This is a genomic window from Kribbella flavida DSM 17836 (genome assembly GCF_000024345.1).
GTDB classification, from domain to species: Bacteria; Actinomycetota; Actinomycetes; order Propionibacteriales; family Kribbellaceae; genus Kribbella; species Kribbella flavida.
This window is the reverse complement of record NC_013729.1, coordinates 6722157-6779319: the sequence shown is the minus strand read 5'-3', so window position 1 is coordinate 6779319 and position 57163 is coordinate 6722157. Positions and strand designations below refer to the sequence as shown.

The following is a 57163-nucleotide window of genomic DNA, read 5'->3' as shown; positions in this document are numbered from 1 at the left end:
TCGACGGCAGCGTGCACGAAGTCTTCACGACGCTCGCCGCAGGCCAAACCCTGGTACTGATCGACGACGCGTCCCGGTACGACGTCGAGGCGCTCGCCGCGACCATCGACAGGTACCAGGTGCAGCGGATCGTGATGCCCTACAGCGCGGTGCACTCGCTGCTCGCGACCAAGCCGTCGCTGCCGTCGTTGCGGGAGATCCTCACCGCCGGTGAGACAGTCAGGCTGACCGCTGCGGACCTCGAGTTCCTCGCCGCACACCCGAACTGCGTTCTCTACAACGGCTACGGTCCCACCGAGGCGTCCATCGGCGTGACCGAGCACCGGGTCGAGCCGGGCGAGATCGCTCCGCCGGTCGGCCGGCCGATTCCCGGCGTACGGCTTCGGTTGCTCGACGCGGAGCGGCGGCCGGTCCCGATGGGTGCTGTCGGTGAGATCTGTGTCGAGGGTGTGTGCGTGACGGACGGCTACCTGAACAGGTCTGCGGAGACCGCGGCCGCGTTCTTCGCGCCGAACAGCTACGCCACCGGGGACCTCGGGCGTTGGCGGGCGGACGGGGGGCTGGAGTTCCACGGCCGCCGCGACGAGCAGGTGAAGATTCGCGGTGCCCGGATCGAGCCGGGGGAGGTCCGGGCTGCGGTGCTCGATCACCCGCTGGTCACCGACGCCGCAGTGCTGGCCGTCGACGGTGAACTGGTCGGATATGTGGTAGGGACGGTGGGCGGGGACGAGCTCACCGACCACCTGTCGGCACAGCTGCCGCAGTACCTGGTGCCGCGACGGTGGGTCCGGCTGGACCGGTTGCCATTGGCAAGTACCGGCAAGCTGGACCGGGCGGCGTTGCCGGCGCCCGAGAATGCGCGGGGGAGCGCAACACCGAGTACGGCGATGGAACACACGCTGCACGAGGTGTGGTGCAAGGTGCTCGGGGTCACGGCCGTCGGTGTCGACGACTCGTTCTTCGCGCTCGGCGGGCACTCGCTGCTGGCTGTGCGGCTGCTCAACCTGGTGCGTGAGACGGCCGGCGTGGAGCTCACCCTGACCGAGTTCTTCCGTGCCCCCACCCTCCGCGCCGTCGCGGCCAAGGCGCAAGGTGACGTGGTGGTGGAGACCGCGCCGCTGACCTTCGCTCAGCGGCGGGTGCTGGGGCGTCATCGGAGCCGGCGAGACGCGTCGGTCTACAACGGCATCACCCGTGTCGACGTCACCGGCGACCTCAACCCCGCAACCCTGCAAGCAGCGCTGCGGACGCTGGCAAACCGTCACACTGCCCTGCGGACGAGAATCGCTGCCGACCGCCAGGAGGTTTTCGCCGCTGTCCCGATCACCCTCCCCGTGCACGAACTGCCCGACGACGAGTCGCAGATCCAGGCCTGGTGCGTGGCGGCCGCCCAGCCGGCGATGGATCCAGCGCAGGCACCGCTGTGGCGAGTTTGCCTCGGCCGGGTGTCGGCGGAGCACTGGGTGCTGGTCGTCGTCGTCCATCACCTGATCTACGACGGCTGGTCCGCACGGCTCTTCTGGCAGGAGCTGTCCGCCCTGTACACCGGTGCCGAGCTCGCCCCGCCGACCGCCCAGCTCACGGACTACGCCCGCTGGGAGCGCGACACCCTCACCGGGGAGACCAGGACACAGCTGGAGGCGTTCTGGCGCAACGAGCTGGCCGGCGCGTCGCTCCGCCCGAACCTGCCGGTCGACCACCCGCGCCCCGACGTCCTGTCCGGCGACGGAGCCACGCACCATGTCGACCTGCCCCACGAACTGGCCGCCCGCCTCAGAGCACGAGCCGCAGAAGCGGGCACCACGCCGTACGTCGTGATCGCGGCCGCCTTCGCACGCTGGCTCGGGGATCTCTGCGGGGAGGACCAGGTGATCCTGCCCGCGTCCAGCGCACGCCGCAGCCGTCCCGAGCACGACGGCATCATCGGCTACCTCGGCGAAGCAGTCCTGGTCCGGGTCAGGCTCGACGCCCCGGACCTGCTCGGCGAGACGGCCGGCGCCCTGTACGCGGCGTTGGACCACGAGGCGCTGCCGCTCGCTGAGGTGGTCCGCACGGCGCTCCCGGACCAGGCCGACCTGCCGTACCCGGCGGTCCTGTTCACCGTGATCACCACCCCGGGAGCAACGCTGACGCTGCCGTCGGGGGAGTTCCGGACGCGCGGGTTCAGCGTGCCGGGCCAGGCCCGGACCGAGCTCTACGTCGTGTTCACGGTCACCGAGGAGGCGTTCACGCTCGACATCGAGTACTCCACCGACCTTTTCACTTCCACCACGATCGCGGAGTGGGCCATGAGCCTGGTCACCGCGCTGACCGGTCCATGACCTGACGCAGCGGGGCGACGGCCAGCACCTCGGGACGCATGTGCGGACGAGGGCCGTCGACGAGCCGGAAGCGCACGACTTCAGCGGTGTCGACGGTGACCTGGCCGAAGGTGCGGTGGCGACGTGCGGCGACCCAGTCGATCAGAGCGGCTGGGTCGGGGATCGTGGTGGTGAAATGCAGCAGGTTGACGTACCAGATGTCGCGGCGGAAGTAGTGGTCCCGCTCGTACCACGCGTCGGCGCCGAGCTCCTCGGCGTACAGGTCCATGAAGCGGTCGGCCTGGTCGTCGAGGGGGCGGGCGCAGGCCATCACCGTGCCTTGGGTGAGCGTCAGGCCGGTCAGCTCGAAGGTCAGGGCGCCGATCTGAGCGGAGGTCCGGCGGAGCGCGCTCGCGTACCGCTGGATCACCGGCTCGTTGACGGCGACCGCCGCGCGGTACTTCTCCAGCGCCCGGATGGTGAAGTGCGCCGATCCCCGCTGCCCGGTTTGCCAGTGCCCCGCCGGCCCGGATCCGGTCTGCCTGTCCGCGGTCGGTGCGAGGCCGGTCCGCGGTCCAGCGACCTCGGCGGCCTCGGCGGTCAGCTCGTCGAGCCGGCGGCTGATCGGGCTGTCCAGCGGCGGACGGAAGACCGTGCTGACCGGCCAGCGCCCGCCCTCCACCGGCGGGGCGTCGCACGTGTGCCGGCCGGCCATGACCAGCGGTGCCGCCTCGGTGAAGAGCTGCTCGAACCTGTCCGTGCCGATCGTGATCGCCTCCCGGGTCCGCCGGCGTGTTTCGCCCGCCGATCCGGTACGACGCCGCCGCGGCCTCGCGGGTTGGCTCGCCGCCCGCAGCCGCCGGCCCGACCGGGACCGGCGAACCCGCGGAAGCCCGACCGCGACCAGGAACCGCCCGCCGACCGCGGATTGAGAACCCAGGGTGGTCCGATTGAGAAGGAATCCCGTCCGCCGGGTGGTGGACCGGTTCAGCTCGCCGGGAAAGGATGGGGGGTATGAGCACACGTTTCGGGATTTTTGTTCCGCAGGGCTGGAAGATGGACCTCACCGGGATCGCCGACCCGGTGGAGCAGTGGGAGGCGATGACGAACGTCGCGAAGCGGGCCGACGAGGGATCCTGGGACTCGATCTGGCTGTTCGACCACTTCCACACGGTGCCGGAGCCGAGCGACAACACCACGTTCGAGTGCTGGACCACGACGGCGGCGCTGGCCCGCGACACCCGCCGGGTCAACATCGGCCAGATGGTCGGCTGCAACGGGTACCGCAACCCGGCGCTCTACGCCAAGATCGCCTCGACCGTCGACGTGGCCAGCCACGGCCGCCTGTACGCCGGCCTCGGCGCGGGCTGGTACGAGCACGAGTGGAAGGCCTACGGCTACGAGTGGACCGAGGTGCCGGAGCGGATGGCCGCCTTCCGCGAGGCGACCGAGATCATCTACAGGATGTGGACCGAGGACAAGCCGGTCTACCAGGGCAAGCACTACTCGATCGACCAGCCGATCAACGAGCCGAAGGGCGTGCGCAAGCCGCACCCGAGCTTCTGGATCGGCGGTGGCGGCCCGAAGGTCACGCTGAAGCTGGTCGCCCAGTACGCCGACGCGGCGAACATCGGCGGCGGCAACCCGGAGCTGGTCCGGGAGAAGGCGGCCGTTCTCAAGGCGCACTGCGACAGGCTCGGCCGCGACTACGACTCGATCATCAAGTCGACCTCGATGAACGTGTTCCCGATCGACGCCGGTGACGACCCCCGGACGGCGACCGCGCAGGCCCGCGGCCCGCAGGACTGGGACAAGTTCGGCCAGGACAACCTGATCGGCACCGAGGACGAGATCGCGGCCAAGGTCGAGGCGGTGCTCGAGGCCGGCGCGGACTACGTGATCTTCTACGTGCCGGGCGTCGCCTACGACCTGGACCTGGTCGACCGGGTCGAGCAGGTCGCCAAGCGCTTCGCCTGACCCGGGTCCCGATCCGGTACCGATCGCCGGGACCGACCCAACCGGACCGGCCGGGGTCCTGATGATGCGGACTCCGGCTGGCCGGAACCAGCCATGGCGGGTTCAGGTCAGCGGCAACCGTGGACCGTGGCCGAAGGCAACTGACAGGCTCGGCCGCGATGGCCTCGCGCCCGTCGGGGCATCGGGAGGTGCCGCCACGGATGAGACCGTCACGACTCGCCACCAGCATGTTCCGCACCGTGATCGCCGGCGCTGTGGTGGCGTCGGTCCTTCCGTTCGCCGCGACGGCCGGCGCGGCCGGGCGCGAGAGCGCGGTCACCCAGTCCACCGGTGGTGCCGGGGCCCCTCCCGGTTCTCCGCCCGGCACCACCGGTCTCGCCGGCCCGACCCCGGGTGCGGCCACGCACCGGATCACGCTGATCACCGGTGACGTCGCCGAGCTGACCACCTCAGCCGACGGAACCCGTTCCGCCCGGCTGGTGGACGGCGGCAACTACTACCTCGGCGAGTTCGACGGCGCGCTGACGCTGGTCCCGGTCGCGGCGTACCCGCTGTTCACCTCCGGCCGGCTGGATCGCCGGTTGTTCGACCTCGGCCTGCTGGTTGCCCAGGGCTACGACGACGCGGCCACCAGCCGGTTGCCCGTGCTGCTCACCGGTGCCACCGCCCGCGGCGGCGCGCCGGCGGCGCCCGGGAACAGCACCCGGCGGATGACGCTGGCCAGCGTCGGCACCACCGCGGTCTCGGTCGAGAAGTCCCGGGCCAAGCAGTTCTGGCAGGGCATCGCGAGCCCTCGGACCCTGAGCAGCGCCGGCGTCGGCAAGATCTGGCTCGACGGCCGCACCCGCGCGACCCTGGACCGCTCCGCCGCGCAGATCGGCGCTCCGGCCGCCTGGCGTTCGGGGTACGACGGACGTGGCGTCAAGGTCGCCGTGCTCGACACCGGCTACGACGAGTCCCATCCCGACCTGGAGAAGCAGGTCGTCGGGTCGGCCAGCTTCGTGCCCGACCAGCCGGTCCAGGACGGGCACGGCCACGGAACGCACGTTGCATCGACCGTCGCGGGCCTCGGTACGGCGTCCGCCGGCCGGCGCAAAGGCATCGCGCCGGGCGCGCAGCTGCTGGTCGGCAAGGTACTCGACGACCAGGGCGGTGGGCTGGACTCCGAGGCGATCGCCGGGATGGAGTGGGCCGTCCAGCAGGGTGCCAAGGTGGTCAACCTGAGCCTCGGCGGGCTGCCGTCGGACGGCACGGACCCGATGAGCGAGGCAGTCGACCGGCTGTCGAAGTCCAGCGGCGCGCTCTTCGTCGTCGCGGCCGGCAACGCCGGCGCCGAGGAGACCGTCGGTACGCCGGGAGCCGCCGCGGCCGCCCTGACCGTCGGCGCGGTGGACTCCGACGACCGGCTCGCCTCCTTCTCCAGCCGCGGGCCCCGCCTCGGCGACGGCGCCCTCAAGCCCGAGGTGACCGCGCCCGGCGTGGACATCGCCGCCGCCCGCGCGGCCGGCTCCGACCAAGGGCACGGCCTCGGCGAGTACTACACCGCGATGAGCGGTACCTCGATGGCCACCCCGCACGTCGCCGGCGCGGCCGCGATCCTGGCCCAGCGGCACCCGGACTGGTCAGGGGCGCAGCTGAAGGCCGCGCTGGCCGCCACCGCTGTTCCCGGGCGGGACACGACCGTCGCGCAGCAGGGTCTGGGCCGGATCGACCTCGCCCGGGCGCTCGACCCGAAGGTGCTGCCGGACGCAGCGAACCTGTTCTTCGGTGAGCTGTCCTGGACCGGCACCGCCCCGGCGCCGGTGACCCGCACGGTGGCCTACAGCAACAAGTCCGGCCGGCCGGTGACGCTCGACCTGTCGGTCGGCGCCCGGTCGCCCGGCGGCGTGAAGGCCGCGCTCACGGTCAGTCCGGCCCGGCTCACCGTCCCGGCCGGCGGTACGGCGTCCGCGACCGTCCGGCTCGACCTGGCCGCCACCGGCCCGGCCAAGTACGCCGGTGAGCTGGTCGCCCGCGGCGCCGGCACGACGTACCGGACCGGGCTCGGGTTCACCGCCGGCGGGCGGCTGCACGAGGTGACGGTCAAGGCGATCGGCCGGGACGGCAAGCCCGCGGTCGCCACGCCGGAGACCAACAGCGGGGTCCAGCTGTGGAACATCGACACCGGTGACGTGCTCGGCATCACCTTCGACGAGACCGGCAGCCGGGTGCTCAGCGTGCCGACCGGCCGGTACAGCGTGATGGCCTTCGTGATGGGCGGCGACGAGGCCGGCTGGACGAACTCGGTCACCCTGCTCGGCGACCCGGAGGAACGCATCACCGGCGACCGGACCTTCACCTTCGACGCCCGCCGGGCCCACAAGGTGACCGTGAAGACGCCGCAGCGCGCCGACCCCCACAGCGTCGGCATCGCCTGGCACCGCAAGGTGGGCGACCGGCACGCGGTGTCCGGCTTCGGCTTCGGCCGGGACGCCGCCGACGGGATCTACGTGCAGGAGTTCGGCAAGGTCGCCGCCGGCACGTTCCAGGTGGTCCAGCGCTGGGACCTCGAGCAGCCGAAACTGACGGTGGACGTGACCGGCCCCGGCGGGTTCCGGCTGCCGACTCCCGCGGACGGCACCTTCGAGTCGCCGTACGTCGGCCGGGAGAAGCTGCAGCTGGTCGACGCTGGTGACGGCAGCCCGGACGGACTCAAGAACGTGGCAGGCAAGATCGCCCTGCTCCGCTGGCGGGACTACGACCAGACCGCCGGCCAGGTCCAGGCGGCGAAGGACGCGGGCGCTCGGGCCGTCTTCATGGACAACGAGCGGCCGGGGTTCTGGAGCGACAGCGCCGAGGTCGGCGTGCCGTTCTACCTGCTGCGCCGGCCCGAAGGCGCCCGGCTCCGCGCGCTGCTGGCGAAGCGGCCGGTGGAGTTGCAGCTGACCGGGCTGCGGGACAGCAGCTACCGCTACGACCTGGCGATCGGGCCGCAGCAGGTGAAGGGACCGCTGACCTACGACTTCGCCCGGCTGCGGCCGGCCGCGGTGACGACGAACTACCTGCGCAACGACGCCTGGTTCCTGCACCGCGACCAGCGCACGGCTCACCTTCCGGGCCTGAGCGTCGGACTGAGCTCGACCAGGGAGGTGACCGGACCGGTGGCCCGGACCGACTACCTGGCGTCGGATGTGCCCGGAACCACCTGGGAGGAGAGGACGGTGGCGGGCGAGTGGAACCTGTCAGGCGTCGAGTACAGCCTGGCCCGAAGCTACCGGCCGAACGAGCGGGCCAGCCGGGACTGGTGGGCGCCGATCTCCCGGCCGGCGGTTCCCGACGCGGAGGGCAGCGAGGCCGACGGGCTGCCGGCGGCCCGGTTCGAGAACACGCTGCGGGTGGCGATCCCGCAGCACGTCAACGGCGACCGGACGCAGTACGGGTGGAGTGACACTCCAGGCGACCGGACCCAGCTGACGCTCACCAGCGGCGGAAAGGTGGTCGGCAGCAAGAACTGGTCGGTCGCGCAGTTCCCGGTACCGGCGAAGAGCGCGTGGTACGAGCTGACGCTGGACGTCCGGCGCTCTCCGGAGACCTGGGCGAAGACCTCGACGGCGACGCGGACCGAGTGGCGGTTCCGGTCCGGGCCGGTGACGTCGCGGCAGGTGCTGCCGCTCGTTCAGGTCGACTACCGGCTGAACGGACGGCAGCTCGAACTGAAGCCCGGCTACCAGCCGGGCGTGCGCGGCCACGGGTTCTTCCGGACCACCGCCGAGACCAGTGCCGACGGCAAGCACTGGCAGCCGGTCCGGCTGGTGCCGGGCGGGCTGGGCGGCAAGGTGCTCGGCACGGTCCCGGCGGCCGCACCGGCGGCCCTGCGGGTGACGGCGACGGACCTGTTCGGCAACCGGATCACGCAGACCATCGAGCGGCCCTGGTGACGTCCGCGTCTCCGCCCAGCCGCGACGGAACGGCAAAGTGAGAATTACTCAAGTAAGCGCTTGACCACAGTCAAGGGCGACGCCACGAAACCGGGGGGAGGTGTTCCGTGGCGTCGCCGGGGGCGCGCCCAGGGAGGGGTGGGGGCAGGCGCGCCGGTCTGAGGGGTGGTCAGCTGCCGAGCAGCCCTCCACCGAGAACGCCGACCAGGCCCAGCAGCGAGAGCAGGTTGCGGATCACCTGGTCGACGGCGGCGGTGCCACCGGTCTGGTAGGCGGTCACACACTTCTGCAGCTGGTCCTGCGTCGGCTTGGTGATGGTGACCTTGGCCATCTCGTTCTGGCAGTACTGCGTGGCCTTGGTCAGCTCGGTCAGCGTGCTGCCGACCGTGCCGACGATCAGTCCGGCCGCGGTCTTCAGCGTGGCCACGCCGGCCGGCGTGCTCGGCGGCGGGGTGGACGGCTTCGGTGTCGCCGGCTTGGACGGCGTCGGCTTGGCAGTGCTGCGCGGCGGCGTCGACGGCTTGGCCGGCGGCTTCCTGGTCGGGCTGGTGGTGGGCCGGTCCTGGTCGCCGTCGCCGCCGGTCGGCGTCGGCCGCGGCTTGCCCGGCGGGTAGACCGGCAGGTCGATCGCCTCGGGCAGGTTCTCGTCGGCGGGCGCGTCGACGGTCGGGTCGTCGATCGAGCCGTCGGCCCGGACCACGCCCTGGTCGTCGCTCGTGGTGCCGTTGCCGACCACGATCCAACTGCCGCCGGCGTACGCCTTGGCGATGCTGAGCACGAGGTCGACGTAGGCCTGCGAGTGGTTGTAGCGCAGGACCGCCTGGTTCAGGTCGGCGGCCTTGGACAGGTCCGAACCGCCCGAGCACAGGTAGACGCCGGTGGACATCGCCGCGTCGTCGATGTCCTGGGGGTTGCGGGTGCCGTCGCCGTCACCGTCGACGCCCATCGCGTGCCAGGTGGCCGGGATGAACTGCATCGGCCCGACGGCCCGGTCGAAGGCGCCGTCGCCGTCCAGCCGGCCGGCGTCGGAGTCGGAGATCCGGGCCGTGATGGAACCGTCCAGCCGGGGGCCGTAGATGCCGGGTACGGCGATGCCGTCCTTGGTCAGCGAGTTGCCGCCGAAACGGCCGTGGTTCGACTCGACCCGGCCGATCGCGGCCACCAGCGTCCACGGCAGCCGGCAGTCCGCGTCGGCCTGAGCCAGCACCTGCTGGGCCCGCGAGTACGCCTTCAGCGCGGCGGTCGGGATGCCGTTGCGGGACAGTCCGGACACCACCTGGGTGGGCTGCTCGGTCTTGCCCACGCCGTTGCCGACCTTGCCGGGCACCGGGATGTTGGCCGGATCGGCGATCGGCTGCTTGGGCACGACAACCGGGGTGTTGGTCCCGGCGCCCTGCTCGAGGGCCGCGGTCGCCACCGCCGGGTCATCGGTCGCGCTGACGGTGAACGCGCTGGCGAACAACGCCAGCGGAACCAGTGGCGCCACCTGCCGCCACCCGCTGCCCGTGACGCGACGCTTGCCCTTCGCCATCGATGATCCCTCCCGTGACTCATCGAGCTGACCCGCCCCACGCTGCGGACATGTCTCTTCGTCGGTCCCGGTAACCCGCGACACCTCGTACAACGTCCGGCCCGGGCGTGGGTTACGGGCGGACGCGGACAGTGTCCGAGCGGTCACCGGGTACCCATACTGGCGCGTAACAAGGTTCAGCGGAACCCCCTGAGCGCCGCCCGCCCACCAGAGCCGGTGGTCTGTCGGGAAGAATGGCGGCCGTGCCCGACCACACCGCTCGCTCCGCCGCTCTGTTCGACCAAGCCACCGCGGTCACGCCCGGGGGCGTGAACTCCCCGGTCCGCGCGTTCCGTGCCGTCGGCGGGGTCCCCCGCTTCATGACCTCGGGTGACCGATGTCACATCACCGACGTCGACGGCACCACCTACCTGGACCTGGTCTGCTCCTGGGGCCCGATGCTGCTGGGCCACGCCCACCCCGAGGTGACGGCCGCCGTCCAGGCCGCGGTCGCCCGGGGTACGTCGTACGGGACGCCGACCGAGACCGAGGTGCTGCTGGCGCAGGAGATCGTCGGCCGGACCCCGGTCGACAAGGTCCGGCTGGTCTCCTCCGGCACCGAGGCGACGATGTCGGCGCTGCGGCTGGCCCGCGGGTTCACCGGGCGGGACAAGATCGTCAAGTTCGCCGGCTGCTACCACGGGCACGTCGACGCGCTGCTGGCCCAGGCCGGCTCGGGCGTGATCACGCTCGGCATCCCGGGCACGCCCGGCGTCACCGAGGCGACCACCGCGGACACGATCGTGCTGCCCTACAACGACCAGGCCGCGGTCACCGCCGCCTTCGCGCAGTACGGCGACCAGATCGCGGCGGTGATCACCGAGGCCTCGCCCGGCAACATGGGCGTCGTGCCGCCGGCCGACGACTTCAACGGCTTCCTGGCCGGGATCTGCCGGGACAACGGCGCGCTGTTCATCTCCGACGAGGTGATGACCGGCTTCCGGATCACCCGCTCGGGCTGGTACGGCGTCGACGGTGTGCAGCCGGACCTGATGACCTTCGGCAAGGTGATGGGCGGGGGCTTCCCCGCGGCGGCCTTCGGTGGCCGGGCCGACGTCATGTCCCACCTGGCGCCGGAGGGCTCGGTCTACCAGGCCGGCACCCTGTCCGGGAATCCGGTCGCCACCGCGGCCGGCCTGGCCACGCTGCGGCTGGCCACCGACGAGGTCTACGCGCAGCTCGACGAGACCTCCGCCACCATCCAGCGCCTGGTCGGCACCGCGCTGGACAAGGAGGGTGTGCCGTACGTCATCCAGTCCGCCGGGAACCTCTTCAGCGTCTTCTTCGTGGACTCCGAGAAGGGCGGTGGCCCGATCCGCGACTTCGCCGGGGCGAGTGCCCAGGTGCTGCCACGGTTCGCCGCGTTCTTCCATGCCATGCTGGACGCCGGTGTCTACCTGCCGCCGAGCGCGTTCGAGGCGTGGTTCGTGAGCGCCGCGATCGACGACGACGCGCTGGCCCGGCTGGAGTCGGCGCTGGCCCCGGCCGCCCGCGCGGCGGCCGCCGTACCGAACTGAGAAGGGCTGCACAGGACTATGGAGGGGCAGCGGTGACCGAAACGACGGTCGTGCACCTGATGCGGCACGGCGAGGTGCACAACCCGACCGGCGTGCTCTACGGCCGGATCCCGGACTTCCACCTGTCCGAGCTGGGCCGCAAGATGGCCGACCGGGTCGCCGAGCACGTGGCCGGCCGCGACGTCGTGCACCTGGTCAGCTCGCCGCTGGAGCGGGCGCAGGAGACGATGGAGCCGATCGCGCGGACCTTCGGCCTCACCCCCGATCTCGACGAGCGGGTGATCGAGGCGGCGAACCTGTTCGAGGGCAGGAAGTTCGGCGTCGGCGACGGCGCGCTGAAGAACCCGGGCACCTGGTGGCTGCTGCGCAACCCGGTCAAGCCGTCCTGGGGCGAGCCGTACCAGCAGATCGTGCGGCGGATGCGGGACGCGATCGAGACCGCCCGGCAGAAGGCCGCCGGGCACGAGGCGCTGATCGTGTCCCACCAGCTGCCGATCTGGACGATCCGGTCCGCGGTCGAGAACCGCCGGCTCTGGCACGACCCGCGGCGCCGGCAGTGCAGCCTGGCCAGCCTGACCACGTTCACCTTCCACGGCGAGTCGATCGTCTCGGTGGGCTACGCCGAACCGGCCAAGGACCTGCTGCCGGTGAAGGACGCCAAGAAGTTCGTGGGCGGTGCCTGATGCGCCGTACCGCGGGTGCGCTGGCCGGCCTGGTCCTGCTGCTGACCGCGGCCTGCAGCTCGGGCGAGGACACCAACCAGAACCGCAGCGGCCAGACCGGCTTCGTCAGCGGCAACGGCCGGGTCTCCACCTTCGGTGCCGACCAGCGCAAGCCGGCGCCCGACTTCGGCGGTGAGACGCTCGACGGCAAGACCTGGCAGTACGCCGACCACAAGGGCAAGGTGGTCGTGCTGAACGTCTGGGGTTCGTGGTGCCCGCCCTGCCGCAAGGAAGCGCCCGCCCTGATCGCGGCGCACAAGCAGCTGGGCGCGGACGTGCAGTTCATCGGGCTGAACACCCGCGACCTGGACAAGGCCCCGGCGCGCAAGTTCGTCCAGGAGTTCGGGGTGACGTTCCCGAGCCTGTACGACCCCAGCGGCAAGCAGCTGCTCGGGTTCCGCGGGCAGATCTCGCCGAGCTCGATCCCGAGCACGCTGGTGATCGACAAGCAGGGCAGGGTGGCGGCCCGGGTGATCGGCGAAGTGACCACCCAGACCCTGGTCGGCATGGTGGCGGACGCCGACTGATGGGCGCCGGCTGATGGGTGAGTGGTTCGCGGAGTCGATGACGGGCTCGATGCTGGTGGCACTGCCGATCGCGGTGCTGGCCGGGACGATCTCGTTCTTCTCGCCCTGCGTCGTGCCGTTGCTGCCCGGCTACCTGTCCTACGTGACCGGGCTGTCCGCGGCCGAGCTCGGCTCCGAGCGCCGCGGCCGGATGCTGGCCGGCACGGGGCTGTTCGTGGCCGGCTTCTCCGCCGTCTTCATCCTGACCGGTGTCGTGTTCGGCGCCATCGGCAACGCGCTGCTGGACCACCAGACGGTGATCACCCGGGTGCTCGGCGGGGCGACCGTCGTGCTCGGACTGGTCTTCCTGGGCGGATTCGGGTTCCTGCAGCGCGACGTCCGGGTGCACCGGGTGCCCGCGGTCGGGATCGCGGCGGCGCCGCTGCTCGGCGTACTGTTCGGCTTCGGCTGGACGCCGTGCATCGGCCCGACGCTGGGCACGGTGATGAACCTGGCGACCACCGAGGGCAGTACCGGCCGGGGCGCGGTGCTGGCTGCGGTGTTCAGCCTCGGGCTGGGCATCCCGTTCATCGTCGCGGCGCTGGCCTTCCGCCGGATGCTCGGTGCGGTGGCCTGGGTCCGCCGGCACCAGCTGCTGGTGATCCGGATCGGTGGCGTGCTGATGATCGCGGTGGGCCTGCTGCTGCTGACAGGAGTGTGGGATGCGATGACCGCCGATCTGCGCCAGTGGGTCAGCAACTTCGGGTCGGCGGTGTGAGATGAGCGACGTGAAGGAACGCGCCGAGGCCACCATGCCCGGCGGCAAGCCCCCGGAGAGCACCGACCCGCCGGCCCTCGGCCTGGTCGGCTGGCTGCGCTGGTCCTGGCGTCAGCTCACCTCGATGCGCACCGCCCTGGTGCTGCTGTTCCTGCTGGCCCTCGGCGCGGTCCCGGGCTCACTGATCCCGCAGATCTCGATCGACCCGGTCAAGGTCTCCGACTTCTTCGAGCAGCACCCGAAGCTCGCGCCGTTCTACGACAAGCTCGGACTGTTCGACGTCTACACGTCGGCCTGGTTCTCGGCGATCTACCTGCTGCTGTTCATCTCGCTGATCGGCTGTGTGGTGCCGCGGCTGCGGGTCTACCTGACCGCGCTCCGGGCCCGTCCGCCGCAGCCTCCCCGCAACCTGCACCGGCTTCCGCAGTACGAGAAGTTCACGCTCGACGCGGCGGACGACGAGGCGGTGCTGGAGCTGGCCCGGCAGGAGTTGCGCCGGCGCCGGTTCCGGGTCGAGACGTACGCCGGTGGCCTGGGCGCCGAGCGCGGCTACCTGCGGGAGGCCGGCAACCTGCTCTTCCACTTCTCCCTGATCCTGGCGCTGGTCGGTGTCGCCTGGGGTGCGCTGTTCGGCTACCGCGGCACCGTGATCGTTGTTGTAGGCAACGAATTCTCGAACTCGGTGGCGCAGTACGACGACTTCACCCCCGGCCGGGTGTTCAGCGCCGACGACCTGCCGCCGTTCTCGCTCGCCGTGCAGGACTTCACGGTGCGGTTCCAGGAGGACGGTCCGCAGCGCGGCGCGGCGCGCGAGTTCAACGCCGGCATCACGTACCAGGAAACCCCGGAGTCGGCGGAGAAGTCCTACGACCTCCGCGTCAACCATCCGCTGAAGGTGGACGGCGCCAGCGTGCACCTGCTCGGCCACGGCTACGCGCCCCGGGTGACGGTGCGCGACGGCAAGGGCGAGGTCGCGTTCTCCGGACCGGCGCCGTTCCTGCCGCAGGACGGCAACTTCTCCTCGTTCGGAGTGATCAAGGCCCCTGACGCCAGGCCGGCCCAGCTCGGCTTCGAGGGCTTCTTCCTGCCGACCGCGGTGATCGACGAGCGCGGCCCGGTCTCGGTCTTCCCCGACGCGCTCAACCCGGCGCTGGTGATGACCGCGTACTACGGCCGGCCGGTCGCCGAGGACGGCAAGCCGCAGTCGGTCTATCAGCTCGACAAGGAAAAGCTCACCCAGTTCGACGACGGCTTGGGCGACAAGCTGCGGTTCCAGTTGGCGCCCGGGCAGAGCATCGACCTGCCGGAGAACCGTGGCTCGCTGACGTTCGAGTCCTACCAGCGCTGGGTGAAGTTGCAGGTCAGCCAGACCCCGGGGCTGAACCTGGCGCTGCTGGGCATCTCGCTCGCGATCCTCGGTCTGATGGGCACGCTGTTCGTGCACCCGCGCCGGACCTGGGTGCGGGTGCGGACCGAGCACGGGCGTACCGTGGTCGAGGTCGCAGGTCTGGACCGTGGTCCCGAGCGGGGACTCGGCGACGAGGTCCACGCCATCGCCCGCGCACTGAACACCGTTGATGCAGGCCCCGCCGGCCCAACCCCGCAGGAGCAGTCATGAGCCCGGAGAGCTTCGCGCAAGTCTCCAACCTGGTCATCCCGACGGCCACCGTCATCTACGCCTTGGCGATGATGGCCCACGCGCTGGAGTGGGCGATGAGCCGTGCCGTGGCCGTCGAGCAGGCAGACGACACCGAGGCCGCGCCGGTCCTGGTCGGCGCCGCCGGTGCGTCCACCGGCAGCACGGTGACGTCCGGTGCCGGGGCCTCGTCGACGGGTTCGGCGTCCGACGTCACCGCGTCCCCGCGCGCGGAGGCCGCCGGCCGCGTGGGGCTGTTGCTGACCTACCTGGCCTTCGTGCTGCACCTGGCCGGCGTGCTGACCCGCGGGCTGGCCGCCGAGCGGGCGCCGTGGGGCAACATGTACGAGTTCACGATCTCGACCTCGCTCGCGGTCACCGCGGTCTACCTGCTCTTCGTGCACCGCTACAAGCTGCAGTGGCTCGGCCTCGGCGTCACCCTCGTCGTCGCGGCCGTGCTCGGCCTGGCGACGCTCGCGCTCTACACCCCGGCCGGTCCGCTCGTCCCCGCCCTGCACTCGTACTGGCTCGTCATCCACGTCGCCGCCGCGGCCATCTCCGGCGGCGCCTTCACCATCGGTGGACTCGCCTCGATCCTCTACCTGGTGAAGTCCCGCGCCGAGCGCAAGGTGCTCGCGGGCGGCACGATGCCGGCGTCGCTGCGCCGGCTGCCGACCGCCGAGGCGATGGACGGTACGGCGTACAAGGTGCTCGCGTTCGCCTTCCCGCTGTGGACCTTCGGCGTGCTGGTGGCCGGCCCGATCTGGGCCGAGTACGCCTGGGGCCGGTACTGGGGCTGGGACCCCAAGGAGGTCTGGTCGCTGGTGACCTGGGTGGTGTACGCCGCCTACCTGCACGCCCGGGCGACCGCCGGGTGGCGCGGCAGCCGGGCCGCGACGATCGCGATCGTGGGCTGGGTGGTCTTCATCTTCAACTTCGTCGGTGTGAACCTGCTGGTCAGCGGTCTGCACTCCTACGCCGGAGTGTGAGATGAAGGAGTTCGCTGTCTACACCGGGCTGCGGCTGGCGCTCTTCGCCGCGTGCTTCGCGGTGCTGTGGTTCGCGCTGAACAGCTGGCTGACCGTCTTTCCGATCGCGCTGCTGGCGCTGATCGTGTCCTCGATCCTGTCGATCTTCGTGCTGCGGGCCGCGCGCGACCGGCTGGCGGCCAACATCGAGCGGCGGGCGGCGCGCATGTCGGCCCGGCTGGAAGCCTCCCGGAAGGCCGAGGACCAGGACTGAAGCCGGTCCCGCGGGCCCCGTCGACGAGCTGTCGGCGGGGCCTGCTGCTTGTGCGTACCAGTGGTGAAGTGGTACGCAGAGTGACCCGGACGGCTGAGGGATTCACGGGAAATTCGCTTGTGCATTCCTTCACATGAGTCGTAGAGTGATCGATGAAACGAAACCGTTTCGTTCTATCCGTTGCGTATCGATCACACAGGGTGATGATGACCGAAGTTGCCGAGGCCGGACCGCGCCAGCGTCCCCGGATCGAGGGCGGGCGCGAGGAGGAGATCCTCGACGCCTGTGTCGACATCGTCGCGGAGCTGGGGTACGACCGGCTGACGATGGACGCGGTGGCCACGGCCGCCAAGGCGAGCAAGGCGACGCTGTACCGGCGCTGGTCGACCAAGGCCGAGCTGGTGGTCGACGCGATCAGCCGGGCCAAGGGGTGTCCGGTGCCGGACGGCGTCGACACCGGCAGCCTGCGCGGCGACCTGATCGCGCTGGCCTGTGACGAGGGCGGCTTCACCGACGAGATGCCGATGTCGGTGACGGCCGGGCTGCTCACTGCCCTGCACCGCGACGACGATCTGCAGCGCGCGTTCCAGGAGCGCTTCCTCAAGCCGCGGTTGGCGGTCGTCAGCCAGGTGTACGAGCGGGCGGTCGAGCGCGGCGAGATCGGCGCCGACGTCGACGTCGAGCTGCTGGCCAGCACGCTGCCGGCCGTCATCATCCACCACGCCTTCGTGCTCGGCGTCGAGCCGACCGAAGACCTGATCCTTCGCGTGATCGATCACGTGATCCTGCCTGCGGCGCGGGGGCCGCAGGCGAGCTGACCGGTTGAGGGGCCGGTCGGCGACCGTCAAGCCAGTAACACCCAAGAGGGGATCTCACCAGCATGTCCGAAGACGTCGTGAAGGCCGAGCCGCCGCAGGAGCGGCCGGTCGACTCCGTGACCGAGCCGCCGGCTCACGGTCACCGCAACCTCGGTATCGCGCTCGCGCTGATCAGCATGGCGCAGCTGATGGTGGTGCTGGACGGCACCATCGTCAACATCGCGTTGCCGCACATCCAGAACGATCTCGGTTTCAGCAACGAGACGCTGCCGTGGGTGGTCAACGCGTACGCGCTGGCCTTCGGTGGCCTGCTGCTGCTCGGGGGCCGGATCGGTGACATCCTCGGCCGCCGCAAGGTGTTCATGTTCGGCGTGGTGCTGTTCGGCATCGCCTCGTTCATCGGCGGCATCGCGCAGAACGAGACGATCCTGCTGGCCAGCCGGATCCTGCAGGGCGTCGCGGCTGCCGCCGCCTCACCGAACGCGCTGGCCCTGATCACCACCACCTTCCCGGCCGGCAAGGAGCGCAACCGCGCGATGGCCGTGTACGCCGCGATGTCCGGCGCGGGTGCCGCGGTCGGCCTGATCCTCGGTGGCGCGCTGACCGAGGCGTCGTGGCGCTGGACGTTCTTCATCAACACCCCGATCGGCCTGATCGTCGCGGTGCTGGCGATCCGGTACCTCGGTGAGTCGGCCCGGCAGAGCGGCAAGTTCGACCTGCCCGGCGCGATCACCGGCACGGTCGGTCTGACCGGCCTGGTCTACGGCCTGACGCACGCGGCCGAGGAGGGCTGGGGCGACCCGGTCACGCTGGCCTTCATCATCGGCGGCGTGGCGCTGATCGCGCTGTTCCTGGCGATCGAGGCCCGGTCCCGGCACGCGCTGATGCCGTTCCGGATCCTGGCCGACCGGACCCGCGGGGTCAGCTTCTTCGTGATGCTGATCGTCGGTGCCGCGATGTTCTCGATGTTCTACTTCCTCGGCATCTACATCCAGAACATCATGGGCTACAGCGCCCTGAAGACCGGCTTCGCGTTCCTGCCGTTCAGCTTCGGCATCGTGGTCGCGGCGCAGGTCGGCTCGACGCTGATCGCCCGGATGGACCCGCGCTGGATCGCGGGGGCGGGTGCCGCACTGGCCGCCGGCGGCATGTACGGCTTCGCCCAGCTCGAGATCGACTCGTCGTACGGGACGCACCTGCTGCCGTACATCCTGCTGCTGTCGTTCGGCATGGGGCTGATCTTCGTGCCGCTCACGCTGACCGCGGTGTCCGGGGTCGCGAACGAGGACTCCGGCGTCGGGTCGGCGGTGCTGAACACGGTCCAGCAGATCGGTGGTGCGATCGGCCTGGCGCTGCTGGGCACGGTCTCCACCAACGCGATCAAGGACCGGTTCGCCGAGCTCGCTCCCGGCCTGCAGAAGGCCGCCGAGTCGGGGCAGTCGCCGACGCAGCTCAAGGAGCTCGAGGGGCAGCTCACCGCGGCGGCCACGACGCACGGTTTCACCCAGGCGTTCATGGTCTCCGGCTTCATCCTGATCGGTGCGGCCCTGATCACCCTGATCGGCCTGTCCGTGAAGGCGAAGGACCTCGCCGGCGACGGCAAGCCGGCCGTACACATCGGCTGACACCGTTGATCTGAAGGGCCGCATCCCGGGGGCGGGGTGCGGCCCTTCGCTGTTGTCGGGGGCTGCTCGGACTCAGGGCGCGTCGTGCTCGTCGGTGAGTTGGCGCAGACCGGTCGTCCACCGGTGCTCACGCTCCTGCTCGGTCTGCTCCCACCAAGGGACTCCGCGTTCTCCGAGAGCGACCTTGGCCGTCTGCACCCGGGTCCTGGCCTGCCGCTCCGCGGCGGAGTCCTTGGCGCGCAGCGCTGCGCCGACGGCCCGGCGGGCTGCCATCAACGCCCGCTGCAGTTCGCTCCGCACGTCCGGCGGGATCGCGGGGTCGGTGGCTCGCCACTTCCGGCCCGCGATGACGACATGGTGGCCGTCGGGCGTCCGCGGCGGTCCGTCGGTCGGCATGCCCACCCGGTGCCCACTCGGTCAGCGCCGTACGCCGAACGGGCCGTCGCCGAAGGCGTGGTGCACGAAGCGCTCGGCGATGCGCTGGTGGGTGGCGGTGTCGGGGTGGAGGCGGTCGGGCAGCGGGAGCTCGGCGTGGTCGGCTTCGCCGTACAGGGCGAGGCCGTCGAGGTGGTGCAGGTTGGGGTCGTCGGCGGCACGGGCTGTGGTGATCCGGGCCAGCTCCTCGCGAATGACGGTGAGGGTGAGCCTGCCGGCGGGCACCTCGGCGGGATCGCCGGTGGCGCGGAACCGGACCTGGCCGTCGGCGAAGTCGGGGGCGCCGGGCCCCGGCGTGTGCTCGTGGATCGGGCAGTAGATCGAGGAGATCACCAGCAGCGGCGTGGCCGGGTGGCCGTCGCGGATGAGGTCGAGGAAGTTGTGCCCGGCCGGGCCCAGAGCGCGCAGCCGCATCAGGTCGGTGTTCACGATGTTGATGCCGAGCTTGACGCTGATCAGGTCGGCCGGCAGGTCGCGGATCGTGCGCGCGGTGAACGGGTCCAGCACGGCGCTGCCGCCGTAGCCGAGGTTGACCAGCTCGACGCCGGCCAGCCGGGCCGCGACGGCGGGCCAGGTCCGGGTCGGGCTGTCGGCGTTGGAACCGTGACTGATCGAGCTGCCGTGGTGCAGCCAGGTCCGGCGGCCGCCGTCCGGCGCCGGCTGGACCGGAGCATCGGTGCGCAGGGCGACGAGCTGGGTGATCTCGTTGTGCGGCAACCAGATCTCGACGTCCTTGTCCCCGGGCCGCAGACCGCAGAACTCGATCGTGGCCGCCGGACCCGGGGTCGTCTCGCGGGTCCCGGCGGTGAAGTCGATCGTGAGCAGGTTGCCGCCGGTCGCGACGGTCTGGGCCGTCAGCTCGCCGTCGACCAGCAGGTCGTAGACGCCGTCCGGCCGGGGCGGCGCGCCGACGTACGCCATCTTCGTCGGCAGCACGTCGAGCTCGATCGCGGTGGCGGTGGTCCGGAACGCGAGCCGCACCCCCGACGGCTGCGCTTCCGCCATCGCCAGCTGGCCGTCGGTGTTCTGCCGCCGGCCCGAGGCCGCCAGCCGATGCGGAAGCAGGCCGTACGGCGTGCGCTCCAGCTCGACGGTGCCGCGGACGAGCTCGGGGCCGAGGGGTGTGCTGATCCAGTCGGGCATACCGGGAATCTACAACTGCTTGCGCAGCACGAGCTCGCGGTGGATGCCGTCGGGCATCGGTCCGCCGGACTTGCCGGTCAGCTGGTAGCCGTGGCGCAGGTAGAGCGCGTGCGCCTTCTCGTTGCCCTCGACAACCGACAGCTCGACGGCCCGGGCGCCGGCCGACCGGGCCCAGGTCTCGACCGCGGTCATCAGCCGGTCGCCGACTCCCCGGCCGCGAGCAGCCGGCGTGATCCACATCGACACCAGTTCGCGTACGTCGGGCTCGTCGTGGGAGGGCAAGCCGCTGGCCATGCCTGCCGGCTCGCCGTCGAGCACAGCGATCAGGTTGTACGAGCCGGGCAGCGCGAGCCGGGCCCGCCAGCGGTCCTCCGCGGCGTCGGCCCAGTCCGCGTACCGGGCGCCGAAGGCGGTCGGGGCGTCGGTCAGTGCCGCGAGCCGGAGCTCGCGCCAGTCTTTCCAGTCGTCCGGTGTCAGTTCCCGTAGCTCGATCACCAGCACAGCATTTCGCATCCGGCGCCGCCGGTCACCCGGTTTGCCGTCGGTCTCAGGCAGTGATCCAGTCCCGGGGCTGGAGCAGGGCAAGGGTGGCCGCTTCGGGGCTGCCGGGGGCGGGGCTGTGGTCGTAGGTCCAGGTGGCGTGCGGCGGCAGGGAGACGAGTACAGCCTCGATGTTGGCGCTGGTCTGCAAGCCGAATCGGGTGCCGCGGTCGTAGCCGAGGTTGAACTCCACGTAGCGGCCGCGGCGGTGCAACTGCCAGGCGCGCTGGTGGTCGCCGTACGGGAGGTGGCAGCGGCGGTCCAGCAGGGGCAGGTAGGCCGGCTCGAGCGTGTCGATGCCGTCGGCAACCACGGCAGGGGCGGCGGGAGTGCTGAGGCGGTCGAAGAAGACGCCGCCCAGACCACGCATCTCGCGCCGGTGCGGGATGGTGAAGTAGCGGTCGCACTCCGCCTTCCACTGCTCGTACGGCGCGTCCGGGTGCCGGGCGCACCAGGCCGCCAGGGTCCGGTGGAAGTGCCGGCCGTCCTCGGCGAAGCCGTACATCGGCGTCAGGTCGAGGCCGCCGCCGAACCACCAGTCGCCGCCGGACTCGAAGTACCGGAAGTTGGCGTGGAACGACGGCGCGTACGGGTTGAGCGGGTGCAGGACCAGCGAGATCCCGGTGGCGCGGAACGGCTGCCCGGCCAGGTGCGGCCGGGTCGCGGTGATCGCCTCCGGGACCACGGGGCGGGCCACGGCGGAGACGTTCACGGCGGCCCGCTCGAAGACCGCGCCGCCCTCCAGGATGCCGACCGTGCCGTGGCCGAGGTCGTCCCGCGCCCACGGCCGCCGGTCGAACCGCCGCCGGCCGTCGTACTGCTCGAACGTCGACAGCAACCGCTCCTGCGCCGCGAAGAATCCCGCCGCCACCTCGTCCACCCGGTTTGTCATCACCCGTCCCCCCGGCCGACCAGTGCGCAGCCTCAGCGCGGGGGAAACTTCGAGTTCACCCAGTCGCGGACTCCGCCGAGGCCGTCGCCGAGGTCGCGCAGCAGCTTGGCCAGCGGGTCCTGGGAGCGGGCGAACGCGTCGGAGTACGACTTGGCCGCGTTCCGGGCCTCCTGCGACATCGAGGCGTTCGCGTCGTCCTGGCGCTTCGGGTAGTCGCCGGAGACGATCGTGGTGTACTCGCCCTCGTCCACCCAGCGGCGCAGCTCGTGCGCGCGGATGACGGCCAGCGGGTGGGTCTGGGCCTCGAGCAGCAGCAGCTTGAGCACGCTGTCGCGCAGGTCGCCGGAGCTCTCGTACTCCGTGCCCTGGGCGAGGAACGCGGTGGTGTCGAGCTGGTCGAGCTGACCGCCGCTGGCGAGCTTCATCTGTACCCGCAGCGCGACCGCCGGGTCCTGGACGGCGAGCAGGCCGGCCCGGTCGCCGGACAGCTCGGCCTTGCGGGACCACTCGTGCAGGGCGGCGATGATCGCGCGCAGCCCGAGCGCGCCGATCGGCATCCAGTTGATCGCGCCGGTGAGCCGCATCAGCCAGAGCAGCAGCGACTGGTACAGCGCGTGACCGCTCTGCGCGTGGCCGAGCTCGTGGCCGAGGATGAACCGGGTCTCTTCGTCGTCCAGGTTCTGCACCAGGGCGCTGTTGAGCACGATGAACGGCCGGTCCATGCCGATCGTCACGGCGTTCCAGACCGGGCTGTTGGTGATGTACAGCTCCGGCAGCTGACGGACGTCGAGCGTGGTGGCGGCCTCGGTGTAGAGCCGGTGCACCTTGGGGAACTGCCGCTCGTCGACCCGGATCGCGGAGCCGAGGAACTGCAGCCGGAAGGCGCGTTGGTTGATCAGCCCGGACATCTTGCGCAGCACGAAGTCGAAGCCCTTGAGCTGCCGCAGCGCGACCAGCGCACCCCGGTCGGCCGGGTGCTCCCAGGCGCGGGAGCTGATGTCGGTCAGCGTGACCCGCGGGCGGGTCGGACGGTCGTCGTTCTCGGGCATCGGTCCCCCACGGGTCGGCGAGCTTTTGTCCAACCTAGCCCTGCGCGGGGTCGGCTCCGCCGTACCGCGGTCTGGGCAACCGGTGGGCAACCTGCCGTCAGGGGTTGCCGGGAGCGGGTGCGGCCTCGATGGTGAGGCGGTCATCTCCACCGCCCAGGAGGAAACGCCATGAAACACGTTCTGACCGGCGGGCTGCTCGCCGCCTTGATCCTCACACCGGCCGCCGCGGCGGCCTCACCCCAGCCGACGCCGACCGATGCGAAGCCCGCGGCGCAGAGCTATCAGGCTCAGCGCGCCGACGTCTCCGCCGAGCGCAAGGCCGCCGCGGAGGCCGCGGCCGACTTCGACACGATGGCCGGCACCCGGCCGGTGCTGCGGGTGCCGTTCCGGTGCGGGGAGAACTGGGTCGGTGCCAGCCGCAGCGGCCACAGCCCGTCGTACTGGTCGCTGGACTTCAACTGGGGTGCCGGCGACGCCGATCTCGGCAAGCCGGTGAAGACCAGCAAGGCCGGCACGGTGGTCCGGTCGGCGTTCGACGCCGGCGGGTACGGCAACTACATCGAGATCGCGCACGGCGAGGGCTGGCACACGCTGTACGCGCACCTGCAGAGCCGCGCCGTCGGAGTCGGGGCACGGGTCAGTGACAGCGCGCAGATCGGCCGGGTCGGCGGCACCGGGAACGTCACCGGGCCGCACCTGCACTACGAGCAGATCCGCGACGGTGTGGTGGTCGAAGCCCGCTTCGGCCAGTCGACCTGGGCGGACTACCCCGGCCCGGCGACGTACAGCCGCGGCGCCGACTGCTGACTACCGCGCCAGGCTCCCGGGAGGCCGCAGCACCCACGCTGCCAGCCATCCCGGGAGCCAGGCGACAGGTACCGCCCACCAGCCAAGCCCCAGCCGGGCGCAACCCAGCATCACGGCCCAGCTCACCGCGGTACCCCACACCCAATACCAGAGCCCGTTGCCCAGCACTCGACCACCGTCGCGCCGAGCGCGCAGTACCCCCACCACCCCCAGCGGCCCACTGGCCGGCACCGCCGCCGCCACCGCAAGCAGTCCCAGCACCAGCAGCAGCACCACCTGCTCCCCACCCGACAATTCGAGCTCGAACCCCAGCGGAATCATGGTTCGATCCTGCCGCCGCGGGAGTTGGTCGCAGAGAGTAGGAATACTCAACCAGCGTCTGTGGCCTAGCCTGACCTCATGAGTGAGCCATACGGGGATGCTGGGCGGGTGTTGGGGTGCCGGGAGGTTGATCGGCGCGATGACAAGCAGCGGGCGTGGGTGTCGGAGGCGGTGCGGATCGTCGACGCGGACGCGAACCGGAGCGCGGACACGCATCTGCACGTGTTCCCGATGCCGGAGATGAGCGGGGTCGACCTGTACCTGAAGGACGAGTCGGTGCATCCGACCGGGTCGCTGAAGCACCGGCTGGCGCGGTCGTTGTTCCTGTACGCGCTGTGCAACGGGTGGATCCACGAGGGCACCACCGTGATCGAGGCGTCCAGCGGGTCGACCGCGGTCAGCGAGGCGTACTTCGCGCGGCTGCTCGGGCTGCCGTTCATCGCGGTGATGCCGGCCTCGACCAGTCCGGAGAAGGTCCAGCTGATCGAGTTCCACGGCGGGCGCTGCCACTTCGTCGAGCGGTCCGGGCAGATCTACGGCGAGGCCAAGCGGCTGGCCGAGGAGACCGGCGGCCACTACATGGACCAGTTCACCTACGCCGAGCGGGCGACGGACTGGCGCGGCAACAACAACATCGCCGAGTCGATCTTCGGCCAGCTCGCGCTCGAGCAGCACCCGGTGCCGACCTGGATCGTGGTCGGCGCCGGCACCGGCGGCACGTCGGCGACGATCGGGCGCTACGTGCGCTACCAGCGGCACGCGACCTCGATCGCGGTGGTGGACCCGGAGGGTTCGGCCTTCTTCCCCGGCTTCGAGGCCGGCGACGGCGACTTCGCCACCGGCCGTCCGTCCCGGATCGAGGGCATCGGCCGGCCGCGGGTGGAGCCGTCGTTCGTGCCGGGCGTGGTGGACCGGATGATCGCGGTCCCGGACGCCGCCTCGATCGCCGCGATGCGGTTCTGCTCCCGGGTGACCGGCCGGCTGGTCGGCGGCTCGACCGGGACCAACCTGTGGGGCTCCCTGCGGCTGGCGGCCGAGATGAAGCGGACCGGCGTGCGCGGCAGCATCGTCACGCTGCTCTGCGACGGCGGCGAGCGTTACACCGACACGTACTACGACGACACCTGGCTGCGCACCAGCGGCGTCGACATCACCCCGTACGACGAGACGCTGCGCGGCTTCGCGGAAACCGGTCGGTGGCACGAGCCGTTCTGATCGGTCCGGCCGTCTCAGCTGCCGGGGAGGGCCTCAGCCGCCGAGAGCGAGACCTGCCGCAAGGCCCACGGCGTACAGGAGTTCGGTGAGCCCGGTCCCCTGCAACACGGGGATCAGGGCCGGCCCGACGGCGTCACTGACGACCGTCCGGACGGCCCGGGCGGCCAGCGGCAGCGCGATGAGTCCCAGCAGCGCCCAGGGCGTCGCCAGCGCGCACAGCACGGCCAGGATGAACGCGAGCGCGATCAGCCCGGCGTACAGCTGCCGCGACCGCGCCGCCCCGATCACCACGGCCAGGGTCCGCTTGCCTGTCTCCCGGTCGGTCGGGATGTCGCGCAGGTTGTTGGCGACCAGCAGCGCGCAGGCGATCGCTCCGATGGCGACAGCCCCGGCCACCGCCGTCCAGTGCAGCCGCTCGGCCTGCACGTACGTCGTACCGAGCACTGCGACCAGTCCGAAGAACACGAACACGCTGACCTCGCCGAGCGCGCGGTACCCGTACGGCGTCTTACCGCCCGTGTAGAACCAAGCACCGACCAGCGAGGCGGCTCCAGCCACCAGCAACCACCAGGTGGACGTCGCACAGAGCACCAGGCCCAGCGCAGCGCCCACACCGAAGCAGGTGAACGCTGCAGTCTTCACAGCGCGCGGGCTAGCGACCTTGGACCCCACCAGGCGGAGCGGGCCGACCCGGTTCTCGTCCGTACCGCGGATGCCGTCGCTGTAGTCGTTGGCGTAGTTCACGCCGACCTGTAGGGCCAGTGCGACGCCCAGAGCCAGCAGCGCCTTCCACCAGACGAAGCCGTCCAGGTACGCCGCGGCGCCGGTTCCGACGAGCACGGGGGCGACGGCGGCGGGCAGCGTGCGCGGACGGGCGCCTTCGATCCACTGGGCAGGGGTGGCCATGAGCAACGATTCTGTCAGCCACCTGGCAAGGGCTTGCAGGCGGCACAGGCTGCGCGCGCCACCGGCTCGGGTCGTACGCTCAGGAGGACATGTCTACCTTGCGCCTGGTCCCCGGTACCCCTGACGCGGTGCTCTCGGCCCTGGCCGCGGTCCTGGACGGCTCGGGTACGCCGTTCGCGCCGCTGCCTGACGATCCGGCCGCTGCAGCACGCGCCAGGCAAGCCATCGCTCCGGATGAGCCGCTGGAGGAAGACTGCGCCGTCGTACTGACCACCTCCGGCTCGACCGGTGAGCCGAAGGGCGTGCTGCTGTCCCGGGAGGCGCTGATCGCCTCCGCGACCGCCACGCACGACAGGTTGGGCGGAGCCGGCCAGTGGCTGCTCCCGATGAAGCCCTACTTCGTCGGCGGCCTGCAGATCCTCACCCGCTCCATTTTGGCCGGTACGACGCCGGTGCTGGCCGGTGACGACTTCGTCACCGCCGCTGCGGCGATGACCGGCGCCCGGCGCTACACGGCGATGGTCCCGACACAGCTGAGCCGCTACCTGGACACCGCCACGGATGCGCTGCGCAGTTTCGACGCGATCGTCCTCGGGGGCGCGCCGATGGGTCCTCAGCTCAAGGCCCGGGCCGCGGACGCGGGCGTGACCGCGATTCCGGCGTACGGGATGACCGAGACGGGCAGCGGCTGCGTGTACGCCGGCCTCCCGCTCGCCGGCACCGAGCTGGCCCTGGACGACGGCCGCATCCTGATCAAGGGGCCGACCCTGTTCTCCGGTTACCGCCTGCAGCCCGCGCTGACCAAGGAGGTGCTGCAGGACGGCTGGTTCCGCACCCAGGACCGTGGCCGCTTCACCGACGGGCGGCTGGAGGTGATCGGCCGCCTCGACGACGTGGTGATCTCCGGTGGCGTGAACGTGACTCTCCCGGCGGTTCAGGCCCGGCTCGTGCAGCATCCCGGCGTACGCGACGCTGCCGTGCTCGGCGTACCGGATCCGGAGTGGGGGAGCCGGGTGGTCGCCTTTGTCGTCGGCGAGGTGGAGCCGGCGGAGCTGCGGGACTTCGTGGCGGAGGCGCTGCCGCGGACCTGGGCGCCGCGGGAGGTCGTCCAGCTGGCCGAGCTGCCGATGCTCGCGTCCGGCAAGGTCGACCGGCAGCGGCTGCTGGACGGTGTCCGGTGATCACCTACTCGCTCGGCCTCAAGAACAAGTTCCGTGGCATCACCGTCCGCGAGGGCATGCTGTTCGAGGGCCCGGCCGGCTGGGCCGAGTGGAGCCCGTTCCTCGACTACGACGACGCGACCTGCGTGGCCTGGCTCCGGGCAGCTCGTGAGGCGGCTGTCGGCGGCTGGCCCGTTCCGGTACGGGACGCGATCCCGGTGAACTGCACTGTGCCTGCTGTAGGTCCCGAGCGAGCTGCCGAGATCGTCCGAGCCTCCGGCTGCCGTACTGCGAAGGTGAAGGTCGCTGAGCCGGGTCAGACCCTGGCGGACGATCTGGAACGCGTGGAAGCCGTCCGGGACGCACTGGGCGCCGACGGCCGGCTCAGGGTGGATGCGAACGGCGGCTGGTCGGTCGATGAGGCGGTGCGGGCTCTGAAGGACCTGTCCCGCTTTCGGCTGGAGTACGTCGAGCAGCCGTGCGCCTCGGTGGAGGACCTGGCCCTCGTACGACGGCGTACCGACGTACTGGTCGCTGCTGACGAGTCCATCCGGCGAGCCGAAGACCCCCTGCGCGTCCGGGAGCTGGAAGCCGCCGACATCGCAGTACTCAAGGTGCAGCCGATTGGTGGAGTCCGGGCGTGCCTGGAGATCGCTGAGCAGATCGGACTGCCGGTGGTGGTGTCCTCCGCGCTGGAGACGTCCGTGGGGATCGCTGCTGGAGTCGCACTGGCCGCTGCGCTACCGGAGCTGCCGTACGCCTGCGGACTGGCGACTGTCGCCATGTTCACTGGGGAGGTGGTCGACGAGCCGCTGCTGCCCGTCGACGGCTTCCTGCCGGTCAAGCGGGTCGTTCCTGATCCGGCGCTGCTGGCTGCTGCCACAGCGTCACCCGAGAGAGCCGCGGTCTGGGAAACCAGGCTGGCCAGAGTCGAAGAACTGAAGGGAAGTGCGGGATGAACCCGTCCACGGCGTTCGCGACTGTGGTGGTCGACGAGCTGATCCGGTCCGGCGTCCGGGAGGCCGTGCTGGCGCCCGGTTCACGCAGCGCTCCACTGGCGATGGCGCTGGCGGCTGCGGACCGAGAGGGCCGGCTCCGCCTGCACGTCCGCGTCGACGAGCGTACGGCGGGCTTTCTGGCGCTCGGGTTGATCCGAGGCACTGGACTGCCGGTGCCAGTGGTCACCACGTCCGGCACTGCGGTGGTCAACCTGCACCCAGCCGTGCTGGAGGCATCGCACAGCGGTCTGCCGCTGATCGTGCTGAGCGCTGACCGGCCGCCGGAGCTCCGGGGGAGCGGGGCGAACCAGACGACCGACCAGCTCAAGGTGTTCGGTGGCGCGGTCCGGATGTTCCACGAGATGGGTGTGCCGCGCCAGGAGGTGGGTCAGGTCGCCTACTGGCGTTCGCAGATCGCCCGGGCGGTCTCCGTCGCCGTCGGCTTCCGCAGCAACGAGCCTGGACCGGTCCAGCTCAACTGCCCGCTCACCGAGCCCCTGGTGCCGACCGACGGGCCTGACTGGCCGGAGCCGCTGGACGGCCGCGCCAGTGGTGCCTGGACGGCGGTGCGAGCGGCCGGTGGTCAGCCATCCGCGATCTCGCCCGGGCCGAAGACCGTCGTGGTCGCCGGCGACGGCGCCTCGCAGGCTGCCCGGTTGACCGCGGAGGCCGGCAACTGGCCGCTGTTCGCCGAGCCGTCGAGCCGGGCCCGGATCGGACCGTCGGTGGTCTCCGCATACCGGTTGTTGCTGGGAGCAATTCCGCTGGCGGACGAGATCGAGCGGGTGGTGGTGTTCGGGCACCCGACGCTGTCCCGCCCGATCACCCGGCTGCTGAGCCGGGCGGACGTCGAGGTGGTCGTGGTCGCGCCGACCGGTTCGTGGCCGGACGCGGCCCGCCGCGCGGCCACCGTGCTCACCGGGGTGGAGGTCACCGCCGCCGACGAGACCGACTGGCTCGCTCGCTGGCAGCACGCGGACCAGCTGGCCCGCCCCGCGATCGACAAGGTGCTGGCCGGGCAGCTCACCGGGCCGGGCATCGCCGCGGTCGTGGGCGAGGCCGTCGGCGCCGACGGGATGCTCGTGGTGGCCTCGTCGAACCCGGTGCGCGACCTGGACCTGGCCCCCGTCGTACCGATCCGGACCGTCGCCAACCGCGGGCTCGCCGGAATCGACGGCACCGTGTCGACGGCCGTCGGCGCGGCGCTGGCGAACGGCGGTGCGACGTACGCGCTGGTCGGCGACCTGGCGTTCCTGCACGACGCCAACGGGCTGGTGATCGGCCCGGCCGAGGCCCGGCCCGACCTGCGCATCGTGGTGGTCAACGACAACGGCGGCGGGATCTTCTCCACCCTGGAGCAGGCCGGCACGACCGACTTCGAGCGGGTCTTCGCAACGCCGCACGACACGGACTTCGCCGCTCTCGCCGCCGCCACCCGTACGCCGTACACGCTGGTGACGACGCTGGACCAGCTGCGGGCCGCGCTGATCCGCACGGTCGCCGGCGTGGACGTCGTCGAGGTGCGGCTGCCGCGACCGACGACCCTGCACACCGAGCTGCAGAGCGCGGTGAACCAGGCAGTCACCCAGCTGTAGCCGGGACCTTCCGCCGGACCTTCTCCGGGACCTGCTTCGAGGCCTCTTCTGGGACCGGCTGGAGGGTGCGGAGGTGGCCCAGCAGTGTGCCGACCACCAGCAGGACCAGTGAGGTCGTGACCAGGATCGGGACGACCGCGCCGCGCAGCGACGAGTTGAGCGGCGCGGCGATGGTGAGGATCAGGCTGACTCCCACCAGCGCGGTGATGAGGCGGCGGCCGGGCCGGGCAACGGCGAGAAACGGCAGGCACCACAGGAAGTACCAGTCGTGCGCGGTCGGTCCGAGCAGCACGACCGCGAGCATGGCGATGCCGACAGCGCGAGCTGCCTGGTGGATGTGCGAGCGCAGACCGAGTACGGCGATCAGGCCGAGGGCGGTGAGGATGCCGAGCAGCCGGACGAGCTGAAGTGCCTGCACGGCCGCGTCCTCAGCGCCCAGCCAGTCCAGCAGACCGGAAGCGCCCATGCCGATCAGATTGGCGATCGACAGTGGGGAGCGGACGAGTCCGGGCACATCGAGGGCGCCCAGCCAGCCTGAGCCCACCCCGGTGAGCTCACCGATGGTCACCAGGGTCAGTACGGAAATAGCTCCGGCTATCGCCAAGCTGGCGAGACGCTGGAAAGCCCGGCCGGCCAAGGGACTCATCACAGCCGCGATGGCGATGACAACGAGGCCACCGGGTGCCTTGACGGCGGCCGCGGCACCGGCGATCACCGCGGCCGTGCCCCAGTGACCCCTGAGGGCCACTGCGAAGGCGGTGCACGCCAGGCCGAGCATCAGCACGTCGTTGTGTGCTGCGCCGAGGCCGTGGGTGATGAGGACCGGGTTCGCCACCACCAGCCAAGTCGCGATCGGCGGGTTGACCCGGCAGGCGACGGCGATCCGCGGTACCGCCCAGGCGATCAGCACGATGCCCAGCACAGCCAGAGCCCGGTGAGCCAGCATCAGCACGTACGGGTCGAGGGTGAGCCGCGCCGCCAGTCCGCCGTACGCGAGCGGCAGCGGACCGTACGGCGCGGGCGTCGCCATCCACATCGGGTCGACCGCCTCGACCACAGGTCCGGTGAGAGCGCCCGGGCCGACGGCGTACGGGTCGAAGCCCTCGGCGACCAGTGCGCCCTGGGCGGCGTAGCTCCACGCGTCCCGGCTGAACAGTGGCGGCGCCAGCAGCAGCGGAACGCTCCACGCGACCGTCAGCGGGATCAGCCGATGCCGGACGCCGCTCAGCACCTCCCGACCGACCGCGAGCCAGGCCCACACCATCAGTCCGAGCCCGAACACCATGAACGCCAGCCCGGTCATCCGCCCGGCCAGCGAGTGCCGCAGCACGCTCGCGACCGGCAACGACGCCACCCACGACGACTGCGGCACCACCGACGTCACCAACGACGACGCCGCGACCACGCAGGCACCGATCAACCCACGCGGCAAGGGCGACGGCACACGCATGCCCGCACGCTAACCACCCAAGACGACCCCCCGATGAACCCCAGAAGAAACCAAACCCCCACCCCCCACCATTTCGGGGGAGAACCGGCCAACTTGCGGGTTCTCCCCCGGTGATCCCGGGGGACAACCCACAAGTTGGCCGGTTCTCCCGGGATATGGGGGAGGGGTCAGGCGGATTCCTTGCGGAAGGTGCGGGCGCCGACGGCCAGGCCGACGGCGGTCAGCAGAACCACCCAGAACAGGCCCCACAGCGACGAGCTGCTGCCGATCTCGCCGCGGAACAGCGCGCGGACTCCGGTCACCACGTGCTTGAGCGGGCTGATGTCGGACAGCCGCTGCAACCAGGTCGGTCCGATCTGCATCGGCAGCAGGATGCCGGACAGCAGCAGCAAGGGCATCGCGATGCCGTTCAGCAGCGGCGCCAGCGCGTCCTCGCTCTTGGTGATCAGCGCCACCGAGTACGACAGCGAGGCGAAGGTCGCGCCGAGCAGAGCCACGATCACCAGCGACAGCAGTACGCCGTCCCACGGTGCCCGCAGCCCCATCGGCACCGCCACCGCGAGCAGCAGGATCGACTGGACCACCAGCACGACGACGTCGCGCAGTACGCGACCCGCCATCAGCGCCATCCGCGAGGCCGGCGTCACCCGGTCGGCCTCGATCACGCCGGCCCGGTACTCCGCGATCAGGCCGAAGCCGACGAACATCGCACCGAACATGCCGAGCTGCACGATCAGGCCGGGAATGAACACCTGGTACGCGTTGCTGGTCGCGCCCTCGCTGATCTGCGCGGTGATCGGCTCCAGCAGCGGGCCGAACAGGAACAGGTACAGCAGCGGCTGGCTGAGCATCAGGATCGACCACATCGGGTTGCGCAGCGAGAGCCGCATCTGCCGGTGGAAGACGATCCAGGTCTCGGTGAGCACGGTCACGCCACGACCTCCTTCTGCTGCTCCGGCGCCAACGCCGGTTCGTCGGTGCCGGCCGGGGTGTCGTCCCGCAGCGAGCGACCGGTCATGGTCAGGAACACGTCGTCCAGCGTCGGGCGGTGCACCTCGACGCCCTGCAGCTCGATGCCCTCGGCATCGATCTGCCGGAGCAGGCCGGGCAGCACCGAACCGCCGCGCGGGACCCGGAAGCCGACCACGTCCGCGTCGGTCTCCACCTCCACGGCGCCGTCCAGGGTCTGCACGATCCGGGTCACCGCCGGGGCGTGGGCGCGGTCGGCCAGGCTGAGCCGGACCGCGTCGCCGGAGACCTGCTGCTTGAGCGCCTCCGGGGTCCCGGCGGCGACGATCCGGCCGTGGTCGATGACCAGGATCCGGTCGCAGAGGGCGTCCGCCTCGTCCAGGTAGTGGGTGGTGAGGAAGATCGTCGCGCCGCGTCGGCGCAGGCCGCGGATGTGCTCCCAGAGGTTGGCCCGCGCCTGCGGGTCCAGGCCGGTGGTCGGCTCGTCCAGGAAGATCAGCTTGGGTTCGTGCACCAGGCCCATCACGATGTCCAGCCGGCGGCGCTGACCGCCGGACAGGGTCTTGCACTGGCGCCGCCACAGGCCCGGCAGGTCCAGCTCGTCGAACAGCCGCTGGCCGTCGGCGGTCGCCTTGGCCTTGCTCACGCCGTACAGCCGGGCGTGGTCGACCACCTCGTCGCCGGCCACCGCCTCGGGCAGGGTGGAACCGCTCTGCGGCACGTAGCCGATCCGGCGGCGGACGCCGACCGGGTCCTTGGCCAGGTCGCAGCCGGCCACCGTCGCGGTGCCGCTGGTCGGCGTGATCAGGGTGGCCAGCATGCGCATGGTGGTGGTCTTGCCGGCGCCGTTCGGGCCGAGAAAGCCGACGATCTCACCGTCGGCGACGTCGAGGTCCACTCCCTGCACGGCCTGGACCGGGCCGCGCTTGGTCTTGAAGGTGCGGACGAGTCCGCGAGCTTCGATCATCATGCCGATCAGGATCGATGATCAAGTTTGAATAGTCAACGTTGATTAAATGCGGGATGAGCTGCCCGGGAGGTCGCGTCGTGGGCTGACCCAGGTGCCGGGCCGGGCACGCGAGCAAGCTCGCAGAAGAAGATGGGGGAGATGGCGGCGGGCGTCGGGCTGCGGCGAGCCCGGCCCTGTTCCGGTTTGCACCCGCCTGGCCTGGCCCGGCCCGGCCCCTGCCTGTCCAGGCAACTTGTGGGTTATCCCCCCGAATACAAGCGGGTGGACCCACAAGTTGGCGGGTTATCCCCTCAGCTGGGGCGGCTCGGTGGGGGGAGAAAGCGGGGGAGGGGTCAGTGGAGGGGGTGTTGGTTCAGGGGCCCTCGTCGGGGAGGGTTCGCCAGTGGGCGGCGACGTTGGGGTCGGGGGTCCAGTCCGGCGGTTCGCCGGCGAAGCCGTAGTCGCCGGCCAGGACGCGGTCGCGGAAGGCGCGGGTCCACTCGAGCTCGCCGCGGTCGCGGGCGTCGGAGATCCGCAGCATCTCGAGCACGTGGTTCGGCGTACCGGGGTCCTGCAGGATCTGGCGCTCGTTGAACGGCTGCGCCTTGGCTCGCTGCTCCAGCTGCGTGATCCGCGACTCCAGCGCCGCGACCACCTCGTCGCGCCGCAGCGACCACAGGAAGCTCAGTGCGGCCTGCATCCGGTCGGGCCGGAACCCTTCCACCGTCCACAGCGCCTGCCGCAGCAGGGCGAAGTACTCCTTCTCGCCGTCCGCGGTCAGCTTGTACGACGTCCGGCCGGGCTTGTGGCCGGCGCCCTCCTCGAGCTCCTGCAGGAGGCCGTGCTTGGCGAGCGTGCGCAACCCGGTGTAGATCGAGCCCGGGTTGATGTTCGCCCAGTGCTGCACCTCCCAGCTGAGCAGCTCACGGCGCAGCTGGTACCCGTAGGCCGGCTGGAAGATCCGCACGACCCCGAGCAGCAGCAACCGCGTGGTGGACATGGACGCAGTGTAAATCTCGCGCCGCTGAACGCCACCCGGGCTAGCGTTGTCCCATGGCGACGCGTGTGACGAACGACCCGGCCGAGTTCCGGACGACGGTGTTTCCCTTTCTGGAAAGGGATCCGGTGCTGCACACGGTCATCCTGAGCAACGTCGACCAGCGCGCCGGGGGCGACCACCAGCCGGAGGCCGGGGAGGGCGTTTACGTCTCGGTGCACGACGACACCGGTCAGGTCGTCGGCGCGGCGATGCGGACGCCGGGCCGCGGGGTCTACCTCGGCGGGCTCGCCGAGCAGTACGCGGCCGAGGTCGCCGAGGCGTACGCCGAGCACGTACCGGACCTGCCCGGCGTCGGCGGCGCCCGGCCCGCGGCCGACGCGTTCGTGCAGCGCTGGACCGAGCTGCGGGGCGCAACGGCCACCGAGTCCCGCAGTACGCGGCTGCACCGGCTCGAAGAGCTGGTCCGGTTGCAGGCCGACGGCGGCCCGCGCCTGGCGACCGAGGACGAGGCGCAGCTTGCCGCCGAGTGGGTCGCGATCGACTTCGGCGACGAGCTCCGCGACACCCTCGCCTGGGCGGAGGGCAAGATCAAGCAGGGCGCGCTGTGGTTCTGGGAGGTCGACGGGATGACGGTGAGCCTGGTCGCGCACCAGCTGCCGGTCTTCGGCGTCTGCCGGGTCGGGCCGGTCTACACACCCGACGAGTTCCGCCGCAACGGCTTCGGCGGCGCGCTGACGGCGTACGTCAGCGGCGAGATCCTGGCCGCCGGGCACCAGGCCTGCCTCTACACCGACCTGGCCAACCCGACCTCGAACAAGATCTACCGGCTGGCCGGCTACCGCCCGGTCGCCGACTTCGTGGAGCTGGAGTTCGGGTGAGTACGCCGTACGTCCGCGTGACCGGTGATCCCGGCGAGTTCAAACAGACGGTTTTCCCTTTCCTGCAACGGGATCCGGTGCTCAACACGGCCCTGCTCAGCAACGTCGAAGGACGCGTCGACGGCCTGATGTACGACCCGGCACCGCCGGTCTTCGTCTCCGTCCACCGCGACGAGGAGGTGATCGGGGCCGTCGTCTGCACCGCCCTGCGCGGGGTGATGCTCGGTGATCTCGCCGTCGAGCTGATCCCGGCCGTGCTGGCCGCCGTCCTGGACTCGTCGGCCGATCCGGTGCTGGTCGACGGTACGCCGGCCGTGGCCGGTGCCTTCGCCGACCAGCTCGCGGCTGAGCTGGGCCGCGACCTCACCGAGGACCGCCGGACCCGCCTGCACGAGCTCGGCGACTTCGTCCCGCTGGAGGCGCCCGGCGAAGCCCGGCCGGCGACCATGGACGACCTCGCCGACGCGGCCCGGATGATCGGCGGCTTCGGCGCGGACATGGGCGGCCGCCTGGGCGTCGAGGAGGAGGAACGCTGGGCCCGCGGCCGGATCGGTCACGGCCAGGTCTGGCTCTGGCAGCACGACGGCCGCGCGGTCAGCATGGCCGGCCACCACGGGGACGTCTTCGGCGCCGACCGGATCGGCCCGGTCTACACCCCGCCGGCCGAGCGCGGGCGCGGATACGCGGGCGCGCTGACGGCCCACCTCAGCCGCCATCTGCGCGCCAACGGCTCCCGGGTGTGCCTGTTCACCGACCTGGCGAACCCGACGTCCAACAAGATCTACGCCCGGATCGGCTACCGGCCCGTCACCGATTTCGTCCGCTACCGCCTGAGCTGAGCGCGGTACAAGGCGATCTGCAGCCACGCGATCGCCACGGCCGGTACGGCGGAACCTGCCAGGATCTCCACGTCGGACAGCTCGCCGGTGAGCAGCATGAGCAGGTTCCGCCGGAGCAGCAGGCCGTCCGCACGCTCCACACCGCGCTCGGCAGCCCAACGCAGTACGGCGGTGAGCGTGGTCTGAAGGTCCTCCGTGGCCAGGTCGACGACGTTTCCATGCACAGTCGCACCTGTCCCTGGCAGGACCGGCATTTGCTCCGGATCGGCGATCCGAAAGGTGATTCGCGCCGGCCGGGTCGCGGCGAGCTGGGCCGGCGTCCCCAGGCCGACCACCCGACCGCGCCGCAGAATCACCAGCCGGTCGGCCCCGGCGGGTGAGCCGCTCGGCGCTGATCACCGCTGACTGATCCATCCCGCCCAGCTTCGCCGCCGAAGCGCCACCCGCGACCCGCCGATGTCACCGGTGCAGATGACAGATGTCAGTTGACCTCGAGGGACTCCCCGGGGGTGAGGCCGTGGTACGGGCGGGACTCGTCGTCGAAGAAGCGCTTCAGCAGGCCCTGGCCGATCGGGCTGAGCAGGGCGTCGTGGATGCCGACGAGCTGGGTCGCGGTGACGGAGCGGGCGTACTCGACGGCCGGCGGCAGGGAGAACCACGGGCCGGAGATCGGCACCAGGTTGGTGTGCACCTGGCGGTCGGGCCGGGTGAACGAGTCACCGGGGTGGTAGACCGCGTCCTCGACCAGGAAGCCGACGTTCTCGCACGGAACACCCAACTCGGGAAGGATGATCGCGTGGTCCTTGCCATAGGCATGGATCGCGAAACCGGCGGCGTCGAAGGCCTGTCCGTGCGCGACCACGTGCACCCGCTCGCCCAGCTCGGTGAGTTGAGCGGCGACTCCGGCGGTGGTGTAGACCGGCGCGTCCAGCGCCTTGATCCGCTGCACGTCCAGGTGGTCCGGGTGCTCGTGGGTGACCAGCACCGCGTCGGCGGCCTCGAACACCGCGTCCTCGCTGAACGAGCCAGGATCGATCAGCAGCACCTTGCCGTCCTTGTCCAGCCGGACACAGGCGTGCGTGTACTTCGTCAGCTTCACGGGCGGATTCCCAACGTCGGCTTCGCGGTCAGACGCCCAGTGCGTCCCGCATCGGCACCAGCTTCGCGTTCGACTCGGCCAGCTCGGCCTCGGGGTCGGAACCGGCGACGATCCCGCAGCCGGCGAACAGCCGCATCCGGGCCGGGTCGTCGGGGTCGGCCTGGCCGCAGCGCAGCGCGATGCCCCACTCGCCGTCGCCGGCGGCGTCCATCCAGCCGACCGGGCCGGCGTACCGGCCGCGGGACATGCCCTCGATCTGCTCGATCAGGTCCCGGGCCACCGCGGTCGGCGTACCGCAGACCGCGGCCGACGGGTGCAGGGCCGCGGCCAGGCCGAGCGCCGAGGCGCCGTTCGCGGCCACGCCGGCGACGTCGGAGGCGAGATGCATCACGTTCGGCAGGTGCAGCACGAACGGGGTCTCCGGCACGTTCATCGACTTGCAGTGCGGCTCGAGCGCGTCGGCCACCGAGCGGACGGCGAACTCGTGCTCCTCCAGGTCCTTGCTGGACCGGGCCAGCGAGGCGGCCAGCGCCAGGTCGTGCGCGTCGTCGCCGGTGCGGCGGATCGTGCCGGCCAGCACCCGCGAGGTGATCAGGCCCTTCTCCCGGCGGACCAGCAGTTCGGGCGTGGCGCCGATCAGCCCGTCGACGGCGAACGTCCAGCAGTTCGGGTACGCCGCCGCCAGCCGCCGCAACGGCCAGCGCAGGTCGATCGGGCCGACCGACTGGGCGATCAGGTCGCGGGCCAGCACCACCTTGTCGACCGCGCCGCCGGTGATCCTGGTCACCGCGTCGGCCACGATCGCCGACCACGCGGTGCCGGACCGGGCGCCGTCGGCGAAGGCGATCTCACCGACCGGGGTCGGCTCGTTCACGGTCAGTTCCGGGGGAGCGGCCAGCGAGCTGGCCGGGGAGACGGTGGTCACCCAGGTGGTGCCGCCGCGCCGGCCGACGATCACCTCGGGCACCACCAGCTCGCTCGGGTCGTCGTCGGTGAAGCCGAACGAGCCGAAGCAGACCAGCCCGGAGCCCGGTACGCCGATGTCGTCGCGCACCACGGCCGCGCCGGTGAGTGCTCTCCACCACTGCTGGGCGGTGGCGAAGCGGTTGCTGCCGGCAACGTCGAGCCGGGCGGCGACCCCCCAGCCGGCCAGCCCGTCGCTGCGGCGTACCCAGGCCAGTCCGCCGTGCTCGGGCAGGTGGTCCAGCAGGTGCTCGGACACGTCCGCGACCGGATGGCTGCGAACCACCAGGTGCGGAACCGCCTCGGCACCGGCGTGCACCGGGTCAGGCAAGCTCACGACGATGCTCCTCGCTGCTCGGCTCCCTCACGGCATGCAAGCGTATGCCTGCTCCCCAGCCGGCGGATTTCGGTGCCGGTCCTGGCCGTGACCAACCAGACAGCGGGCCCGTGACCGCGGACGGCGGGCCCGTGATCAACTAGACAGGTGACCCGCGCTGATCTGACCAAACAGCCCGAGGCCGTCGCCGCGATGTTCGACAACGTGGCCGAGGGCTACGACCGCACGAACGCGGTGGCGACGATGGGGCTGGAGAAGCTGTACTGGCGGCCGCAGGCGCTGGCCGCGATCGCACCGCGCCGGGGGATGCGGATCCTCGACCTGGCCGCCGGCACCGGCGCGTCCAGCGTGAAGCTGCGCGCGGCGGGCGCCGAGGTGGTCTCCTGCGACTTCTCGGTCGGCATGCTCCGGGTCGGCAAGCGCCGTAACCCCGAGCTGGACCTGATCGCCGGTGACGCGCTGCGGCTGCCGTTCGCCGACGAGAGCTTCGACGTGGTCACCATCTCCTGGGCGCTGCGCAACGTGAACGACGTCACGCTGGCCCTGCGGGAGATGCTCCGGGTCACCCGCCCGGGCGGCCGGCTGGTGGTGCTGGAGAACTCGCACCCGACCTGGAAGCCGTTCCGGATCGGTTACCTGGAGTACATGATGCGGGCGGTTCCGGTGGTCGCGAAGGCGGTCTCCACCAACCCCGAGGCGTACGAGTACCTGGCCGAGTCGGTCCGCGCCTGGCCGGCCCAGGCGCCGCTGGCCGAGCTGATCGCGCGGTCCGGCTGGTCGAAGGTGGAATGGCGCAACCTGACCAACGGCCTGGTGGCCGTTCACCGCGCCGTGAAGCCGGTTTAAATACGCAACGAAGATCGCGCGTAAATAGGTAGCGGAGAAGGGATTCCGGGCCGGTTTCGCGTCCTCGTCAGGCAGTCCTAGACTGTCCGTTGACCAGGCCTCGTGAATCCCTTCACTAGGGGATTGCTTCCACGAGGGCCGGAGACCACAGCCCCAACTCCAGGCCGGGATGAGATGAGCCAGAGCGCGCCGCACAGGCAGCAGGCCGAGACCGCTGATGTGATCGTCGTCGGTGCCGGACCCGCAGGCTCGGCTGCCGCGTACCACCTCGCCACCGCGGGGCTGGACGTCCTGCTGCTGGAGAAGACCGCGTTCCCGCGCGAGAAGGTGTGCGGCGACGGTCTGACCCCGCGCGGCACCAAGCAGCTGATCAACATGGGCATCGACATCTCGCCCGAGGCCGGCTGGATCCAGAACTACGGCCTGCGCATCCAGGGCGCCGGGCACGTGCTGCAGCTCGACTGGCCCGACCTGGCCAGCCACCCGAACTACGGGCTGACCCGGAACCGGATGGACTTCGACGACCTGCTCGCCCGGCAGGCGGTGAAGGCCGGCGCCCGGCTCAAGGAGCGGACCAACGTCACCGCCCCGATCCTGGACGACAAGGGCTTCATCGTCGGGGTCACCGCCAAGCCGGTCGACGACAACGGCCGCCGGGCCGGCGCCGACCTCGAGTTCCGCGCGCCGCTGGTGATGGCCGCCGACGGCAACTCCTCGCGGCTGAGCGTCTCGATGGGGCTGCACAAGCGCGACGACCGCCCGATGGGCGTGGCCGTGCGCACCTACTTCACCAGCCCGCGCCACGACGACGACTACCTCGAGTCGTGGCTGGAGCTGTGGACCGACGACCCGCAGAACCCGGGCCGGCGCAACCTGCTGCCGGGTTACGGGTGGATCTTCGGGATGGGTGACGGCACGGTCAACGTCGGCCTCGGCATCCTGAACACCTCCGACGCGTTCGGCAAGGTGGACTACTCCGACCTGCTGAAGCAGTGGCTGAAGAACACGCCGGAAGAGTGGCAGTTCCGCGACGAGTTCCAGACCATCCCGATCCGGGGTGCGGCGCTGCCGATGGGCTTCAACCGGCAGCCGCACTACACCCGCGGCCTGATGCTGCTCGGCGACGCCGGCGGCATGGTCAACCCGTTCAACGGCGAGGGCATCCCGTACGCGATGGAGTCCGGGGCGTTCGCCGCGGAGGTGGCCGCCCAGGCGCTGCGCCGGCAGCCGAACCAGCGCGAGCGCGCGCTCTCGGCGTACCCGAAGGCGCTGAAGCAGGAGTACGGCGGGTACTACACGCTCGGCCGGGTCTTCGTGAAGCTGATCGGGAACCCGGAGGTGATGCGGCTGTGCACGAAGTACGGGCTGCCGCGCACCACGCTGATGAAGTTCACCTTGAAGTTGCTGGCCAACCTCACCGACCCGCGCGACGGCGACGTGATGGACAAGATCATCAACGGCCTCACCAAGGTCGCCCCCGCGGCCTAGAACGGCGCAGTGCGACGGGGCGAGTGACGTGAGCCACAGCGGTACTGATACCACAGTGCTGACTCGTTACAGGTAAATCAGGCGGCAGGACGACGCAAGAAGGAGGGAGCACCGACCGATGCACCCTTACGTACCGATCCTCGTTCTCGGCGTGCTCGCGGCGATCTTCGTCGCGGGCACCTTGGTGACGAGCGCGCTGGTAGGCCCCAAGCGGTACAACCGGGCCAAGCTCGACTCGTACGAGTGCGGGATCGAGCCGACCCCGCAGCCTGTCGGCGGTGGCCGCTTCCCGGTGAAGTACTACATCACCGCGATGCTGTTCATCGTCTTCGACATCGAGATCATCTTCCTCTACCCGTGGGCGGTCGCCTTCGACCAGATGGCGCTGTTCGGGTTGATCGAGATGGTCATCTTCATCGCAACCGTCTTCGTCGCCTACGCCTACGTCTGGCGTCGCGGCGGACTGGAGTGGGACTGACCTATGGGTGTTGAGGAACAGCTTCCGGCCGGCGTGCTGCTGACCACGATCGAAGGCCTGTCCGGCTACATGCGGAAGGCCTCGTTGTGGCCGGCAACCTTCGGGCTGGCCTGCTGCGCGATCGAGATGATGACCACCGGTGCCCCGCGCTACGACGCGGCCCGGTTCGGCATGGAGGTCTTCCGGGCGTCGCCCCGGCAGGCCGACCTGATGATCGTGGCCGGCCGGGTGAGCCAGAAGATGGCTCCGGTGCTGCGCCAGATCTACGACCAGATGCCGAACCCGAAGTGGGTGCTGGCGATGGGTGTGTGCGCCTCCTCGGGCGGCATGTTCAACAACTACGCGATCGTCCAGGGCGTGGACCACGTCGTCCCGGTCGACATGTACCTGCCCGGCTGCCCGCCGCGGCCGGAGATGCTGCTCGACGCCTTCCTCAAGCTGCACGACGACATCCAGCACGGCAAGCTCGGCGCGCACAAGAAGGCGCTGCAGGCCGAGCAGGAGCAGGCCGCGCTGACCGCCGCCCCGACGCTCGAGATGAAGGGCCTGCTGCGATGAGCGAGCACCAGCCGGAGAACCTTCCGGCCACCGCGCCGGCCGGCGACGCTCAGACGCCGGGCGCCGAGGTGATCGACCAGCGCGAGGGCATGTTCGGCGTCAAGGGCAGTGGTGACACCTCCGGCTTCGGCGGCCTGCGCCGCCAGGTCGCGCTGCCCGGCGGTACGCCGAAGCCGTACGGCTCCTGGTTCGACGGCGCCACCGAGCGCCTGGAGGCCCTGGTCGGCGACGGCGCGATCGAGAAGGTCGTGGTCGACCGGGGCGAGCTGACCCTGCACGTCGTGCCGGAGCGGCTGGTCGAGGTCGCCCAGCACCTGCGTGACGACGAGGCGCTGCGGTTCGAGTTCTGCTCCGGCGTGAACGGCGTGCACTACCCGAACGAGACCGGCCGGGAGCTGCACGCGGTCTACCACCTGCTCTCGATCACCCACAACCGGCGGATCCGGCTGGAGGTGTCGGTGCCCGACGCGGACCCGCACATCCCGTCGATCGTCTCGGTCTACCCGGCCAACGACTGGCACGAGCGCGAGACCTGGGACTTCTTCGGCATCGTCTTCGACGGTCACCCGGCGCTGACCCGGATCCAGATGCCCGACGACTGGCCGGGCCACCCGCAACGCAAGGACTACCCGCTCGGCGGCATCGACGTCGAGTACAAGGGCGCCGTCATCCCGCCGCCCGACACGCGGAGGTCTTACAACTGATGACCACGACAGATCCGTACGCCGACGCGCGCGACACCACCGAGGGCAAGGTCTTCACCGTCACCGGTCAGGACTGGGACTCGGTCGTGGCCGGCCTGGGCGAGGAGCCCGAAGAGCGCATCGTCGTCAACATGGGCCCGCAGCACCCGTCCACCCACGGCGTGCTCCGGCTGATCCTCGAGATCGAGGGCGAGACGGTGACCGAGGCCCGCTGCGGCATCGGCTACCTGCACACCGGCATCGAGAAGAACATGGAGTTCCGTTCCTGGACGCAGGGCGTCACGTTCTGCACCCGGATGGACTACCTGTCGCCGTTCTACAACGAGGCGGCCTACTGCCTGGCGGTCGAGCGGCTGCTCGGCATCGAGGACCAGATCCCCGAGAAGGCCAACGTGATGCGGGTGCTCCTGATGGAGCTCAACCGGATCAGCAGCCACCTGGTCTGCATCGCCACCGGCGGCATGGAGATCGGCGCGCTGACCGTGATGACGATCGGCTTCCGGGAGCGGGAGATGACGCTCGACCTGTTCGAGCTGATCACCGGCCTGCGGATGAACCACGCGTTCATCCGGCCGGGCGGCGTCGCCCAGGACCTGCCGCCGGGTGCGCTGGACAAGATCCGGGACTACATCACCTGGATGAACAAGCACCTGCCGGAGTACGCCGAGCTCTGCAACGCGAACCCGATCTTCAAGTCCCGGCTGCAGGACGTCGGCTACCTGGACCTGACCGGGTGCATGGCGCTGGGCATCTCCGGCCCGCCGCTGCGCGCCACCGGCTACGGCCTGGACCTGCGCAAGACCCAGCCGTACTGCGGCTACGAGACCTACGACTTCGACGTGCCCACCTGGGACACCGCCGACTCGTACGGCCGGTTCCGGGTCCGGCTGCAGGAGATGCACGAGTCGCTCAAAATCGTCGAGCAGTGCGCCGACCGGCTGGCCCGGATGGACGGCGAGCCGGTGATGGTGGCCGACAAGAAGATCGGCTGGCCGAGCCAGCTCGCGGTCGGCAACGACGGCATGGGCAACTCGCTCGACCACATCAAGCACATCATGGGCGAGTCGATGGAAGCGCTGATCCATCACTTCAAGCTGGTCACCGAGGGCTTCCGGGTGCCGGCCGGCCAGGCGTACGTCGCGGTCGAGTCGCCGCGCGGCGAGCTGGGCTGCCACCTGGTCTCCGACGGCGGCACCAAGCCGTACCGGGCGCACTTCCGCGACCCGTCCTTCGCAAACCTGCAGGCGATGCCGATCCTGTGCGAGGGCGCACAGGTCGCCGACGTGATCGTCGCCGTCGCCAGCCTTGACCCGGTGATGGGTGGAGTGGACCGCTAAATGGCCGAGAACCACACGACTGCGACCGACAAGCCCGTGCCCTACAGCACCGGCGACTCGAAGATCAGCGAGACGACGATCGCCGAGATGCGCGAGCTGGCGGCCCGGTACCCGGTCGGCCGGTCGGCGCTGCTGCCGATGCTGCACCTGGTGCAGTCGGTCGAGGGCCGGGTCACCCCGGAGGGCATCGAGGCCTGCGCCGACGTGCTCGGGCTGACCGGCGCCGAGGTGTCCGCGGTGGCCACCTTCTACACGATGTACAAGCGCCGCCCGGTCGGCGACTACCACGTCGGGGTCTGCACCAACACGCTCTGCGCGGTGATGGGCGGCGACCTGATCTTCGAGCGGCTCAAGCAGCACCTGGACGTCGGCAACGACGAGACCACCGAGGACGGCAAGATCACCCTCGAGCACATCGAGTGCAATGCCGCCTGCGACTACGCGCCGGTGATGATGGTGAACTGGGAGTTCTTCGACGACATGACGCCGGAGTCGGCCACCCAGCTGGTGGACGACCTGCGCGACGGCACCGAGGTGAAGTCACCGCGCGGCGCCACGATCTGCACCTGGCGCGAGGCCGAGCGGGTGCTGGCCGGGTTCCCCGACGGCCGCGCCGACGAGGGACCGACCGGCGGCAAGGCGACGCTGGCCGGTCTGCGGCTGGCCCGCGAGCGCAACTGGACGGCTCCGGCCGGCGGCCACACCAGCAGCGGTACGGCGGCCGAGCAGACCGTCTCCCCGGAGGCGGCGGCCGGTCCGCGGCCCGAGGACCAGCCGGGCAAGGAGTCCCAGGCGGTCCACACCGAAGACACCCGGAAGGAGGACTGACCATGCTGACCCCGGTGCTGTCCGACAACTGGGACCAGATCCGTTCCTGGCAGCTGGCGTCGTACCAGCGGTCCGGCGGTTACGAGGCGCTGCGCACCGCGCTGCGGATGCAGCCGGCCGACGTGGTGACCGCGGTGAAGGACTCCGGTCTGCGCGGCCGTGGTGGCGCGGGCTTCCCGACCGGCATGAAGTGGTCCTTCATCCCGCAGGACAACCCCAAGCCGAAGTACCTGGTGGTGAACGCGGACGAGTCCGAGCCGGGCACCTGCAAGGACATCCCGCTGATGCTCGCCTCGCCGCACACGCTGGTCGAGGGCGTCATCATCGCGTCGTACGCGATCCGCGCCTCGACGGCGTTCATCTACGTGCGCGGTGAAGTGCTGCACGTGATCCGCCGGCTGCAGCAGGCGGTCGAGGAGGCCAAGGCCGCCGGGCTGATCGGCACCGACATCCTCGGCAGCGGCTACGACCTCGACGTGATCGTGCACGCCGGCGCCGGCGCGTACATCTGCGGCGAGGAGACCGCGCTGCTCGACTCGCTCGAGGGCCGTCGCGGGCAGCCCCGGCTGCGTCCTCCGTTCCCGGCCGTCGCGGGTCTGTACGGGTGCCCCACGGTGATCAACAACGTCGAGTCGATCGCTTCTGTTCCCGCCATCATCAAGAACGGCGCGGACTGGTTCGGCTCGATGGGCACCGAGAAGTCCAAGGGCATGACGCTGTACTCGCTGTCCGGCCACGTCACCCGGCCTGGCCAGTACGAGGCTCCGCTCGGCATCACCCTGCGCCAGCTGCTCGACCTGGCCGGCGGTGTCCGGGAGGGGCACGAGCTCAAGTTCTGGACTCCGGGCGGCTCGTCGACGCCGCTGCTGACCGCTGAGCACCTCGACGTCCCGCTGGACTACGAGGGCGTCGGGTCGGTCGGCTCGATGCTGGGCACGAAGGCGCTGCAGATCTTCGACGACACCACCTGCGTGGTGCGCGCCGTGCTGCGCTGGACCGAGTTCTACAAGCACGAGTCCTGCGGCAAGTGCACCCCCTGCCGGGAGGGCACCTGGTGGCTGGTCCAGATCCTGGAGCGGCTGGAGGCCGGCAAGGGCACCGAGCAGGACCTCGAGACCCTGCTCGACCTGTGCGACAACATCCTGGGCCGGTCGTTCTGCGCCCTCGGCGACGGCGCCACCAGCCCGATCACCAGCTCGATCCAGTACTTCAAGGACGAGTACCTGGCGCACTTCACCCACGGCGGCTGCCCGTTCGACCCGATGGCGTCCACCGTCTTCGCGACCGCTGGAGCAAGCGCATGACCGCATTGTCTGCCTCGCCTCCGGCTCGGCGGGTCATGGGGCTCGACTCCTGGTCTTCCCTCGTCTCTTCGGTCGCTTCGCTCCCTCCGTTCCTCAGTCCAGACCAGGAGGCCCCATGACCATCCAAGCCAACCCCTCGTCGGGCGCCGAGGTCGCGAAGGTCGACCTGGTCACCGTGACCATCGACGACATCGAGGTCAAGGTCCCGAAGAACAGCCTGGCGATCCGGGCCGCGGAGCAGATCGGGATCCAGATCCCGCGGTTCTGCGACCACCCGCTGCTGGACCCGGTCGGCGCCTGCCGGCAGTGCCTGGTCGAGGTGACCGACGCCGGCAACGGCCGCGGTATGCCGAAGCCGCAGGCCTCCTGCACGCTGACCGTTGCCGACGGCATGGTGATCCGCACCCAGGTGACCTCGCCGGTGGCGGACAAGGCCCAGCAGGGCAACATGGAGTTCCTGCTGATCAACCACCCGCTGGACTGCCCGGTCTGCGACAAGGGCGGCGAGTGCCCGCTGCAGAACCAGGCGATGACCAACGGCGCCGGCGAGTCGCGGTTCCACGAGATCAAGCGGACCTTCCCCAAGCCGATCAACATCTCCGCCGAGGTGCTGCTGGACCGCGAGCGCTGCGTGCTCTGCGCCCGCTGCACCCGGTTCTCCGAGCAGATCGCCGGTGACCCGTTCATCGCGCTGGTCGAGCGGGGCGCGCTGCAGCAGGTCGGCATCTACGAGAAGGAGCCGTTCGAGAGCTACTTCTCCGGCAACACGATCCAGATCTGCCCGGTCGGCGCGCTCACCAGCGCGGCGTACCGGTTCCGGTCCCGGCCGTTCGACCTGGTGTCGGTGTGGAGCGTCGCCGAGCACGACTCCAGCGGCGCCTCGATCCGGGTCGACTACCGCCGCGGCAAGGTGATGCGCCGGCTCGCCGGTGACGACCCCGAGGTGAACGAGGAGTGGATCTCCGACCGCGACCGGTTCGCGTTCAACTACGCGTCCACCGGTGACCGGCTGACCCACCCGCTGATCCGTGAGAACGGCGAGCTGCGGCCGGCGTCCTGGCCGGAGGCGCTGCACTTCGCGGCCGGCAAGCTGACCGCGGCCCGGGGCAACGCCGCCGTGCTGACCGGTGGCCGGCTGACGCTGGAGGACGCCTACGCGTACTCGAAGTTCGCCCGGGTCGCGCTCGGCACCAACGACATCGACTTCCGGGCCCGTCCGCACTCCGCCGAGGAGGCCGACTTCCTGGCCGCCGCGGTGGCCGGCACCGGCCTGGGCACGACGTTCTCCGACCTCGAGCGGGCCGGCTCGGTGCTGCTGGCCGGATTCGAGCCCGAGGAGGAGGCGCCGGCGGTGTTCCTCCGGCTCCGCAAGGGCGTCCGGAAGAACGGCACCAAAATCTTCACGCTGGTGTCCTACGCCTCGCGCGGGGTCGAGAAGCTGTCCGGCGCCGTGGTCCCCACCACGCCGGGCACCGAGGCCGCCGTTCTGGCCGACCTGGGCAACCAGGGCGAGATCGGCGCGGCCGCGAAGGCCGCGCTCGGCGCCGACTCGGTGATCATCGTCGGCGAGCGGCTCGCAGCGGTGCCGGGCGCCCTGTCCGCGGCGCTGCGGCTGGCCCTCGACACCGGCGCCCAGCTGGCCTGGATCCCGCGCCGCGCGGGTGACCGCGGCGCGCTCGAGGCCGGCTGCCTGCCGGGCCTGCTGCCCGGTGGCCGGCTGGTCTCCGACCCGGCCGCCCGGGTCGACCTGCAGGCCGCGTGGGGCGTGGAGAACCTGCCCGCCACCGCCGGCCGGGACACCGGCGAGATCCTGGCCGCGGCCGGCTCGCTGCAGGCGCTGGTCGTGGCCGGCGTCGAGATCGACGACCTGCCGAACCCTGCGGCCGCCCTGGCCGCGCTCGAGGCGGCGCCGTTCGTGGTCAGCTTCGAGGTCCGCAACTCCCAGGTCACCGAGCACGCCGACGTGGTCTTCCCGGTCGTTCCGACGGCCGAGAAGGACGGCACCTTCGTGAACTGGGAGGGCCGCGAGCGCCCGTTCCCGGTGGTGCTGCCGGTGCCGGCCGCGATGCCCGACGTCCGGGCGCTGGCCGCGCTGGCCCAGGAGATGGACCTGTCGCTCGGGTTCAGCACCGCCGCCGGCGCCAAGCGCGAGTACGACGAGCTCGGCCGCTGGGACGGCGACCGCGCGCAGGAGCCGACGTACCAGGCCGGTCCGTCGCTCGGCGCGTTCGACTCGACCCGGCTGGCCACCTGGCGGATGCTGATCGACGAGAGCCGCAGCAACGACGGTGAGCCGCACCTGGTCGCCACCGCGCGCCGGCCGGTCGCCCGGCTGTCGCTGACCACCGCGCACCGGGTCGGCGTGGCCGACGGCGACGAGCTGGTGGTCAGCACCGACGCCGGCTCGATCCGGCTGCCGGTCGTGATCACCCCGATGACCGACAACGTGGTCTGGCTGCCGACGAACTCCGCCGACTCGCACGTCCGCCGTTCGCTGCACGCCGACCATGGCTCGATCGTGACGATCGCCGGAGGGAACTCATGAGTCCCATCGCTGTGACAACGCCGCTGGTGGCGACGGCCGACGTGCCGGACGCGGGCTTCGGCAACGACCCCTGGTGGGTCGTGGGCCTGAAGGTGCTGCTGGTCTTCGTCTTCCTGGTCGTGCTCACCCTGTTCAACATCTGGTGGGAGCGCCGGGTGGTGGCCCGGATGCAGCACCGGGTCGGCCCGAACGTGCACGGCCCGTTCGGTCTGCTCCAGTCGCTGGCCGACGGCATGAAGCTGATGTTCAAGGAAGACCTGATGCCGAAGGGCGTGGACAAGTTCGTCTACGTCGCGGCGCCGGTGATCGTGTCGATCCCGGCCTTCCTGACCTTCGCGGTGATCCCGTTCGGACCGACGGTGAAGATCCCGTTCACCGACACCTACACCCGCCTGCAGATCACCGACCTGCCGGTCTCGGTGCTGTACGTGATGGCGGTCGCCTCGATCGGCATCTACGGCATCGTGCTCGGCGGCTGGTCCTCGAACTCGACGTACTCGCTGCTCGGCGGTCTGCGCTCCAGCGCCCAGATGATCTCCTACGAGGTCGCGATGGGCCTGGCGCTGGTCACCGTGTTCCTGTTCGCCGGCTCGATGTCCACCTCGGAGATCGTCGCCGCCCAGGGCTCGCAGCAGTCGATCGGCCTGTTCGGCGCGGACATCCCGATCCCGGGCTGGTACGCGTTCCTGCTGTTCCCGTCGTTCGTGATCTACGTGATCTCGATGGTCGGCGAGACCAACCGCGCGCCGTTCGACCTGCCGGAGGCCGAGGGCGAGCTGGTCGCCGGCTTCCTGACCGAGTACTCGTCGATGAAGTACGCGATGTTCTTCCTGGCCGAGTACATCAACATGGCGACGGTGTCCGCGCTGGCGACCACGCTGTTCCTGGGCGGCTGGCGGGCGCCCTGGCCGATCTCGATCTGGGACGGCGCGAACTCCGGCTACTGGCCGGTGCTGTGGTTCGTCGGCAAGATGATGTGCTTCATCTTCTTCTACATCTGGCTGCGCGGAACGCTGCCGCGGCTGCGCTACGACCAGTTCATGAAGCTGGGCTGGAAGATCCTGATCCCGGTCTCGCTGGGCTGGATCGTGCTGGTCGCCACCGTGCGCGCCATCGGCCGCGAGGCGGAGACCCCGCGCACCTGGCTGCTGGTCGCCGCCGGCGTGATCGCGCTGATCGCGGTGGCCACCATGTTCCTGCCGCAGAAGAAGACCGAGACCGAACCTGTCGCCGAGGACGCCGAGTTCGACGCGTTCGCCGGCGGGTTCCCGGTGCCACCACCGCTCCCCAGTCAACACACCGAGCCGAAATCGAGGGCAGGCAGCCGTGGCTAGTGTCAAAGAATCCCTCTGGGATCCGGTCGCCGGTTTCGGTGTCACCTTCCGGACGATGTTCCGCAAGGTGTTCACCGAGCAGTACCCGTTCGACAAGAAGCCGACCGCGCCGCGGTTCCACGGCAGGCACCAGCTGAACCGCTGGCCCGACGGCCTGGAGAAGTGCATCGGCTGCGAGCTGTGCGCGTGGGCCTGCCCCGCGGACGCCATCTACGTCGAGGGTGCCGACAACACCGAGGGCGGCCGGATGTCGCCCGGTGAGCGGTACGGCCGGGTGTACCAGATCAACTACCTGCGCTGCATCCTCTGCGGCCTGTGCATCGAGGCCTGCCCGACCCGGGCGCTCACGATGACCAATGAGTACGAGCTGGCCGACCGGTCCCGCGAGTCGCTCATCTACGAGAAGAAGGACCTGCTGGCCCCGCTCCTGCCGGGCATGGAGGAGCCGCCGCACGCGATGCAGCTCGGCACCACGGACAAGGACTACTACCTCGGGCTGACCGGCGCGGCCGTGCCCGCCGAGGGTGGTGGCGAGAAGTGATCGCAATGGTCACCGGCGGCCAGTTCGCGTTCTGGCTGCTGGCACCGGTGATGGTGCTGGCAGCGATCGCGATGATCCTGGTCCGCAAGGCGGTGCACTCGGCGCTGCTGCTGGCCACCGTGATGATCTGCCTGGCCGTGCAGTACGCGGCCCAGGACGCGCCGTTCCTGTTCGCGGTGCAGATCATCGTCTACACCGGCGCGATCCTGATGCTGTTCCTGTTCGTGCTGATGCTGGTCGGTGTCGACGCGTCCGACTCCCTGGTGGAGACGATCCGCGGCCAGCGCCTGCTCGCCGGGCTCGCCTTCCTCGGCTTCGCCGTGCTGGTGGTGTTCGCCGTCGGCAACGCCGTGTACGGCGACCCGATCGGTCTGGGCCAGGCCCAGCCGGACGGCAACCCCAAGGGCATCGCGCAGCTGCTGTTCGGCAAGTACGTCTTCGCCTTCGAGGTGACCTCGGCGCTGCTGATCACCGCGGCGATGGGCGCGATGATGCTGGCCCACCGGGAGCGGCTGACCCGTAAGAAGACCCAGCGCGACCTGGCCGAGGAGCGGATCCGCAAGTACGCCGACACCGGCGTGCACCCCGGCCCGCTGCCGACGCCCGGTGTGCTGGCCCGGCACAACGCCGTCGACACCCCGGCTCTGCTGCCGGACGGGTCGATCGCACCGACCTCGGTGTCGCGGGTCCTGCAGGCTCGTGGCACCGTGTTGCCCGAGTCGGAGGAGCGGGCCGACATCGAGGCCGTCCAGAAGCTCGACGCGGGCTCGTCCACCGGACGGCCGGACAGCAACGCGGCCACGAACGACCCCGCCTCCAGCGAAGGGAGCCAGGCGTGACCACCGAGCCGTACATCGTGCTCTCGGCGATCCTGTTCAGCATCGGCGCGCTCGGCGTGCTGGTGCGCCGCAACGCCATCGTCGTGTTCATGTGCGTCGAACTGATGCTGAACGCGACCAACCTGGCGTTCGTCAGCTTCGCCCGCCAGCACGGCAACCTCGACGGCCAGATCGCCGCCTTCTTCGTGATGGTGGTGGCCGCCGCCGAGGTCGTGATCGGCCTGGCGATCATCATGGCCATCTTCCGCACCCGTCGCTCGGCCTCGGTCGACGACGCCAACCTGCTCAAGTACTGAGGTAATCACCGATGAGTCATGAGCTCGCGTGGCTGCTGGTCGCGATTCCAGCGGTGTCGGCGGCGATCCTCCTGCTCGGTGGCAAGGCCACCAACGCCTGGGGACACCTGCTTGGCACCGCGGCGTCGCTGGCCTCCTTCGTCTGCGGTGCGCTGCTGTTCTTCCAGATGCAGGGGCACGACGCCGAGGAGCGGTCCGAGACGGTCAAGCTGTTCGAGTGGTTCTCGGTCGGCAGCGTCCGGGTGGACGTCACCCTGCTGGTCGACCAGCTGTCGATCCTGTTCGTGCTGCTGATCACGGGTGTCGGGTCGCTGATCCACATCTACTCGATCGGCTACATGTCGCACGACCCACGCCGGCGCCGCTTCTTCGCCTACCTGAACCTGTTCATCGCGGCGATGCTGCTGCTGGTGCTGGCCGCCGACTACCTGCTGGTCTTCGTCGGCTGGGAAGGCGTCGGTCTGGCGTCGTACCTGCTGATCGGGTTCTGGCAGGACCGGCACTCGGCCGCCACCGCCGCCAAGAAGGCGTTCGTGGTGAACCGGGTCGGTGACATCGGCCTGTCGCTCGCGGTGATGAGCATGTGGGCGCTGTTCGGCTCGTCCGCGTTCGCCACCGTGAACGCCGGCGCCGAGGGCCTGTCGTCCACCTGGGCCACGCTGCTCGGCCTGATGCTGCTGCTGGCGGCCTGCGGCAAGTCCGCCCAGGTGCCGCTGCAGTCCTGGCTGCTGGACGCGATGGAGGGCCCGACCCCGGTCTCGGCCCTGATCCACGCCGCGACCATGGTCACCGCCGGCGTCTACCTGGTCACCCGGTCGAGCGCGATCTACGAGCACACCGAGGTGGCTTCCACCGCGGTCGTGATCGTCGGAACGGTGACGGTGCTGGCCGGTGCGATCATCGGGTGCGCCAAGGACGACATCAAGAAGGCGCTCGCCGGTTCGACGATGAGCCAGATCGGTTACATGATGCTCGCCGCCGGCCTCGGCCCGGCGGGCTACGTGTTCGCGATCTTCCACCTGATCACGCACGGCTTCTTCAAGGCCAACATGTTCCTCGGCGCCGGCTCGGTGATGCACGGCATGAACGACGACGTGAACATGCGCCACTACGGCGCGCTGCGCCTGTCGATGAAGGTCACCTTCGTCACCTTCGCGATGGGCTACCTGGCGATCATCGGGTTCCCGGGCTTCGCCGGCTTCTGGAGCAAGGACAAGATCATCGAGGCCGCGTTCGCGGAGAACTTCGTGATCGGTCTGTGCGCTCTGCTGGCCGCCGGCATCACCGCGTTCTACATGACCCGGCTGATGATGATGACGTTCTTCGGCAAGAAGCGCTGGGCCGAGGACGTGCACCCGCACGAGTCGCCGTCGTCGATGACGGTCCCGCTGATCGTGCTGGCGGTGCTGTCGGTCTTCGGTGGTGCGCTGTACTTCCTCGGCGGCCACTGGATCGTGCACTGGCTGGAGCCGGTGGTCGGTCACGAGGAGCACCACCCGCCGGTCAGCGCGCTGGTGATGACGCTGATCACGGTCGCCGTGGTCGCCGTCGGTGCCGCGATCGGTTTCCTGCGGTACCGCCACGAGATCCCGCGCGAGGCGCCGGTCAAGGTCTCGCCGGTCACCACCTTCGCCCGCCGTGACCTGTACGGCGACGCGCTGAACGAGGCGGTCCTGATGCGTCCGGGCCAGTACCTCACCCGGACCCTGGTCTGGCTCGACAACCGGGGCGTCGACGGCCTGGTGAACGGGCTGGCCGCACTCTTCGGCGGGCTGTCCGGCCGGCTCCGCCGGTTCCAGACGGGCTTCGTCCGTTCGTACGCACTCAGCATGGTCTTCGGCGCCGCTTTCGTGGTCGTCGCCCTCCTCGCGGTGAGGTTGTCGTGAACATCGGTTGGCTGACGTTTCTCCTGCTCCTGCCGTTCGTGGGAGCCCTGGTCACGATGGCGGTGCCCAAGGCCAGCGGCCTGCTCGCCAAGCAGGTGTCGCTGGGCTTCTCGCTGGCCACCCTGGCCCTGACCCTGGTGATCACGGTCGGCTACCACCGCAACGGGGCGGCCGACTACGAGGAGACCCACACCTGGATCGAGGCGTTCGGCGCGCACTACGCGCTCGGCCTCGACGGGGTCGGCCTGGTGCTGATCGTGCTGACCGCACTGCTCACCCCGATCGTCCAGCTGGCGTCCTGGAACGACGCCAAGGGCGGGCGCTGGTCGGAGAAGTCCTTCTTCGCCTGGATCCTGGCCCTCGAGGTGCTGTCGCTGGGCGTGTTCGCCGCCACCGACGTGTTCCTGTTCTACGTGCTGTTCGAGGCCACGCTGATCCCGATGTACTTCCTGATCGGCGGCTTCGGTGGCGCGCAGCGGTCGTACGCGGCGGTGAAGTTCCTGCTCTACTCGCTGCTCGGCGGTCTGCTGATGCTGGCGTCGGTGGTCGGCCTGTACGTCGTCTCGGCCAAGAGCGGCGAGCCGTCGTACCTGCTCACCGACCTGATCAAGGTCGACATGAGCCAGAACACCGAGCGCTGGCTGTTCCTCGGCTTCTTCTTCGCCTTCGCGGTGAAGGCGCCGATGGTGCCGTTCCACACCTGGCTGCCGGACGCCGCCGCCGAGGCGACGCCGGGCACGTCGGTGCTGCTGGTCGGCATCCTGGACAAGATCGGCACCTTCGGCATGATCCGGTTCTGCCTGGGGCTGTTCCCGAACGCGTCGGAGTGGGCCACCCCGGTGGTCCTGGTGCTGGCGCTGATCAGCGTGCTGTACGGCGCGCTGGTGGCGATCGGGCAGACCGACATCAAGCGGCTGATCGCCTACACCTCGATCTCGCACTTCGGGTTCATCGTGATGGGCATCTTCGCGCTGACCTCGCAGGGCATGACCGGCTCGACGCTCTACATGTTCAACCACGGACTCTCGACCGCGGCGCTGTTCCTGGTCGCCGGGTACCTGATCTCGCGCCGCGGCTCGGCCCGGATCGCGGACTACGGCGGCGTGGAGAAGGTGGCCCCGGTGCTGGCCGGCACGTTCCTGTTCGCCGGCCTGTCCAGCCTCGCGCTGCCGGGTCTGTCGCCGTTCATCAGCGAGTTCATGGTGCTGGCCGGCACCTTCAGCCGGCACAAGGTGATCGCCGTGGTCGCGGTGCTCGGCATCGTGCTGGCCGCGCTCTACATCCTGATCATGTACCAGCGCCTGATGACCGGGCCGGTCCGCGACGGGATCGAGAAGCTGAAGGACCTGAACGCCCGCGAGGTGCTCGCGATCGCGCCGCTGGCGCTGCTGATCGTCGGTTTCGGGATCTACCCCAAGCCGGTGGTGGACATCATCAAGCCCGCGGTGGAGTCGACGATGCAGCGCGTGGGTGTCACTGACAAGGCCCCGGAGATCCCCGTGACGGAGGGACAGAAGTGAGCTTCAATCTGTCGGCGCAGACTGTGCTGGCGGCGCCGCTGGCGGACTTCGTCGCGCCCAAGATCGAGTACAACGAGCTGATGCCGTTGTTCGTGATCTTCGGTGCGGCGTGCCTCGGCGTGCTCGTCGAGGCGTTCCTGCCGCGGGCCTGGCGGCACCTGGTCCAGGTGGCGATCACGGTCGTCGCCCTGCTGGTGGCCGGCGTACTGACCGTGCTGCTGATGGCCGACGACACCAAGCTGATCGCCGCTCAGGGCGCGATCTCGGTCGACGGCCCGGCGCTGTTCACCTGGGTGATCCTGCTGGCCCTGACGCTGATCAGCGTGCTGCTGTTCGCCGAGCGCTCGATCGACGGTGGCCTGTCGGCGTTCGCCGGCCAGGCGGCCGCGATCCCGGGCAGCGAGGCCGAGCGCGAGGGCACTGCGGCCCGGGTCGAGCACAGCGAGGTCTTCCCGCTGACGCTGTTCGCGATCGGCGGCATGATGCTGTTCGCGGCCTCCAACGACCTGCTGCTGCTGTTCGTCGCGCTCGAGGTCTTCTCGCTGCCGCTGTACCTGCTCTGCGGGCTGGCCCGGCGCCGCCGGCTGATCTCGCAGGAAGCGGCGATGAAGTACTTCCTGCTCGGCTCGTTCGCCTCGGCGTTCCTGCTGTTCGGCATCGCCCTGCTGTACGGGTACGCCGGCACCATGTCGCTCGGCGGCATCGCCGACGCGCTGGCCACCAAGACCGGCGGCGACGCGATCCTGCTGGCCGGAACCGCCCTGCTCGCGGTCGGCCTGTTGTTCAAGGTCGGCGCGGTGCCGTTCCACTCCTGGACGCCGGACGTCTACCAGGGCGCGCCGACCCCGGTCACCGGGTTCATGGCGGCCTGCACCAAGATCGCCGCGTTCATCGGGCTGATGCGGGTCTTCTACGTCGCCCTCGGCGGTACCCGGTGGGACTGGGCGCCGATGATGTGGGTCGTCGCGATCCTCACCATGGTGGTCGGCTCGATCGTCGCGATCACCCAGACCGACGTGAAGCGCATGCTGGCCTACTCGTCGATCGCGCACGCGGGCTTCCTGCTCACCGCGTTCGTCGGCCTGGCGCAGACCGGCAGCGGGGTGACCAACGGGATCACCTCGACCCAGGCGGTGCTGTTCTACCTGGTCACCTACGGCTTCGCGACCGTCGGCGCCTTCGCCGTGGTCACGCTGGTCCGGGACGCGGGCGGCGAGGCCACCCACCTGTCCCGGTGGGCCGGGCTGGGCAAGAAGTCGCCGCTGCTGGCCGGCATCTTCGCCATTTTTCTGCTCGCTTTCGCCGGCATCCCGCTGACCTCGGGCTTCACCGGCAAGTGGGCGGTGTTCACCGCGGCCTGGACCGGTGGCGCCTGGCCGCTGGTCGTGGTGGCGGTGCTGTGCAGCCTGGTCGCCGCGTTCTTCTACGTCCGGGTGATCGTGCTGATGTTCTTCTCGGACCTGCCGGAGGACGCTCCGGACGTGGCCCTGCCCGGGTGGCAGACCACGGCCGCCGTCGCGCTGGGTCTCGCCGCCACGGTGGTGCTCGGTCTGGTTCCCGGACCGGTGCTGGACCTGGCGGCCCGCGCGGGTGAGTTCATCCGTTGAGTCCGACTCCGCTGCCGGCGCAGAGCCTGGGATTCGCGTTCGCCGACGAGGCGCTCGAGTCCCGGGTCCGTGCTGGGCTGGAACGGGTCGAGCAGGCGCTGCGTGACTCCACCCAGTCCGAGGCGCCGTTCGTCACCCAGGCCGCACAGCACGTCATGGTGGCCGGCGGCAAGCGGTTCCGGCCGCTGCTGGTCCTGCTGGCCGCGGAGTTCGGGCCGCGGCCCACGGCCACCGAGGTGGTCGACGCGGCCGTCGTGGTCGAGCTGACCCACGTGGCGACGCTGCACCACGACGACGTGATGGACGAGGCCGCGCTGCGCCGCGGCAGTTCCACGGCGAACGCGGCCTGGGACAACTCGGTCGCGATCCTGGCCGGCGACTGGCTGTTCGCCAAGGCGTCCGACCTGGTCGCCTCGCTCGGCCCGGAGGCGGTCCGGATCCAGGCCCGGACCTTCGGCCGGCTGGTCGAGGGCCAGATCCGGGAGACCCTCGGGGTCGGCGAGGGCCAGGACCCGCTGGCGCACTACCTGTCGGTGGTCGCCGACAAGACCGGTTCGCTGATCGCGACGTCGGCGCTGTTCGGGGCCCGGTTCGCCGGCGCCCCGGCCGAGGTGCAGGAGGCGTTGCGGGCGTTCGGCGAGGAGATCGGCACCGCGTTCCAGCTGGCCGACGACATCCTCGACGTCACCTCGGAGTCCGGCCAGTCCGGCAAGACTCCCGGCACCGACCTACGCGAGGGCGTACCGACCCTGCCGGTGCTGATCTTCCGCGCCCAGGCCGACCCGGCGAAGCCCGAGGACGCCCGGCTGCTGGAGCTGCTCGACTCCGACCTCACCGACGACGCCCGCCTGGCCGAGACGCTGGCCGCCCTGCGCGTGCACCCATCCCTCCAGCAGGCC

52 protein-coding genes (2 of these 52 only partly in view) are annotated in these 57163 nt (G+C 70.6%); 36 read left to right on the top strand and 16 right to left on the bottom strand.

The window, feature by feature from the left end; genetic code table 11:
- Positions 1–2321, top strand: partial view of a hybrid non-ribosomal peptide synthetase/type I polyketide synthase gene (locus tag KFLA_RS31470; RefSeq protein WP_012923890.1) — the 3' end only. It extends 8173 nt beyond the left edge of the window; the window shows 2321 of its 10494 coding nt (coding positions 8174–10494); its start codon lies off the left edge, out of view; its stop codon occupies positions 2319–2321.
- Here the strand turns inward: KFLA_RS31470 and KFLA_RS36075 are convergent.
- Complete coding sequence (locus KFLA_RS36075; protein ID WP_012923889.1) at positions 2299–3015, bottom strand: hypothetical protein; 717 nt, start codon at positions 3013–3015, stop codon at positions 2299–2301. The two genes, KFLA_RS31470 and KFLA_RS36075, sit on opposite strands and share 23 nt — an antisense overlap.
- Positions 3016–3314: 299 nt before the next feature.
- Between KFLA_RS36075 and KFLA_RS31455 the strand changes: the two genes are divergently transcribed.
- Positions 3315–4277: an LLM class F420-dependent oxidoreductase gene (locus KFLA_RS31455; protein ID WP_012923888.1), complete on the top strand. Its 963-nt coding sequence runs from the start codon at positions 3315–3317 to the stop codon at positions 4275–4277.
- A 200-nt stretch (positions 4278–4477) separates the two neighbouring features.
- On the top strand, positions 4478–8194 hold the full coding sequence (locus tag KFLA_RS31450; protein ID WP_012923887.1) for a S8 family serine peptidase: 3717 nt from the start codon (positions 4478–4480) through the stop codon (positions 8192–8194).
- Between the two features lie 169 nt (positions 8195–8363).
- Here the strand turns inward: KFLA_RS31450 and KFLA_RS39495 are convergent, their stop codons facing one another.
- Positions 8364–9725, bottom strand: coding sequence for a lytic transglycosylase domain-containing protein (locus tag KFLA_RS39495; RefSeq protein WP_012923886.1), 1362 nt, complete (start codon positions 9723–9725; stop codon positions 8364–8366).
- Positions 9726–9958: 233 nt separating this feature from the next.
- On the opposite strand from KFLA_RS39495, the gene hemL reads away from it, so the two are divergent.
- From hemL to KFLA_RS31400, 9 genes are all read left to right on the top strand, one after another.
- Positions 9959–11281: a glutamate-1-semialdehyde 2,1-aminomutase gene (gene hemL / locus KFLA_RS31440; RefSeq protein ID WP_012923885.1), complete on the top strand. Its 1323-nt coding sequence runs from the start codon at positions 9959–9961 to the stop codon at positions 11279–11281.
- A gap of 59 nt (positions 11282–11340) precedes the next feature.
- Positions 11341–11964, top strand: coding sequence for a histidine phosphatase family protein (locus tag KFLA_RS31435; protein WP_202797303.1), 624 nt, complete (start codon positions 11341–11343; stop codon positions 11962–11964).
- A complete protein-coding gene (locus KFLA_RS31430; RefSeq protein WP_012923883.1) occupies positions 11964–12530 on the top strand; it encodes a TlpA family protein disulfide reductase in 567 nt (188 codons plus the stop codon). The genes KFLA_RS31435 and KFLA_RS31430 overlap by 1 nt, the downstream gene beginning before the upstream one ends.
- Positions 12531–12543: 13 nt before the next feature.
- Positions 12544–13287, top strand: coding sequence for a cytochrome c biogenesis CcdA family protein (locus tag KFLA_RS31425; protein ID WP_012923882.1), 744 nt, complete (start codon positions 12544–12546; stop codon positions 13285–13287).
- A 1-nt stretch (position 13288) separates the two neighbouring features.
- Positions 13289–14905: a cytochrome c biogenesis protein ResB gene (gene resB, locus KFLA_RS31420; RefSeq protein ID WP_012923881.1), complete on the top strand. Its 1617-nt coding sequence runs from the start codon at positions 13289–13291 to the stop codon at positions 14903–14905.
- Positions 14902–15912, top strand: coding sequence for a c-type cytochrome biogenesis protein CcsB (gene ccsB, locus KFLA_RS31415; RefSeq protein ID WP_012923880.1), 1011 nt, complete (start codon positions 14902–14904; stop codon positions 15910–15912). Before resB ends, ccsB begins: the two co-directional genes overlap by 4 nt.
- 1 nt (position 15913) lies before the next feature.
- Positions 15914–16165 carry a DUF4229 domain-containing protein gene (locus KFLA_RS31410; RefSeq protein ID WP_012923879.1) on the top strand — a complete coding sequence of 84 codons (252 nt, stop codon included), beginning with the start codon at positions 15914–15916 and terminating at the stop codon, positions 16163–16165.
- A 206-nt stretch (positions 16166–16371) separates the two neighbouring features.
- Positions 16372–16983: a TetR-like C-terminal domain-containing protein gene (locus KFLA_RS31405; protein WP_012923878.1), complete on the top strand. Its 612-nt coding sequence runs from the start codon at positions 16372–16374 to the stop codon at positions 16981–16983.
- Between the two features lie 62 nt (positions 16984–17045).
- Complete coding sequence (locus KFLA_RS31400) at positions 17046–18608, top strand: MFS transporter (protein ID WP_012923877.1); 1563 nt, start codon at positions 17046–17048, stop codon at positions 18606–18608.
- A 72-nt stretch (positions 18609–18680) separates the two neighbouring features.
- On the opposite strand, the gene KFLA_RS31395 is transcribed toward KFLA_RS31400, so the two are convergent.
- The 5 genes from KFLA_RS31395 to KFLA_RS31375 are packed head-to-tail and all read right to left on the bottom strand — an operon-like array spanning position 18681 to position 22667.
- Positions 18681–19004 carry a hypothetical protein gene (locus tag KFLA_RS31395; RefSeq protein ID WP_012923876.1) on the bottom strand — a complete coding sequence of 108 codons (324 nt, stop codon included), beginning with the start codon at positions 19002–19004 and terminating at the stop codon, positions 18681–18683.
- A gap of 21 nt (positions 19005–19025) precedes the next feature.
- Complete coding sequence (locus KFLA_RS31390) at positions 19026–20186, bottom strand: SGNH/GDSL hydrolase family protein (protein WP_012923875.1); 1161 nt, start codon at positions 20184–20186, stop codon at positions 19026–19028.
- Between the two features lie 9 nt (positions 20187–20195).
- Positions 20196–20681 carry a GNAT family N-acetyltransferase gene (locus KFLA_RS31385; RefSeq protein WP_041290690.1) on the bottom strand — a complete coding sequence of 162 codons (486 nt, stop codon included), beginning with the start codon at positions 20679–20681 and terminating at the stop codon, positions 20196–20198.
- Positions 20682–20733: 52 nt separating this feature from the next.
- Entirely contained in the window at positions 20734–21618 is an 885-nt protein-coding gene (hemF, locus tag KFLA_RS31380; RefSeq protein WP_012923873.1) for an oxygen-dependent coproporphyrinogen oxidase, read from the bottom strand.
- Between the two features lie 32 nt (positions 21619–21650).
- Positions 21651–22667: a M48 family metallopeptidase gene (locus KFLA_RS31375; protein ID WP_012923872.1), complete on the bottom strand. Its 1017-nt coding sequence runs from the start codon at positions 22665–22667 to the stop codon at positions 21651–21653.
- Positions 22668–22835: 168 nt separating this feature from the next.
- On the opposite strand from KFLA_RS31375, the gene KFLA_RS36070 reads away from it, so the two are divergent.
- Positions 22836–23474 carry a M23 family metallopeptidase gene (locus KFLA_RS36070; protein ID WP_012923871.1) on the top strand — a complete coding sequence of 213 codons (639 nt, stop codon included), beginning with the start codon at positions 22836–22838 and terminating at the stop codon, positions 23472–23474.
- Here KFLA_RS36070 and KFLA_RS38040 read toward each other — a convergent pair whose 3' ends face one another.
- Positions 23475–23795: a hypothetical protein gene (locus tag KFLA_RS38040; RefSeq protein ID WP_012923870.1), complete on the bottom strand. Its 321-nt coding sequence runs from the start codon at positions 23793–23795 to the stop codon at positions 23475–23477.
- A gap of 78 nt (positions 23796–23873) precedes the next feature.
- Between KFLA_RS38040 and cds1 the strand changes: the two genes are divergently transcribed.
- The gene (gene cds1, locus KFLA_RS31360) at positions 23874–25010 is read left to right on the top strand and encodes an L-cysteine desulfhydrase Cds1 (RefSeq protein WP_012923869.1); all 1137 of its coding nucleotides are present in this window, start codon (positions 23874–23876) and stop codon (positions 25008–25010) included.
- Positions 25011–25043: 33 nt separating this feature from the next.
- Here the strand turns inward: cds1 and KFLA_RS31355 are convergent, their stop codons facing one another.
- The gene (locus KFLA_RS31355; protein ID WP_012923868.1) at positions 25044–25916 is read right to left on the bottom strand and encodes a 1,4-dihydroxy-2-naphthoate polyprenyltransferase; all 873 of its coding nucleotides are present in this window, start codon (positions 25914–25916) and stop codon (positions 25044–25046) included.
- Between the two features lie 89 nt (positions 25917–26005).
- Between KFLA_RS31355 and menE the strand changes: the two genes are divergently transcribed.
- Genes menE through menD form a run of 3 tightly spaced genes read left to right on the top strand, consistent with a single transcriptional unit; the run spans position 26006 to position 29669 of the window.
- On the top strand, positions 26006–27097 hold the full coding sequence (gene menE / locus KFLA_RS31350) for an o-succinylbenzoate--CoA ligase (RefSeq protein ID WP_012923867.1): 1092 nt from the start codon (positions 26006–26008) through the stop codon (positions 27095–27097).
- Positions 27094–28035, top strand: a complete 942-nt coding sequence (locus KFLA_RS31345; RefSeq protein WP_012923866.1) for an o-succinylbenzoate synthase — start codon at positions 27094–27096, stop codon at positions 28033–28035. The genes menE and KFLA_RS31345 overlap by 4 nt, the downstream gene beginning before the upstream one ends.
- Entirely contained in the window at positions 28032–29669 is a 1638-nt protein-coding gene (menD, locus tag KFLA_RS31340; RefSeq protein ID WP_012923865.1) for a 2-succinyl-5-enolpyruvyl-6-hydroxy-3-cyclohexene-1-carboxylic-acid synthase, read from the top strand. Before KFLA_RS31345 ends, menD begins: the two co-directional genes overlap by 4 nt.
- On the opposite strand, the gene mptB is transcribed toward menD, so the two are convergent.
- The 4 genes from mptB to KFLA_RS31320 form a co-directional block, all read right to left on the bottom strand.
- Positions 29656–31119, bottom strand: coding sequence for a polyprenol phosphomannose-dependent alpha 1,6 mannosyltransferase MptB (gene mptB, locus KFLA_RS31335; RefSeq protein ID WP_012923864.1), 1464 nt, complete (start codon positions 31117–31119; stop codon positions 29656–29658). The two genes, menD and mptB, sit on opposite strands and share 14 nt — an antisense overlap.
- A 167-nt stretch (positions 31120–31286) precedes the next feature.
- On the bottom strand, positions 31287–32051 hold the full coding sequence (locus KFLA_RS31330; RefSeq protein ID WP_012923863.1) for an ABC transporter permease: 765 nt from the start codon (positions 32049–32051) through the stop codon (positions 31287–31289).
- On the bottom strand, positions 32048–33058 hold the full coding sequence (locus KFLA_RS31325; protein WP_012923862.1) for an ABC transporter ATP-binding protein: 1011 nt from the start codon (positions 33056–33058) through the stop codon (positions 32048–32050). The genes KFLA_RS31330 and KFLA_RS31325 overlap by 4 nt, the downstream gene beginning before the upstream one ends.
- Positions 33059–33410: 352 nt before the next feature.
- Positions 33411–34037, bottom strand: a complete 627-nt coding sequence (locus tag KFLA_RS31320; RefSeq protein WP_012923861.1) for a PadR family transcriptional regulator — start codon at positions 34035–34037, stop codon at positions 33411–33413.
- Between the two features lie 53 nt (positions 34038–34090).
- Here KFLA_RS31320 and KFLA_RS31315 point away from each other — a divergent pair, with 53 nt between their 5' ends.
- Positions 34091–34915, top strand: coding sequence for a GNAT family N-acetyltransferase (locus tag KFLA_RS31315; protein WP_012923860.1), 825 nt, complete (start codon positions 34091–34093; stop codon positions 34913–34915).
- Positions 34912–35754 (top strand): GNAT family N-acetyltransferase, encoded by an 843-nt coding sequence (locus KFLA_RS31310; protein ID WP_012923859.1) that lies wholly within the window; start codon positions 34912–34914, stop codon positions 35752–35754. Before KFLA_RS31315 ends, KFLA_RS31310 begins: the two co-directional genes overlap by 4 nt.
- Here the strand turns inward: KFLA_RS31310 and KFLA_RS37665 are convergent.
- From KFLA_RS37665 to KFLA_RS31295, 3 genes are all read right to left on the bottom strand, one after another.
- Positions 35739–35978 (bottom strand): hypothetical protein, encoded by a 240-nt coding sequence (locus tag KFLA_RS37665; RefSeq protein WP_148256782.1) that lies wholly within the window; start codon positions 35976–35978, stop codon positions 35739–35741. The genes KFLA_RS31310 and KFLA_RS37665 overlap by 16 nt on opposite strands.
- 257 nt (positions 35979–36235) lie before the next feature.
- Positions 36236–36853: an MBL fold metallo-hydrolase gene (locus KFLA_RS31300; RefSeq protein WP_012923858.1), complete on the bottom strand. Its 618-nt coding sequence runs from the start codon at positions 36851–36853 to the stop codon at positions 36236–36238.
- A gap of 28 nt (positions 36854–36881) precedes the next feature.
- Positions 36882–38153, bottom strand: a complete 1272-nt coding sequence (locus tag KFLA_RS31295) for an isochorismate synthase (RefSeq protein WP_012923857.1) — start codon at positions 38151–38153, stop codon at positions 36882–36884.
- Positions 38154–38300: 147 nt separating this feature from the next.
- Here KFLA_RS31295 and KFLA_RS31290 point away from each other — a divergent pair, with 147 nt between their 5' ends.
- From KFLA_RS31290 to KFLA_RS31210, 17 genes are all read left to right on the top strand, one after another.
- Positions 38301–38999, top strand: coding sequence for a demethylmenaquinone methyltransferase (locus tag KFLA_RS31290; RefSeq protein ID WP_012923856.1), 699 nt, complete (start codon positions 38301–38303; stop codon positions 38997–38999).
- 174 nt (positions 39000–39173) lie between these two features.
- Entirely contained in the window at positions 39174–40487 is a 1314-nt protein-coding gene (locus KFLA_RS31285; protein ID WP_012923855.1) for a geranylgeranyl reductase family protein, read from the top strand.
- 118 nt (positions 40488–40605) lie between these two features.
- Positions 40606–40965 carry an NADH-quinone oxidoreductase subunit A gene (locus tag KFLA_RS31280; RefSeq protein ID WP_012923854.1) on the top strand — a complete coding sequence of 120 codons (360 nt, stop codon included), beginning with the start codon at positions 40606–40608 and terminating at the stop codon, positions 40963–40965.
- A gap of 3 nt (positions 40966–40968) precedes the next feature.
- On the top strand, positions 40969–41523 hold the full coding sequence (locus KFLA_RS31275; protein WP_012923853.1) for a NuoB/complex I 20 kDa subunit family protein: 555 nt from the start codon (positions 40969–40971) through the stop codon (positions 41521–41523).
- Complete coding sequence (locus KFLA_RS31270; protein ID WP_012923852.1) at positions 41520–42227, top strand: NADH-quinone oxidoreductase subunit C; 708 nt, start codon at positions 41520–41522, stop codon at positions 42225–42227. The genes KFLA_RS31275 and KFLA_RS31270 overlap by 4 nt, the downstream gene beginning before the upstream one ends.
- Entirely contained in the window at positions 42227–43564 is a 1338-nt protein-coding gene (locus KFLA_RS31265) for an NADH-quinone oxidoreductase subunit D (protein WP_012923851.1), read from the top strand. The genes KFLA_RS31270 and KFLA_RS31265 overlap by 1 nt, the downstream gene beginning before the upstream one ends.
- On the top strand, positions 43565–44392 hold the full coding sequence (gene nuoE / locus KFLA_RS31260) for an NADH-quinone oxidoreductase subunit NuoE (RefSeq protein WP_012923850.1): 828 nt from the start codon (positions 43565–43567) through the stop codon (positions 44390–44392).
- A 2-nt stretch (positions 44393–44394) separates the two neighbouring features.
- Complete coding sequence (gene nuoF, locus KFLA_RS31255; RefSeq protein WP_012923849.1) at positions 44395–45696, top strand: NADH-quinone oxidoreductase subunit NuoF; 1302 nt, start codon at positions 44395–44397, stop codon at positions 45694–45696.
- A 115-nt stretch (positions 45697–45811) separates the two neighbouring features.
- The gene (locus KFLA_RS31250) at positions 45812–48241 is read left to right on the top strand and encodes an NADH-quinone oxidoreductase subunit G (RefSeq protein WP_012923848.1); all 2430 of its coding nucleotides are present in this window, start codon (positions 45812–45814) and stop codon (positions 48239–48241) included.
- Positions 48238–49575 carry an NADH-quinone oxidoreductase subunit NuoH gene (nuoH, locus tag KFLA_RS31245; RefSeq protein WP_012923847.1) on the top strand — a complete coding sequence of 446 codons (1338 nt, stop codon included), beginning with the start codon at positions 48238–48240 and terminating at the stop codon, positions 49573–49575. Before KFLA_RS31250 ends, nuoH begins: the two co-directional genes overlap by 4 nt.
- Positions 49568–50116, top strand: a complete 549-nt coding sequence (nuoI, locus tag KFLA_RS31240; protein WP_012923846.1) for an NADH-quinone oxidoreductase subunit NuoI — start codon at positions 49568–49570, stop codon at positions 50114–50116. Before nuoH ends, nuoI begins: the two co-directional genes overlap by 8 nt.
- Before the next feature lie 5 nt (positions 50117–50121).
- A complete protein-coding gene (locus KFLA_RS31235) occupies positions 50122–50955 on the top strand; it encodes an NADH-quinone oxidoreductase subunit J (protein ID WP_012923845.1) in 834 nt (277 codons plus the stop codon).
- A complete protein-coding gene (gene nuoK, locus KFLA_RS31230) occupies positions 50952–51251 on the top strand; it encodes an NADH-quinone oxidoreductase subunit NuoK (RefSeq protein ID WP_012923844.1) in 300 nt (99 codons plus the stop codon). The genes KFLA_RS31235 and nuoK overlap by 4 nt, the downstream gene beginning before the upstream one ends.
- An 11-nt stretch (positions 51252–51262) precedes the next feature.
- Positions 51263–53137 carry an NADH-quinone oxidoreductase subunit L gene (gene nuoL, locus KFLA_RS31225; RefSeq protein ID WP_012923843.1) on the top strand — a complete coding sequence of 625 codons (1875 nt, stop codon included), beginning with the start codon at positions 51263–51265 and terminating at the stop codon, positions 53135–53137.
- Positions 53134–54657 (top strand): NADH-quinone oxidoreductase subunit M, encoded by a 1524-nt coding sequence (locus tag KFLA_RS31220; RefSeq protein WP_012923842.1) that lies wholly within the window; start codon positions 53134–53136, stop codon positions 54655–54657. The genes nuoL and KFLA_RS31220 overlap by 4 nt, the downstream gene beginning before the upstream one ends.
- 80 nt (positions 54658–54737) lie before the next feature.
- Positions 54738–56264 (top strand): NADH-quinone oxidoreductase subunit NuoN, encoded by a 1527-nt coding sequence (nuoN, locus tag KFLA_RS31215; protein WP_237706898.1) that lies wholly within the window; start codon positions 54738–54740, stop codon positions 56262–56264.
- A protein-coding gene (locus KFLA_RS31210; RefSeq protein ID WP_012923840.1) for a polyprenyl synthetase family protein crosses the window boundary here: on the top strand, positions 56261–57163 show its 5' portion. The gene runs 120 nt beyond the window's last position; 903 of the gene's 1023 nt are visible here — the first part of the coding sequence; it begins with the start codon at positions 56261–56263; its stop codon lies beyond the right edge, outside the window. The genes nuoN and KFLA_RS31210 overlap by 4 nt, the downstream gene beginning before the upstream one ends.

Coding starts and splice junctions, on each gene's coding strand:
- KFLA_RS36075 (WP_012923889.1), bottom strand. CDS start 3,015: ATGGCCGGCCGGCACACGTGCGACGCCCCGCCGGTGGAGGGCGGGCGC.
- KFLA_RS31455 (WP_012923888.1), top strand. CDS start 3,315: ATGAGCACACGTTTCGGGATTTTTGTTCCGCAGGGCTGGAAGATGGAC.
- KFLA_RS31450 (WP_012923887.1), top strand. CDS start 4,478: ATGAGACCGTCACGACTCGCCACCAGCATGTTCCGCACCGTGATCGCC.
- KFLA_RS39495 (WP_012923886.1), bottom strand. CDS start 9,725: ATGGCGAAGGGCAAGCGTCGCGTCACGGGCAGCGGGTGGCGGCAGGTG.
- hemL (WP_012923885.1), top strand. CDS start 9,959: ATGGCGGCCGTGCCCGACCACACCGCTCGCTCCGCCGCTCTGTTCGAC.
- KFLA_RS31435 (WP_202797303.1), top strand. CDS start 11,341: ATGCGGCACGGCGAGGTGCACAACCCGACCGGCGTGCTCTACGGCCGG.
- KFLA_RS31430 (WP_012923883.1), top strand. CDS start 11,964: ATGCGCCGTACCGCGGGTGCGCTGGCCGGCCTGGTCCTGCTGCTGACC.
- KFLA_RS31425 (WP_012923882.1), top strand. CDS start 12,544: ATGGGTGAGTGGTTCGCGGAGTCGATGACGGGCTCGATGCTGGTGGCA.
- resB (WP_012923881.1), top strand. CDS start 13,289: ATGAGCGACGTGAAGGAACGCGCCGAGGCCACCATGCCCGGCGGCAAG.
- ccsB (WP_012923880.1), top strand. CDS start 14,902: ATGAGCCCGGAGAGCTTCGCGCAAGTCTCCAACCTGGTCATCCCGACG.
- KFLA_RS31410 (WP_012923879.1), top strand. CDS start 15,914: ATGAAGGAGTTCGCTGTCTACACCGGGCTGCGGCTGGCGCTCTTCGCC.
- KFLA_RS31405 (WP_012923878.1), top strand. CDS start 16,372: ATGACCGAAGTTGCCGAGGCCGGACCGCGCCAGCGTCCCCGGATCGAG.
- KFLA_RS31400 (WP_012923877.1), top strand. CDS start 17,046: ATGTCCGAAGACGTCGTGAAGGCCGAGCCGCCGCAGGAGCGGCCGGTC.
- KFLA_RS31395 (WP_012923876.1), bottom strand. CDS start 19,004: ATGCCGACCGACGGACCGCCGCGGACGCCCGACGGCCACCATGTCGTC.
- KFLA_RS31390 (WP_012923875.1), bottom strand. CDS start 20,186: ATGCCCGACTGGATCAGCACACCCCTCGGCCCCGAGCTCGTCCGCGGC.
- hemF (WP_012923873.1), bottom strand. CDS start 21,618: ATGACAAACCGGGTGGACGAGGTGGCGGCGGGATTCTTCGCGGCGCAG.
- KFLA_RS31375 (WP_012923872.1), bottom strand. CDS start 22,667: ATGCCCGAGAACGACGACCGTCCGACCCGCCCGCGGGTCACGCTGACC.
- KFLA_RS36070 (WP_012923871.1), top strand. CDS start 22,836: ATGAAACACGTTCTGACCGGCGGGCTGCTCGCCGCCTTGATCCTCACA.
- KFLA_RS38040 (WP_012923870.1), bottom strand. CDS start 23,795: ATGATTCCGCTGGGGTTCGAGCTCGAATTGTCGGGTGGGGAGCAGGTG.
- cds1 (WP_012923869.1), top strand. CDS start 23,874: ATGAGTGAGCCATACGGGGATGCTGGGCGGGTGTTGGGGTGCCGGGAG.
- KFLA_RS31355 (WP_012923868.1), bottom strand. CDS start 25,916: ATGGCCACCCCTGCCCAGTGGATCGAAGGCGCCCGTCCGCGCACGCTG.
- menE (WP_012923867.1), top strand. CDS start 26,006: ATGTCTACCTTGCGCCTGGTCCCCGGTACCCCTGACGCGGTGCTCTCG.
- menD (WP_012923865.1), top strand. CDS start 28,032: ATGAACCCGTCCACGGCGTTCGCGACTGTGGTGGTCGACGAGCTGATC.
- mptB (WP_012923864.1), bottom strand. CDS start 31,119: ATGCGTGTGCCGTCGCCCTTGCCGCGTGGGTTGATCGGTGCCTGCGTG.
- KFLA_RS31325 (WP_012923862.1), bottom strand. CDS start 33,058: ATGATGATCGAAGCTCGCGGACTCGTCCGCACCTTCAAGACCAAGCGC.
- KFLA_RS31320 (WP_012923861.1), bottom strand. CDS start 34,037: ATGTCCACCACGCGGTTGCTGCTGCTCGGGGTCGTGCGGATCTTCCAG.
- KFLA_RS31315 (WP_012923860.1), top strand. CDS start 34,091: ATGGCGACGCGTGTGACGAACGACCCGGCCGAGTTCCGGACGACGGTG.
- KFLA_RS31285 (WP_012923855.1), top strand. CDS start 39,174: ATGAGCCAGAGCGCGCCGCACAGGCAGCAGGCCGAGACCGCTGATGTG.
- KFLA_RS31280 (WP_012923854.1), top strand. CDS start 40,606: ATGCACCCTTACGTACCGATCCTCGTTCTCGGCGTGCTCGCGGCGATC.
- KFLA_RS31275 (WP_012923853.1), top strand. CDS start 40,969: ATGGGTGTTGAGGAACAGCTTCCGGCCGGCGTGCTGCTGACCACGATC.
- KFLA_RS31270 (WP_012923852.1), top strand. CDS start 41,520: ATGAGCGAGCACCAGCCGGAGAACCTTCCGGCCACCGCGCCGGCCGGC.
- KFLA_RS31265 (WP_012923851.1), top strand. CDS start 42,227: ATGACCACGACAGATCCGTACGCCGACGCGCGCGACACCACCGAGGGC.
- nuoE (WP_012923850.1), top strand. CDS start 43,565: ATGGCCGAGAACCACACGACTGCGACCGACAAGCCCGTGCCCTACAGC.
- nuoF (WP_012923849.1), top strand. CDS start 44,395: ATGCTGACCCCGGTGCTGTCCGACAACTGGGACCAGATCCGTTCCTGG.
- KFLA_RS31250 (WP_012923848.1), top strand. CDS start 45,812: ATGACCATCCAAGCCAACCCCTCGTCGGGCGCCGAGGTCGCGAAGGTC.
- nuoH (WP_012923847.1), top strand. CDS start 48,238: ATGAGTCCCATCGCTGTGACAACGCCGCTGGTGGCGACGGCCGACGTG.
- KFLA_RS31235 (WP_012923845.1), top strand. CDS start 50,122: ATGGTCACCGGCGGCCAGTTCGCGTTCTGGCTGCTGGCACCGGTGATG.
- nuoL (WP_012923843.1), top strand. CDS start 51,263: ATGAGTCATGAGCTCGCGTGGCTGCTGGTCGCGATTCCAGCGGTGTCG.
- nuoN (WP_237706898.1), top strand. CDS start 54,738: ATGCCGTTGTTCGTGATCTTCGGTGCGGCGTGCCTCGGCGTGCTCGTC.